Raw genomic sequence first — 57,671 nt, forward strand, 5'->3', positions numbered from 1 at the left:
CCCGTGCCGCCGGAGCGTCGGCCGCGCCGACTTTCAAGCCGATCCACACCAGGCGGACATTCGAGGAGATCTGCGAGCGGATCCGCGAGCAGCTGGCGCTCGGCGTGCTGAAGCCGGGCGACAAGCTGCCGGCCGAGCGCGAGCTCGCGCAGCAGCTCGGCGTCAGCCGCAACGTGCTGCGCGAGGCGCTGCGCAGCCTCGAAATGGCCGGCGTTCTCAAGCTGCAGAAGGGCGTCAAGGGCGGCGCCTTCATCCAGCAGGGCGACACCCGCCGCATGAACGAGGTGATGCGGGACATGCTGAGCCTCGGGACGATTTCCGTGCGGGAATTGTCGGAGGCGCGGGTCCATGTGCTCGACCTCGTGGTCAGGCTCGCCTGCGCGAATGCGCGGAGAGCCGACCTGGATGCGCTGGAAGCCAATATCGCGCGGACCGAGCTCGCCACCAAGGAGGGGCGGCTGCTCGATCGGGTCGAATGCTCGCGCGAATTCTACAAGCTGCTGGCGGCGTCGACCGGCAACAAGGTGATCGCGATGATCGTCGACTCCGTCACCGAGATCCACATGCGCTTCGTCTATGCCAAGGTCGCCTCCAGCGGTGTCGCAATGGCCCGGCTGGCGGAGAAGCGGCGCCAGTTCCTGGCGGCGCTGAGCGAGCGAAACGTGGCGCTGGCGAGCCGGCTGCTGCGGTCGCATCTGGAATCCGTGCAGCGGATGCTGGAGCAGGACCCCGGGGCGATGTCGCTCCACGTCGCATTGGCGGACGTGCAGCCCGGGATGCTTCGATAGCGCGCCGGAAAATATCCCAAAACCCAAGCAGCAATAACAACGGAGGTAAACGTGTCCAACTACGCCAAATATGAATGCATGACGGTCGAGGTCGCCGACAAGGTCGCGACCGTGACCTTGAACCGCCCGCAGGCGCGCAACGCCATCAATCAGAAGCTGATCCGCGAGCTGCGCACGATCTGGGACGACCTCGCCGACGACCACGCCGTCAATGTCGTGGTGCTGACCGGCGCCGGCGACTTCTTCAGCGTCGGTGGCGACGTGAAGGCGATGTCGGAGCGGCCCGGCGGCGACGTCCTTGAAGAGGGCGAGGTCCATGATCCCATGATCAGCCGGCGCGGCGTGACGCGTCAGCTCGAGCTCGACAAGCCGATCATCGCGGCGATCAACGGCGACGCCATCGGCCTGGCTGCGACCCATGCGCTGCTCTGCGACATCACCGTGATGGCCGAGGACGCGCGGATCGGCGACACCCACGTCTCCCGCGTCGGTCTGGTCGCAGGCGACGGCGGCACTGTGATCTGGCCGCTCCTGATCGGCATCAACAAGGCCAAGGAATACCTGATCCGCGGCACCCTGCTGAAGGGCAAGGAGGCGGAGCGGATCGGGCTGGTCAATCACGTCGCGCCGCGCGCGGAGGTGCTGGCGAAGGCGCGCGAGATCGCGATCGAGCTCGCCAACGGCCCGACCTGGGCCATTCGCTGGACCAAGCTGTCGATCAACCAGATCGTCAAGGAGCGCGTCAACATGCTGCTGGAAGCCTCGATGGCGCTGGAGCAGGTGACGTTCGAGACTGCCGACCACAAGGAGGCGACGATGTCGTTCAAGGAGAAGCGCAAGCCCCGGTTCGGCCAGGGCTAGGCCGGGCGATGACGGCGACCGAACAGCCGGATGACGTCACGGCGATGCTGCGGGAGTCCATACGTGGATTCCTCGATGAGCATTGGCGTCCGCGTGGCGCGACGGCGTCGTCCTCGCCGGACGAGATATCGGCGATCTGGCGCAAGCTGGTCGGGCAGGGGGTCGCTGCCCTCGGCGCGGAGGCAGGCGAAGGCGGGCTCGCCGAAATCCTCGTCGTCATGGCCGAACTCGGCCGCGCCGGATGTCCGGCGCCGATGTGGTCCGCGGCGCTGGCCAATCTTGCGGTGTCGGGATCGCAGGCCGGCGTCGTGGCCGATCTCCAGGCTCGGCTGCATGCCGGGACGGCGATCGTCGCCTTCTCGTTCGGAGCGCTGGATCCCGATCGCGGCACCGGTTCGATCGTGGCCGCGGACGACGCGGCAACGGGCGTGCTTCGCTGTGTCGAGGCGGCGGGAAGCGCCACGCACCTCCTGGTCGCGCTCGATCGGGCTCATCTTGCGCTGATCGAGCTCGACGGTCCCGGCGTCGAATGCATCGCGACCCGTGCGATGGGGGCGTGGGGGCTCTACGAGGTCCGGCTGAACGCGGTGCCGCTCACGCGCATTGCCGAAGGCGCCGTCGATCTGGACGACCTTCGCATCAAGGGTAAGGCGATGCTGGCCGCGCGCGCCTATGGCGCTGCGCGGCGTGCGTTCGAGCTGGCCGTCGACTACGCCAGGGAACGACACCAGTTCGGGCAGCCGATCGGCAAGTTCCAGGCGATCCAGCACAAGCTGGCGAATTGCCTGATCGCGCTCGAGGGCGTCAGGTTGGTCCTCGATCACATCGCCAGGCTGCATGACGGCGACGACGCCGACTGGCGCTATTTCGCCGATTGCGTATCGGCGTTCTCCGGCAGCGCGCTGCGGCAGGTCGCGCTGGAGACCCAGCACACGTTCGGGGCGATCGGCTATGCCGAGGAGCACGAAGCGCCAATCCATTTCAAGCGTGTGCACCTCGATACGATCGCGCTCGGCGGCGCCTTGGATGCGAAGCGCCGGTTGGCCGCACGCCTGCTGGATGCGGGCGGCGCCGGGTTGCCGCAATACGATCTCGGATCCGCCGGAAACGCTTATCGTGAGCAGGTCCGCCGCTGGCTCGGGCAAAACTGGTCCGGAGCACGGAAGGACGCGTTCGATCAGAAGCCGTTCGCCAAGCGCGAATTCGATGCCGGCTTCGCCCGCGATATGGGTGAAACGGGATGGATCGGCCTCGGTTGGCCGGAACAATTCGGCGGCCAGGCCCGCTCCCCGCTGGAGCAGATCGCCTTCATGGAGACGATGGAGCAGGGCGAGGCGCCGCGGATCGGCGCCGCGATCCAGGCCAATGCGCTGATGATGTTCGGCACACCGGAGCAGCAGCAGCAGTACCTGCCGGAGATCCTGCGCGGCGAAGCCATGCACGGCATGGGTTACAGCGAGCCGCAGGCGGGCTCCGATCTTGCGGCGCTGCGCACCAGCGCCGTGAGGAATGGCGAGCACTGGGTGATCAACGGCCAGAAGATCTGGACCACCACCTGGTGGGGCAAATACATGTTCCTCGCCGCGCGCACCGACAAGGACGCCAGGCCGCCGCACGCCGGCATCAGCATGTTCATCGTGCCGATGGACGCGCCGGGCATCACGATCCGTCCGTCCGCAACCATGTACGACGGCACCTTCGCCAACATCTTCTACGACAATGTCCGCATTCCCGCCGAAAACCTCGTCGGCGAGGTCAATGGCGGCTGGAAGGTGCTGACCGGCGCGCTGGCCTTCGAGCGCGGGCTGGTCGGCGGCGGCATCGTGCTGAAGGTCGCGCACGCCTTCGAGCAGTTGCGCGTGCATGTGATGGCCGGGGAGCGCGATCAATCGCTGGCCGGCGACCCGATCGTCCGCGACAGGATGGCGACGCTGGCCTCCGAGATCGAAATCGGCCGGCAATTGATGATGCGCTGCGCCGAGCTTGCCGCCGATGGCGTGACGCCGCCGGAATATGGCGCCATCAGCAAGGTGTTCTCAGGCGAGCTGATGGAGCGCTTCGGCGAGGCCGCGCTCGACATCCTCGGCATGCGCGCCGCGCTGTCCGAACAGATGCCGGGCGCGATCGACAATGGCCGCTTCGAGCAGAACCTGCGGCACTCGCTGATGTGGGTGATCAGCATCGGAACCAACGAAATCCAGCGCAGCCTGATCGCGCAACGCGCGCTCGGACTGCCGAGATAGGAGAGATCGGATGCAGAAGGATGGCGACAGGGCGCCGCTCGCGGGTATGCGCGTGCTGGATTTCTCTATCATGGTGGCGGGTCCCTATTGCGCGCGGCTGCTCGCCGATGTCGGAGCCGAGGTCATCAAGATCGAGCCGCCGGAAGGCGACGACATGCGGCTGCGCACGCCGCTGCGCGACGGCCACAGCACCTATTTCGGCCAGCTCAATGCCGGCAAGCGCAGCCTGGCGCTGGACCTGAAGAACGCCGACGCGATCAAGCTGGTGCATCGCATGGTCGCGGAGGCGGATATCATCGTCGAGAATTTCCGACCCGGCGTGATGGATCGTCTCGGTCTCGGCTACGAGGCGCTTCGCGCCATCAACCCGCGCCTGATCTACTGCTCGATCTCGGGCTATGGACAGTCGGGCCCGGCCGCGGAGCGCGCGGCCTACGCCATGATCGTGCATGCCGAGAGCGGTTTCGATACCTCGCTGATGCGCTATGCCGGCGACCGGGAACGTCCGGCGGCCGGCGCGATCTTTGTCGCCGATATCCTTGGCGGCATCTTCGGCTATTCCGCGATCCAGACCGCGCTGGTTCAGCGTGGGCGCACGGGCGAGGGGCAGCGTATCGACGTGGCGCTGATGGATTGCATGCTGAACCTGCTGGTCTACGAGCTTCAGGAAGCACAATTCCCGATCCGCTCGCCGCGTCCGACCTATGGGCCGGTCCGCACCCGCGACGGCGATATCCTGATCGCACCGGTCACGCCGCGCAACTTCGCGGCGCTCTGTGAAGTGACGGGGCAGGAGGAGCTGACCAGCGATCCGCGCTTTTCCAGCATTCCGGCGCGCGGCGCCAATTGGACCGCCATGATGCAGGTGATCGAAAAGTGGACGGAGCGTCACACCGCTGCCGAATGCATCGCGGCGCTGGATCGCGCCGGCGTCCCGTGTGCGGAATACCGGGCGCCGGGCGCGGCGCTGACCGATCCCCACCTCCGTCAGCGGGGTGTGTTCGGGACGGTGACGGATGGTGCCGGTGACTTCGTCGGCGTCAGCGCGCCATGGCAAATGTCTGGAGCCGACACGCCGATCGGCAGTCATGTGCCCGGCATCGGCGCGCAGCGCGATGACGTGCTGTCGCAAATCTTGGGACTGTCGCCCGACGCCGTCGCGGCGCTTGCGGCATCAGGCACCTTCGGGAAGGCAACGGCCTGACTGGGGCTCAACGATCGGATGGCGCGTCCGGCGGCGGAGCCTTCGCGATCGCCAGCAGGCATTTCAGGAAATGCGCCCGATCTTCCTTGCGCAGCGGAGCCAGCATGATCTCTTGCAACTGGGCCGCCGCCGGGATCACGGCCAGCAGCGCTTCCTCGCCCTTGGCGGTGATCTGGACCTGAAGCGAGCGGCGGTCGTCGGGGTTGTCCTTCTTCGCGACCAGCCGGCGTGCCACCATCCGCTTCAGCATTTCGCTGAGCGTGTTGCGGTCGCAACTGATCCGGTCCGCCAGCACGGAGGGGGTGAGCGGTCCCAACTGATACAGCGCCATCAGCACGCCGAATTGCCGCGGCGTGATGTCGCTCTGGCGCGTCATGCTTTGATAGAGCCCGTCGTAGCGGGCCTCCAGCAGCCGCAGCAGAAATCCGACGCCGCCTTCGAGTTGCCAGTCGCGCGCGACGTCTGCGGCCGAACTGGTCTTCCTTGCCTTGTCGGCTGCCATGCCGTCGTTCGACCCCGATTTCACGAATTCGCGTTAGCCGTTAGCAGCTTGGCCTGACGTCCTCAACCCTGCGGTCAATCGCACCCCGGTCTGTTCCCCGAGCGAGGCAATGGTTTTCGGCCCTTGTCAGCCATTCGACCATGTAGTACGTATACGTATCAAATGGACGCGAAGACGTCGTTCAGGGAGGTTGCCGTTGGACCTGCGCGAGCTGCTGTCGATTCCCTATCTGCTCGAGGCAGAGGCGGTCGAGACCGAGCCGGGACATTGGCGGGTTCGTCTCGCCTATCCGGAGCTTCCGGGATGCACGGCTGAGGCGGCCGTCGTCGAGGATGCCCTCAGGGCGCTCGAGCGGCGGCGCATCGAGTTGATCGTCGACCTGGTGGAGGAGGGCAAGCAACCTCCCGTTCCACGCCAGCCGCTCGCCGCATCCGATCCGCTTTGGACCGCACAGGACCTCGGGTTGTCCGACCGCGTCGCCGCGCTGTTGGGCAATGCGGCCGGTCCGACCACCCGCAATTGAAGGAGGCAAACCATGCTCTCGCGCGAAGACAATGAACGCCTGGTGAGGGTCGGCAAAGGCACGCCGCTCGGCGACCTGTTTCGGCTGTACTGGATTCCGTTCCTGCCGTCGGCGGATCTCGCCAAGGACGGGCAGCCGAAGCGCATCCGTTTGCTTGGCGAGGATCTGGTCGCTTTCCGCGACACCGAGGGCCGCGTCGGGCTGGTCGACCAGGCCTGTCCGCATCGCGGTGCGCCGCTGATCTTCGCACGAAACGAGGATTGCGGGCTGCGCTGCGTCTATCACGGCTGGAAGTTCGACGTCACTGGCGCGGTGACCGACATGCCGGCGGAGCCGGTGCGCAGCCGCCTCAAGGAGCGGGTGCGGATCAAGGCCTATCCCTGCAAGGAGCGCAACGGAATGATCTGGACCTATATGGGTCCCGACCAGGCCGAGCTTCCGCCGCTGCCGAACCTCGAATGGAATCTGGTGCCGGCCGAGCAGGTGCATGTCTCGGTGCGCGTGCAGGAGTGCAACTGGTTGCAGGCGGTCGAGGGCGAGATCGACTCCGCACATGCGCCGCTGCTGCACGGGAGGCTCGACGCGCAGGGCACCACCAGCGCCTGGATCCAGAAGCGCGACCTGCGGCCGACCTTCGAATGCATCAAGCAGGATTTCGGCATGAGCATCGCGGCGCGGCGCAACTACGATGCCAACACGCTGTACTGGCGGGTCAACCAGTTCATGCTGCCGTTCTATACGCTGGTGCCTCCACTCTCGCCGTTCCCGGATCTGAGCGGGCATGCCTGGGTGCCGATCGACGACGAGAACACGCTCTGCATCATGTTCTCCTATCATCCGTCGGAACCGCTGTTGGAGAAAACCCGGCAGGTGTTCGCGGAGGGCCACAAGGGTCGCGAAAGCGGCCACGCCAGCCGGCACGCGCTCGTCGAGCACCCGGTGACGGTGCCGTATGCCGGCTACTGGACCAAATACAATCCGCAGAACGGTTTTCAGTTCGACTACGAGGCGCAGCGGACCACCTGGTTCTCGGGCCTGCCGGGGCTCTGGGTGCAGGACGGTGCCTGTCAGAGCGGCGTCTCGCCGATCTTCGATCGCACCAAGGAGACGCTCTGCTCGAGCGATACCGGCATCGCGATGACGCGGCGCTTCATTCTGGAGGCGCTCGGTGCCTATCGCGATCACGCGATCAAGCCGAAGGGCGTCTCGGACCCCGACGTGTTCATGGTGCGGGCGGTGTCGCTGCGGCTGCCGCCGGAGGATTCCTGGGTCGATGTCGGCGCGCCGTTCATGCGGGCGAAGCTCGGCGCCGATTTCGGGTACGAGCTGTGAGCGCATCCGGCCATACGGCCGACACCCAGCAGGTGCTGGTCAAGCGCATCGGCTACGAGGCCGAGCGTATCCATTCCTATGAGCTGATCGCGCCGACCGGCAGTGAGCTGGCCCCGTTCACCGCCGGCAGCCATATCGACCTGCATCTGCCGAACGGCATGATCCGCAGCTACTCGCTGCTCAACGATCAGCGCGAGCGGCATCGCTATGTCATCGCGGTGAACAAGGATGCCGAGAGCCGCGGCGGCTCCAGCTTCGTTCATGACACCGTCAGGGTCGGGGAGATCATGACGATCTCCCTGCCGCGCAATAACTTCGCGCTTTGCGAAGAAGCCGAACACTCGGTTTTGATCGCCGGGGGCATCGGCATCACACCGTTGCTGTCGATGATCCGGCGCCTCGAAGCGCTCGGCCGCCCCTGGGACCTGTACTACGCCGCGCGGACGCGTGCCGCTGCCGCGTTTCTCGACGAACTCGGCGCGTTCCGATCCGATGCCAGCCTGCACGTCGATTTCGACGACGCGCGGGCGGGACGGGTGTTCGATCTCGCGGCCATCGTCAGGAGCGCACCGGCTGACGCGCATCTCTATTGTTGCGGGCCGGTGCCCATGCTCGCGGCATTCGAGACGGTGACCGCCGATCGTCCGGCCGATCACGTGCATGTCGAATATTTCAAGGCGCGGGAAGCGCCGGCGACCGAGGGCGGCTTCGCGGTCCGGCTCGCGCGGAGCAACCGCACGATTGCGGTCGAGCCCGGCAAAACCATCCTCGATGCGCTGCTCGATGCCGGGATCGCCGCGAACTATGCCTGCACTGAAGGGGTCTGCGGCACCTGCGAGACGCGGGTGCTCGAAGGCATACCGGATCACCGCGATCAGTTCCTGAGCGAGGAAGAGCAGGCGACGAACCGGAGCGTGATGATCTGCTGCTCGGGCGCCAAATCCGGCATGCTCGTGCTCGATCTCTGAAAACAACAACACAACATGGGTGGAAAGAAGTGAAATATCTCTCTCGCATTCTCGCGCTGTCGCTGCTGGCCGCTAGCGCCACCTCGCCGGCATCGGCGGACGCCGCGCGTTCCCTGAAGATCGGCGTGCTCAACGACGCATCCGGGCCCTATTCGGACAATGCCGGCGAAGGGTCGGTGACGGCAGCCAGGATGGCGGCCGAGGACTTCATGCGGCTGCATCCCGATTTCAAGGTCGAGATCGTCTCGGCTGACCATCAGAACAAGGCCGATGTCGGCGCCGCGATCGCGCGACGCTGGATCGACCAGGAGAAAGTCGATGCGGTCGCTGACGTGCCGAACTCGGCGGTCGGGCTTGCCGTCAACGAGGTCGTGCGTGGCAGCAAGGCAGCGCTGATCGCATCGAGCGCGGCGTCTTCGGACCTGACCGGAAAGTACTGCTCGCCGAACACGATTCAATGGACCTTCGATACCTGGGCGGCATCGCACACGATCGGCGCCTATCTGGTGCGGCATGGCGGCAAGAAATGGTACTTCATCGCCACCGACAATGCGCTCGGCAAATCGATGGTCCGCGACGGCACGGCGGTGATCGGCACGGGTGGCGGCACCGTTCTTGGATCGGTCAATGTGCCGATCAACAATGCGGACTATGCGTCGTTCATCTTGCAGGCCGAGGGCTCGGGCGCCGACGTGATCGCGTTCGCCACCGCCGGCGGCGACACCGTCAGCCTGATCAAGCAATCCGCCGAATTCGGGCTGAAGCAGGGCGGGCGCACCTTCGCAGCGCTGCTGACCACCACCAACGACGTCGAGTCCAGCGGACTAGCAGTCGGCGACGGGTTGATCATTACCCAGCCGTTCTACTGGGATCTCAACGATGCCAGCCGCACCTGGTCGGCCCGGTTCAGCGAGCGGCAACACGGGCAGTCGCCGACCGCATTCCATGCCGGCGTCTATTCCTCGGTGCTGGCCTATCTGAACGCGGCACAGGCCGCGGCAACCAATGATGCGCAGGCAGTGATCCGGAAGCTGAAGGAGAATCCGATCGACGACGCCTTGTTCGGGCCCGTCGTGGTGCGCGCGGACGGCCGCGCCATCCACAACATGTACATCTTCAAGGTCAAGAGCCCGAATGCATCGAAGAGCAAATGGGATTTGCTCGAGCAGGTCGGCGTGCTCACGGGCTCCGAGGCGTTCCGGCCGCTCGATCAGGGCGGGTGCTCGCTGGTCGCGGCGCCGACCAGCAATTGAAGACGACGGCAGCGAACCTGGATCAACCTTTCTCAAGACATACGGATGTCTCACATGCTGGATCAGCTTGAAGCCGAATTCCCCGAGCACACGCCTCGTCCGGCCGGCGCGCCGATGGCGCTCGAGGGAATCCGGGTGATCGATTTCTCGCACTTCATCGCGGGGCCGTTCGCGACCATGATCCTGGCGGACATGGGCGCCGAGGTGATCAAGGTCGAGGCGCCCGGCCGGGGCGACGATCTGCGGCGGTATCCTCCGCTGCATCCGGACCTCAGGCACGGTGCGCCGTTCCTGTGGACCAACCGCAACAAGCGCAGCGTCGCGCTCGATCTCAAATCCCCGGAGGGATTGCAGGTCGCGCGTGAGCTGATCGCAACCGCCGACGTCGTCGTCGAGAATTTCTCGGCCGGCGTCATGACGCGGCTCGGGCTCGACTATGAGAGCTGCCGCAAGCTCAGGCCCGAGATCGTCTACTGCGCGGTGTCGGCCTATGGCCGCGACGGCGCGTTTGCCGACCGGCTGGGATTCGACCCGATCGCGCAGGTCGAGAGCGGCTTCGTTTCGATGAACGGCTACGCCGATCGCGAAGGCGTGCGGGCCTTGTCGCCGGTGATGGACATCAGCACCGCGATGATGGCGAGCAATGCGATCCTGGGCGCGCTGCTCGCGCGTGAGCGCAGTGGCCTCGGCCAGGCCATCGAAGTATCATTGTTCGAGAATGCCGTCCTGATGACCGGGTACGCGACCATGCAGTCGCTTTTCAACAATGCCGATCCGAAGCGGAGCGGCAATACCAGTCCCGACACCTGCCCGTCGGGCGTCTTCCTGGCCAGCGATTGTTCGTTCTATATCAATTGCGGCAACGACAAGATCTTCCAGCGCTTGATGGCGCAGGTGCTCGAGCGCGAGGATCTCGCCGCGGCCGAGATCTACGCCACGGGTCCTGACCGGATCCGCCGGCGCGAGGAGTTGTTTGCGATCCTCGGCGAGGCGTTTGCCCGGCAGCCATGGTCGCACTGGCAGTCACGAATGCGGGCAGCCGGCGTGCCCTGCGGCCAGGTGCGCAGTGTCGGCGAGGCGATCCGCTCGCCGGAGGCGCGCGAGCGCGAAATCGTCACCAGGATTCCGCACCAGACGATCGGCTGGGTGCCGAATGTGAACCTGCCGATCCGCTATTCGCGGACGCCGATCGTCGATCCCGTCGCGGCACCGGCCGTCGGCCAGCATACCGAAGACGTTCTGCGTGAGCTGCTCGGCTATGACGACGCGCGCATCGCGCAACTCGCTACGGGCGGAGCTTTCGGCAGCCAGCCATCGCGGGAGGATACCAAGCCGTGACGGTACGCGCACGAGACGAACGGACGCTGCGGGGCCGGGTGGCGGTGATCGGGATCGGCGAGACCGAATATTATCGTCATGGCGCGTCTCCCGATCCGGAGTTCAAGCTGGCGTTGAAAGCCATTCTGGCAGCTTGCGCGGATGCCGGGCTCGATCCGCGCGACATCGACGGGTTCTCCTCCTACAGCGACGACCGCAGCGAAGCGTCGCGGCTGGCCGCGGCGCTCGGCACGCGCCAACTGCGCACCGCGACGATGCAATGGGGCGGTGGCGGCGGCGGCTGCTGCGCGGCGGTTGCCAATGCGGCGGCCTCGATCGTCGCGGGCCTTGCCGACTGCGTCGTGGTGTTCCGCTCGCTGGCGCAGGGCCAGTACGGCCGCTTCGGGCAGGCGGCCGGCATCCTCACCGTTTCGGGCGAGCGATCCTATTTGATGCCTTACGGCGTGCTGGCGCCGCCGCAGCGGTTTGCGATGCGGGTCCAGCGCTACATGCACGAGCATGGCGTTCGGCAGGAGGCGTTGCGTGCCATCGCGCTCGCCTCCTACCATCACGCGCAGGCCAATCCGCGCGCGGTGATGCATGGCAGGCCGCTGGAGCCAGACAAGTACGACGCCTCGCGCTGGATCGTGGAGCCGCTTCATCTGTTCGATTGCTGCATGGAGAATGACGGCGCCGCAGCCTTGCTGCTGGTTCCGGCGGAGCGCGCCGGCGACTTCCGGCACAAGGGCGCCTATGTGCTTGGCGCGGCTTCCGGGTCCGGACATCGCGCGGCGGCGACCGCGCACAATTCGCCGCTGTACGCCACGGCGAGTTTTGAGACCGTCGCGCCAGATCTCTATCGCATGGCCGGGGTCGGGCCATCCGATGTCGGCGTGGTGCAGGCGTATGAGAATTTCACCGGCGGCGTCGTGATGGCGCTGGCGGAGCACGGCTTCTTCAGGCCGGACGAGGCCAATGATTTCCTGACCTTCGACAATCTGATCGCGCCTTCCGGGCGGCTGCCGCTCAACACCAGCGGCGGCAATCTCGCCGAATGCTACATGCACGGTTTCGAACTGGTCCTGGAAGCGGTTCGCCAGGTGCGCGGCACATCGCCGAACCAGGCCCGCCGCAACGACGTCGCAATGGTCATCGGAGGTCCGATGGTCTCTCCCGCCAGCAACCTCATTCTCGGTTCGGACGCCACTCTATGAGCAATGATGCCAACGCGCGCTATCTTCCGGCCGGGCTGCCGATCCCGGTGGCGGAGCCCGACGGACTTTCCGCGCCGTATTGGGAAGGACTGCGCCAGGGCAGGCTTCTGGTGCAACGCTGCCGCCATTGCGACACTTGGCAGTTTGGTCCGGAATGGATCTGCCATCATTGCCACGCCTTCGATCCGGAATGGACCGAGGTCGAGCCGCATGGCCGGATCTTCAGTTGGGAGCGGGCGTGGCATCCATCGCACGCTGCATTGAAGGGGCACGGTCCCTACATCGCCGTGCTCGTCGAGCTGCCGCATGCCGGCGGCGTGCGCATGGTAGGCAATCTGCTCGGCGATCCCGCACAGGCGGTTGCGATCGGCGCCGATGTCGACGGGGTCTTCGAGCATCACGGCGAGTCGAACCCACCTTATTCCCTGCTGCAATGGCGTCGGCGGTAGGTTTCCCCGGAGTGACTATCCATCCCTGCGCTTGATGCGGGCAGTCGAGCGCGACTACCGGAGATAGCTGCTCCGCGGACCTCTGCACCTGCGGTCTGCCTCTGTTGAGGCGTGGCTTGCCTGCTTTCGCGTCAACGTCGCTGACAGGATGAGCTGCGAGGGTCCTTGTCTCGCGGCAGATGACATGCAATCTTCCGCTCCCGGCAATGCTGTTCGAGAGCAACAAGAACAATAATCCCTCTCGTCCCTCCTATTCTGTCGAGGGCCTGATCATGTCGAACCTTACCCAAACAACATCCGCTCCGTGGCGGATCGGCGTGCTGTTCTCGCGAACCGGCTTCATGTCGGTGATCGAGGAAACCCAATATCAGGGCACGCAACTTGCGATCGAGGAGGTTAACGAGGCCGGCGGGGTGTGCGGCCGCGAGCTGGTTCCCGTCGCCTATGACCCTGGTTCGGATTCGGCCGCCTATGGCCACTACGCCAAACGGTTGATGGTGGAGGATCAGGTTACGACTATGTTCGGCTGCTACACCTCGTCGAGCCGCAAGGCGGTGCTGCCAGTCGTCGAACGGCTGAACGGCCTGCTTTGGTACCCGACGCTTTACGAGGGGTTCGAGGCGTCGCCGAACGTCATCTACACAGGCGCCTCGCCGAATCAAAACAGCCTCGCGCTGTGCCGCTATCTGATGGATACGTTCGGAACACGGTTCTATTTCGTGGGTTCGGACTACATCTATCCGCGCGAGTCCAACCGGGTGATGCGGGAGCTGCTCAAGAGCAATGGCGGCTCGGTCGTCGGCGAGCGTTACGTCAACGTCTATGCGCGCTGGCAGGACTTCGTCCCGATCATCCAGGACATCAAGCGTGTCCGGCCCGACGTGATCTTCTCGACCGTGGTGGGCGAGGGCACCGTGTTCCTCTATCAGGCCTATGCCAATGTCGGGCTCGATCCAAAGCAGACGCCGATCGCCAGCCTGACCACCACGGAAGCCGAAATCGCCGCCATGGGCTTCGACGTCGGCGAGGGGCACGTGACCGCTGCATCCTACTTCCAGGGCGTCGAAGGCAGCGCCAACAACGCGTTCGTGCAGCGCTTCAAGAAGCGGTTCGGCGCCGATATCTCGACCAACATGTGCGCCGAGTCATCCTATTTCCAACTGCATCTGTTTGCGAAGGCGCTTGAGCAGGTCAATTCGCTCGACACCGAGGTGCTGCGTTCCATGGTGTTCGGCACCAGTTTTGATGCACCGCAAGGTGCGGTCACCGTCAACCCGATGTCGGGCCATACCGACCTGTGGACCCGGATCGGGCGGGCCAACCGCAAGGGACAGTTCGACGTCGTCAGCCAGTCGAAGGAAGCGGTGCATGCGGATCCGTTCCTGATCGGATATGGTCGGGCAACGCAAACAGGAAGCGTCCAATGAACGAAATGTCGCGTAAGCCGTCGCCGAGCCGAGAAGTCGGCGGGCGCAAGACCATGGTTCAAGAGCTCGCCGATCTGTCGGCGGTCGTGGTCGCGCCGGTCGACGATCAGATCGGCATGCTGATGCGCGAATTGCAACGATTCAGGATGCGGGTGCGGCAGGTCTGGCCGATGCCGGAGAGCGTGCCTGCCGACGCCGACGTGGTGTACTGCGAATATTCTTCGGATCTGGCACGGCGGCTGCCGTGGATTCCCGGCGACGCGCGTTCGGCGCTGGTCGTGATCCTGCCGGCGACGGAAGCGGTTCAGGCCGACGCGCTGTGTCATGCGACGCCCAATGCGGTTCTGCCGCGGCCGTTCACGCCGAATGCGGTGCTGTCGAGCCTCGTGCTGGCGCGCAGCCAGTTCGGCTATGAACGGCGGCTGCGCAGCAAGATCGAGAAGCTCGACGACAATCTGCGCTCGATGCGCACGGTGGAACGTGCCAAGGCGATCCTGATGGCGACGCGTCAGATGCCGGAAACCGAAGCCTATGGTTTCATCAGGCGACAGGCGATGGATCGTCGCGTGTCGGCAAGCGCAGTCGCCGCGGCGATTGTTGACTCGTTCGAACTGCTTGGCTACGATCATCAACAGTAAGCCCCAATAGCGGGGCCGGCGGCGACACAGCCGCCTTCGACACAACCGGCAACAAAGCCCTCCCAATGCTCGCGTCAGCGCGCATCGGGAGGGCTTTTTGTTTTTTCAGTCCTGAAGGGAGCTTAAGGATGAGCATTTCACGGCGGACGTTGCTGAGGAATACCGCGGCGCTTGGCGCATTTGCCGGCGCCGGACTGCCGCATATCTGGGTCAAGAACGCAGACCTCGCTTACGCCGCGGGCGGCGAGATCAAGGTGGGCGTGCTGTTCTCGCTGACCGGAACGACCGCGATCATCGAGGAATCGCTGAACAAGGCAACGCTGCTCGCGATCGAGGAAATCAACGCCGCCGGCGGCATCAAGGGCAGCAAGATCGTTCCGATCGTCGAGGATCCCGCCTCCGATCCGGCCACCTTCTCGGAGAAGGCACGCAAGCTCGTCGTCGGCGACAAATGCGTCAGCGTATTCGGCTCCTACACTTCGGCGAGCCGCAAGGCTGTGCTTCCGGTGTTCGAGCGGCAGAACAATCTCTATTGGTATCCGACGCTCTACGAAGGCCGCGAGTGCTCGAAGAACGTGATCTACACCGGCGCGGTGCCGAATCAGCAGCAGGATGAGTTCGTGCCCTGGCTGGTCAAGAAGTTCGGCAAGAAGTTCTACCTGATCGGATCCAACTACATCTATCCGAAGGAAGAGAACAACTACTGCAAGAAGCTGCTCGAGAAACTCGGCGGCGAGGTCGTGGCGGAAGAATATGTGCCGCTCGGCCATTCCGAATTCTCGTCCGTCATCAACAAGATCCGCTCGACCCAGCCGAACGTGATCTTCTCGACAGTGGTCGGCGATTCCGTGGTCGCGCTGCACCGTCAGTACAAGGCTGCCGGCCTCGATCCCGAGAAGATGCCGATGGCGAGCCTGACGACCTCCGAGAACGAGGTCGCGGCGATGGGCGGCGAGGCGGCCGCCGGTCACTTCACCTCGGCGCCGTACTTCATGGTGCACAAATCGCCGGAGAACGAGAAATTCGTCGAGGCCTACAAGAAGCGCTGGGGCGCCGACAAGGTGACGCATTTCGTGTCGGAGGCCTGCTACTTCCAGACCTATCTGTTCAAGCAGGCGGTAGAGAAGCTCGCGACCAGCGACCTCACGCCGCCGAACATCCGCGACGCGGTCAAGGGTCAGAGCATGATCGCGCCGCAGGGCAAGGTTCAGATCGAGCCGGAGAACCTGCATACCTGGCTGTGGCCCAAGATCGCCCAGGCGAAGTCGAACGGCCAGTTCGAGATCCTGGTCGAAGCCAAGGATTGGCTGAAGCCGGTGCCTTACGCGGCCTATCCCGGGCAGTCCTGCACCGAGAAGGGCCTGGTCGAGAAGAGCTGACGACGGGGGCTGACGAAGGCCGTCGGCGTGCGGCGCCGGCGGCCAGCTTCCTGCAATGCCGACTCTCGCGCAGATGCGTGCGAGCGGCAGGGTGCATCAAACGAACACGGAAGAGCGGATCCCGACGTGGACCAATTCATCGAACAAATCGTCACGGGACTCAGCATCGGGTCGATCCTGCTGCTGGTCGCGCTGGGGCTATCGATCATCTACGGCTCGATGGGCATCATCAATCTCGCCCATGGCGAGTTCGTGATGCTCGGCGCCTATGCTTCCTGGGTGTTCCATACCTATCTCGGGCTCGGCCTGCTGGCGAGCCTGGTTCCGATCTTCCTCGTGGTCGCCGCGTTCGGCTGGATCATCGAACGTTATGTCCTGGGCCTGCTCAACAACCGGCCACTGGATACGATCCTCGCGACCTGGGGCGTCGGCATCATGCTGCAACAGGCGGTTCGGCTCTCGGTCGGCAGCGAGCTGCGCTACGTGCAGCTGCCGCCGGCATTGTCCGACAGCATGGACGTGTTCGGCATCTCGGTCTCGTCGTACCGGGTGTTCCTGTTCGTGGTGTCGATCGCGCTGTTCGGTGCGACCTGGCTGCTGATGAACCGGACGCCGGTCGGGATGAAGCTGCGCGCCATCATCCAGGACCGCTCGGTCGCGGCCTCGTTCGGCATCAACGCCAAGCGGGTCTACGCGCTGACTTTTGCCTACGGTGCGGGCCTTGCAGGACTCGCCGGTGCACTGGTGTCGCCGCTCAAGAGCGTCTCGCCGGACATGGGCACCGGCTATGTGGTCGATGCCTTCATGGTGGTCGTGCTCGGCGGCGTGCAGAGCCTCGCCGGCACCGTGGCGAGCGCCTTCATCCTCGGCGAGCTCTCCGGCGGCATCGCCTTCCTGCAAAACGACACGGTGGCCAAGGCGATCGTGTTGCTCGCCATCGTCGTCCTCATCCGTTTCCGCCCCGAAGGGCTTTTCACCGCACGCGTGCGGGCCTGAGACAGATCGCCGATTCATGCCGTCGAATGCTTCTACTTCCAGCGGATTGCAGCGCCTCATCGGGCAGCTTGCTCCGATACTCGTCGTCTGCGCCATGGTGTTTGCGCTCCCTGTGCTGCTCAACAACGACTTCCTGCTCAACAAGGTCGCGCGCTATCTGGTGCTCGGCATCCTCACGATATCGCTGGGGCTGTCCTGGGGCTTCGGCGGCATCCTCAATCTCGGCCAGGCGATGAGCTTCGGGCTCGGCTCCTACGCCATGGCGATGGCGCTGAAGCTCAAGACCGTTCCTGTGCACACCGGAGCAAGTGGTCTGCCGGATTTCATGGTCTGGAACAATGTCGCGCATCTGCCGTGGTTCTGGGAGCCGTTCCGCTCGCTGTCCTTTGCCATCGCCGCGGGCCTGATCGTGCCGGCGCTGGTCGCGGCGGCGCTCGGCTGGTTCATGTTCCGCGGGCGTGTCACCGGCGTCTATGTCTCGATCATCACGCTCGCCACCATGGTGGTGATCAATCTCGTGATCATCGACCAGCAGAGTTACACCGGCGGCTTCAACGGCATCACCGATCTGGCCCAGCTCGAGATCTTCGGCGTCGCCTTCGACGCCTATGGCCGCGCCACTTATTATCTCGTCGCCTGTTGCGTGCTGCTCAGCCTGCTGGTCGCCTTTGCCTTCACGAAGTCCAAGGCCGGTCTGATCGTGCAGGCGATCCGTGACCATGAGAGCCGGGTGCGCTACTTCGGCTACGACGTCGCGCTCTACCAGATCTTCGTGTTCGCGCTGTCGGCGGCGATCGCGGGCCTTGCGGGCATGCTCTACACGGTCGTGATGGAGTTTGCGTCGCCGACCTTCCTCGGCGTGCAGCTGTCGCTCTCGGTCGTGGTGTGGTGCGCCGTCGGCGGCCGGCAGAGCCTGGTCGGGGCGTTCCTCGGCGCCGTGCTGGTGGCGGGCATGCAGGGTGCGCTGTCCGAATCCGCGGCGTTCCTCGAAACCTGGACGCTGGTGATGGGCGCGCTGTTCGTGCTGGTCGTGCTTTTCCTGCCGAAAGGGCTCGCTGGCCTGGCGCAAGTCATCCTGCGCTGGATCGTGCAGCGTCGCCAGGCTGCCAGTGGTCGCGTTGCGCAAGGCGTCGGCCAGACGGAGGGCAGCCTATGAGCTCGCATCTCGATCTGCGCGACGTCTCGGTCTCCTTCAACGGCTTCAAGGCGCTCAACGCGCTCAACATGAGCGTGCGCAAGGGCGAACTGCGCTGCCTGATCGGGCCGAATGGCGCCGGCAAGACCACGGCGCTCGACATCATCTGCGGCAAGGTCAAGCCGAGCAGCGGCACCGTCAATTTTGACGGCACTGCGCTCCAGGATCTCGAGGAGTACGAGATCGCCCGCGCCGGGGTCGGCCGCAAGTTCCAGGTGCCGAGCGTGTTCCGCGAGCTTTCGGCGAGCGAGAACCTGGAAGTGGCGCGGGCGCGCCGCACCTCCGTGCTCGGCAATCTGCGCTGGAATATCGGCAATGCCGGACGCGAGGACGTCGAACGCCTGGCCGAACTGGTCGGGCTCACCGAACAGCTCGACCGGCCGGCCGCTTATCTGTCGCACGGCCAGACCCAGTGGCTGGAGATCGGCATGCTGGTCGCCCAGGACGCCGAGCTGATCCTGATGGACGAGCCGACTGCCGGCATGACCGCGCAGGAGACCCGCAAGACCGCCGAATTGTTCGCGCGGCTCAAGGGCAAGCACACGCTGATCGTGGTCGAGCACGACATGGGCTTCGTCAAGGCGATCGGCGACATCATCTCGGTGATGCATATGGGCCAGATGCTGGCGGAAGGCACCGCGGCGGAAGTCGAGGCGCATCCGGAAGTCCGCCGCGCCTATCTCGGATCGGGAGGTATCAGCCATGCTTGAGCTGACCGACGTCGACGCCTTCTACGGCAACAGCCGCGCCTTGCAGGGCATCAACCTGATGGTCGGCAACGGCGAATTCCTCTCGGTGCTCGGCCGCAACGGGGTCGGCAAGACCACGCTGATGCGCAGCATCCTCGGCCTGATGGACCGGGTCACCGGGCGGCTGTCGCTCGATGGCGCCGACATCTCGCCGCTGCGAACCTATCAACGCGCCAAGGCCGGCATCGCCTACGTGCCGCAGGGCCGCGGCATCCTGCCGAAATTCACCGTACGGGAGAACCTGACGCTCGGCACCTTCGCCGCCAAATCGGCCAACGGCATCGAGGAATGGGTGCTCGAGCTGTTTCCGGTGCTCAAGGACTTTCTCAACCGCTATGGCGGCAATCTCTCCGGCGGCCAGCAGCAGCAACTTGCGATCGCGCGGGCGCTGCTGGCCCAGCCCAAGGTCATCCTGCTGGATGAGCCGACCGAAGGCATCCAGCCGAACATCGTCGAGCAGATCGAGGACGTGATCACGCGCCTCAACCGCGAGCGCGGCATCACGGTCGTGCTGGTCGAGCAGAATGTCGCGTTCGCGCGGCGTGCGTCTCACCGCTTCGCGCTGCTCGAAAAGGGACGCGTCGTCGCCAAGGGCGCGATCGGTGAGCTCACCGATGATCTCATCCAGCTGCACATGGCCGTGTAGCGGGACTTATTGTTCAAGAAAGGGAGTCGAGACATGTTGCATGGAGACATATCGAGCAGCAAGGACACGGTCGGCGTTGCCGTGGTCAACTACAAGATGCCGCGCCTGCACACCAAGGCCGAGGTGCTGGAGAACGCGCGCAACATCGCCAAGATGGTCGAGGGCATGAAACTCGGCCTGCCGGGCATGGACCTCGTGATCTTCCCGGAATACTCGACCCACGGCATCATGTACGACTCCAAGGAGATGTACGAGACGGCCTCGTCGGTGCCGGGCGAGGAGACCCGCATCTTCGCCGACGCCTGCCGCAAGGCCAAGGTCTGGGGCGTGTTCTCGCTGACCGGCGAACGTCACGAGGAGCATCCCAACAAGGCGCCGTACAACACCTTGATCCTGATGAACGACAAGGGCGAGATCGTGCAGAAGTATCGCAAGATCATGCCCTGGGTGCCGATCGAGGGCTGGTACCCCGGCGATTGCACCTATGTCTCGGAAGGGCCGAAGGGGCTGAAGATCAGCCTGATCATCTGCGACGACGGCAACTATCCGGAGATCTGGCGTGACTGCGCGATGCGCGGCGCCGAGCTGATCGTGCGCTGTCAGGGCTACATGTATCCGGCGAAGGAGCAGCAGATCCAGATCTCGAAATCGATGGCCTGGGCCAACAATTGCTACGTCGCGGTCGCCAATGCCTCCGGCTTCGACGGCGTCTATTCCTACTTCGGCCATTCGGCGCTGATCGGCTTCGACGGCCGGACGCTCGGCGAGTGCGGCACCGAGGAGAACGGCATCCAGTACGCCCAGCTCTCGGTTTCCCTGATCCGCGACGCCCGCCGCAACATGCAGTCGCAGAACCATCTCTTCAAGCTGATGCACCGCGGCTATACCGGTCTGATCAACTCCGGCGAAGGCGACCGCGGCCACGCGGTGTGCCCGTACACGTTCTACAAGAACTGGATCACGGATCCCGAAGGCACGCGGGAAATGGTCGAAGCCATGACCCGTCCGTCCGTCGGAACCGACGAATGTCCGATCGAGGGCATTCCCAACCAGAAGGTCGCACACCGTTGATTTGAGAGATCGAGCCGTGCCGGCGCGATCACGCGCGCCGGCACGGTACCGAAAACTGTTGCAAGGGGAAACGGGGGTTGCCATGAGCAGCGAAGCCAATAGCGGTGTCGTTCATCATGCCGAGGGGCAAATCGACGACCTTCTCGGCCACGAGTTTGAGCACGAGCCGGTGCCGATCAGCGCCCGGCGCAGCGCGTTCTCGGTTACCATGGTGTGGCTGGGCTTTCCGATGATCATCACCGGCGCGATGACCGGATCGCTGCTGGTGCTGGGCATGGGATTCAAGAATGCGCTGGTGGCGATGATCATCGGCAATCTGATCATGTTTGCGTATGTCGGCGCGCTTGGCCTGATCGGCACGCGGAAGGGCATGAACTTCGCCCTGATCGCCAGCATCGTGTTCGGCAAGAAGGGTTATGTGCTGGCGTCGGGCCTGCTGTCGACACTGCTGCTCGGCTGGTATGCGGTGCAGACCGGCATCACCGGCGCCTTGATTTCCTCGACCTACGGTCTCAACTACGTGGCGATGACCATCGTCGCCGGCGTGCTCTATATCGGGATCACTTTCGTCGGGGTGAAGGGATTGCACTATATCGGGCTGGCGTCGGTGCCGCTGTTCGTCGTGCTCGGCCTCTGGGTCGCGGCCGACGCGGCGTCGACCACGACGTCGGCGGCGATCTTCAGCTATGCCGGCAACAATGGTGTGGCCAGCATGTCGATGGGCGTCGGCCTCACGGTGGTGCTGGCGCTGTTCATCGATGCTGGCACCGTGACCGCTGACTTCAACCGCTGGGCGCCCAGCCCCAGAGCATCGCTGTTCGCCACGTTCAGCGCGTTTCCGTTCGCCAATCTGGTGGCGATGCTGGTCGGCGGCGTGATGACGGCTGCGCTCGCGGTGCCGAACGCCAATCCGTTCGGCGTCGACAACATGTTCGGCTTCATGAACGGCAAGCAGCTGACCTGGCTCAGCATCCTCGCGTTCATCTTTCTCTACACCAATCTCGGCTCGGTGTGCTCACATTGTCTTTACAATGCGGCCACCGGCTGGTCCCGTATCCTCGGTACCAATATGCGGCTGATGGCCGTGATCCTCGGCGTCATCGGCATCGTCGTGGCGGCAGGCAACGTCTGGGCGTTCTTCATCCAGTGGCTGTCGCTGCTCGGCATCCTGGTGCCGCCGATCGGCGCGATCATCCTGGTCGATCAGTATCTGCTGCGCACCGAGGCGCGTGCGGATGTCGACTGGCGTGCCAAGCCCTTCATTGCCTGGGGCATCGGGTCGCTGTGCGCTTTTGCGGTTGAAAACCTGATGCCGGGGTTGTCCACTGCGATCTCAGCCGCGCTGGTCGCCGGCATCGTGTACGGCGCGATCGCGCGGGTGGACTCTTCGACCGAAAAGGTGGCGCGGCCCGCGTAAGCGATCAGCTCAATCAAGCAAGAAGGATACATCAATGAGCGTCGACTATCAGATCTATGATCTCGGCAATTTGGCCTTGCAGCGCGGCGCGACCATTCGCGACTGCAAGCTTGCCTACAAGACGTTTGGCCAGCTCAATGCGGCCAAGGACAATGTGATCGTCTATCCGACCTGGTACTCGGGCCAGCACTATGACAATGAATGGCTGATCGGGCCGGGCATGGCGCTCGACCCCGCGAAATACTTCATCATCATTCCGAACATGCTGGGCAACGGCCTGTCGTCGTCGCCGAGCAACACGCCGGAACCCTATAACGGACCGCGCTTTCCGCAGGTGACGGCCTACGACAATGTGCGTGCCCAGCACCGGCTGGTGACCGAGAAGTTCGGTATCAAGCACATTCGCCTGGTGGTCGGCTGGTCGATGGGGGCGTTGCAGACGTTCCATTGGGGCGCGCTCTATCCCGACATGATGGATCTGCTGGCGCCGTTCTGCGGCTCGGCGAAGTGCTCCCGGCACAACTACGTGTTCCTCGAAGGCGTCAAGGCCGCGCTCACGGCGGACGCCGCGTGGAAGGAGGGCTGGTACACCGACAAGCCCGCCCGCGGCCTGCGCGCCGCCGCGCGGGTCTATGCCGGCTGGGGCTTCTCGCAGGCGTTCTATCGCGAGCAGCTCGACATCAAGACGATGGGCTATTCGTCGCTGGAGGATTTCCTGGTCGCGTTCTGGGAGGGCTTCTTCCTGCCCAAGGATCCGAACAATCTGCTCGCGATGCTGTGGACCTGGCAGAACGGCGATATCAGCGCCAACGAGGTCTACAACGGCGACTTCAAGGCCGCGCTGAGGGCGATCAAGGCCAAGGCCTATGTCATGCCGGGGCAGACCGATCTCTACTTCCCGCCTGAAGACAGCGAGAACGAGGTGGCGAACATGCCGAACGCCAAGTTCGTGCCGGTGCCGTCGATCTGGGGCCACTTCGCGGGCGGGCCGGGGACCAATCCGGTCGATGTCGGCTTCATCGACACCAAGCTCAAGGAACTGCTCGCATCGTGATGTCCGGTTGCGAACGGCTGCCTGCGCGATCATGGGAGGCGTGAGCTTGTCCAATCCCGCTTTGCTGCTTGACCAGTACCGCATCCGCGAGGAGCCGTATTACCGGCCGCTCAAGGACGAGGTCGAACTGTTCGGTGCGGCCTATGCGAGCCGCATGCCGGTGATGCTGAAAGGCCCCACTGGCTGCGGCAAGACCCGCTTCATCGAGTATATGGCGTGGCGGCTCGGCCGCCCGCTGATCACGGTCGCCTGTCATGAGGACATGACGGCGGCGGATCTGGTCGGCCGCTGGCTGCTCGATGCGGAGGGGACGGTGTGGAGCGACGGTCCGCTGACCACGGCCGTGCGCCTTGGCGCGATCTGCTATCTCGACGAGATCGTCGAGGCACGTCAGGACACCACGGTCGTGATCCATCCATTGACCGACGATCGGCGCGTGCTGCCGCTGGAGAAGCGCGGCGAGCTGATCCACGCCCATTCCGACTTTCAGCTCGTGATCTCCTACAATCCGGGCTACCAGAGCGCGATCAAGGACCTCAAGGAATCCACCAAGCAGCGTTTCGCGGCGCTCGACTTCGGCTACCCCGACCGTTCGGCGGAAACCGAGGTGGTGGCGCGCGAGGCGGGCATCGAGCGTGATCTCGCCGACCTCCTGGTGAAGATCGCACAGCACAGCCGCAATCTGAAGGGCCAAGGTCTCGACGAAGGCGCCTCGACCCGGATGCTGGTGAATGCCGGCCGCCTGGTCGGCTGCGGCATCAGCCTCGAGAAGGCGTGCGAGACCACGATCGTCGTGCCCTTGACGGACGATGCGGACACCAGGAACACGTTGCGCGACGTGATTTCGGCCTGCGCGTGAATGGAAGCTCGCAAGGTGGCGGTCGCGCAAATCAGTTCGCTCGATAGCTTCCGATCCGAGCGGCGGCTTGCGGCGCTGCTGCGCGGCCACGATGAGCTCGGCGCGGCCGTGCAGACCGCGCGAGCCGCGTTGCGCCGAACAGGCCAGCCCGATCACCTCCCGGCCTGGGACGAGGCCGTGCTCCATCTGTTCGAGGCCAATCTCGGCCACGCCGTGCTGCTGGGCTTTCTGCGTCAGTCCGAGCAATGGCCGGCAACGCGGTCGACCGACGATCTGATCGCGATCGGCCGCGCCGCCGGTGGTATCGGCCGCAGCGCGGGGAGCCGCGTTGCCCATGCGCTACTCGCCGAGATGTCCAAGGTGCTGCCGCGGCTCGCGGATGCCGGAGACCTCGCCGCCGTTCTTGCCGCGCTTGGCGAGCTCGCAGAGGCGGGTCCGGAATCGGTGGGTCTTGCGATCGGCCGGCTGGAGCAACTGCTGGCGCATGCCGGCGCCGCGGACTTTGCCGCCTGGGTTTCGGCCGGCTTGCGCGCGAGTGGCGGCCGCGCATCGCGCCGCCGCGGCTATTTCGCACTCGACGATCAGCTCTCGGTGCGGCTGTTCGCGGTCGGCCGGACCAGCGATGATTTTGCCCGGCTGGAGAAGCGCCTCGCAGCGACCATGCTCGCGCTGTGGAACAGAAAGCCGCGTTTCCGCAAGCTTGCCATTGCACCGACACCGGTCCCGCGGCGCACCTCGCTCTCCGCCGGCTTCATCGGCCTCCCGGAGACCTTTCCCGGCTTCGCGGGCGAGGGGGCGGATGCCATCTATCTCGCGGCGGTGGCGCATGCCGGCGCGCATCTTGCGCATTCCACTGTCCGCTTTTCGGTCGGGCGATTGAAGGCGCTGCAAATCGCGCTGGTGTCGCTGATCGAGGATGCCCGGGTCGAGACGCTGGCACTCGGCGACATGCCCGGGCTGCGCCGGCTTTGGCTGCCATTTCACAGCGCTGTGCCGTCCGAACAGGCGACGGCGGCCGGGCTGATGATGCGGCTGGCGCGGGCGCTGATCGATCCGGACTATCACGATCCGGATGCGTGGGTGAGCAAGGGACGACAGCTGTTTGCCGCTGCCGCGGACCGGTGGACCGATCCGGCGATCAGCCGCGAGATCGGCGGCCTGCTCGGCAATGACATCGGGCAGATGCGGTTGCAGTTCAATGCCAGGAGCTATGTGGTTGAACCGGCCTATCGCGACGACAATCTGGCGCTGTGGGATTTTGGCGATCAACCGGACAGCCCGACCGAGACCATCGAACTCGCGGTCGATTCCGTCCGGATCGAACGGCGTGATGACGCGGATGGACGCTCCACCGACGACAATGCCCGGCCGGACGAGACGCTGCGTGCGAAGCCCAGCGCGGTCACGTTGCTCGATGGATTTCCGGTCGCGACCTATCCGGAATGGGATTATGCCGCGCGGGCCGAGCGGGCCGACTGGACCACCATTCTGGAGACCGATGCCGTCGCCTCCGCCAAATCCTTCGATCCGCCGACCGACGCCGAGACCGTTCGCTGGATCACGCGACTGACGCGCGATGCGTCGATCGGACGGCGAATCAGGCACAAGGGCCAGCGCGACGGCGAGGCGCTCGATATCGACGCGGCGATTGCGCTGACGATCGAGCGGCGCGCCGGCAGTATCAGCGAACCCAGGGTCTACCAGCGCGATGCGCCGGGGCCGCGCGATCTCGCCATCCTGCTGCTGCTCGACCTGTCGCAATCGACCGCCGACCGCGACCACCGTGGCCGCTCGGTTCTCGATGTCGAGCGCAAGGCCGCCGCAATCATGGCGGCGGCGGTCGACGCCGCCAATGATGCGATCGCGGTGCACGGTTTCAGCTCCGACGGCCGCGAGCGCGTCGGCTATCTGCGCATCAAGGGCTTTGACGAGCCGATGGATGCCATCATTCGGTCGCGGCTCGCCAGTCTCGGCAGTAGCCATTCCACCCGGCTCGGTGCAGCGTTGCGGCATGCGGGGGGCTATCTCGCGGGACGCCGTGCGTTCCGCAAGGTGCTGCTCGTCCTCACCGATGGCGAGCCGTCCGACGTCGATGTCCCGGACCCGCAATATCTGGTCGAGGACGCGCGCCGTGCCGCTCAGCAGTTGCGCCGGCGCGGCACCGATCTGTTCGCCTTCGGCATCGGCGAGGGGCGATTTGCCCAGCTCGATCGCATCTTCGGCGCGCGCCACGCGCTTCGCGTGCCGCGCATCGACGTGCTGCCGCAGCGGGTGATGCAGCTCTATGCCGAGCTGAAGAAGTAGAGCGGGCTGCCGTTCCAGTGCGGGTCGGACCCCCGCACAGCGGCTTACGCACCGTTGTCACACTTCGGCGTTAACGTTGCAGATTGGACACAGTGACCCGCCCGGGAAACAATCGACGCGGATGCGATGAGTATTGGATATCTTTCGAGGGGCTTGGCAGGGCGCCCCTCAGACGCTCGTCGACTACGCGTTTTGATCTGTCTTTGCATGCTGGGCGCCGGCGCCGATGTCGCGGCGGGACAACAGGGCGCGGCCGCTGCCGCGCCGCCGATGACGTTCGATATTCCGTCGCAACCCCTGACCTCCGCGTTGGAGAGCTACGGCGCCACCTCGAAGCGCGAGGTGCTCTATGACGCACGGCTCGCGACCGGCCGGCGCTCGGGCGAGGTGCGGGGCGTCTTCGCGCCGTCCGAAGCCTTGCAGATCCTGCTCGATGGCACCGGGCTTGTCGGCCGTCTGACGTCGGAGAATGCGGTGGTGATCGTGCCCTCGTCGCCGGCGGCCGGGCAGCGCGCGACGCCAGAGATCGACGCGCGAAAGGCCGATCCGGCGGTTCGTGACCGCTACTATGCCGTGGTGCAGGAACGCGTCCGCGACGCGTTCTGCAAGGACACGCTGCTGCGACCGGGCCGCTATCGGATCGCCGTCCAGTTCTGGATCGCGCCAACGGGAACCGTTGAGCAGGCCAGGCTGCTGGGCAAGACCGGCGATGCGCGCGTCGATGGCACGATCGAGACGACGCTGCGCGGGTTGAAAATCAAGGAGGCGCCGCCGCCGGGCATCGCGCAACCCCTGACGATGGTTGTCGCGGCGCGCCCGTCGGACCAGACGCAGGATTGCGCCGGGATCGACGCGATCCGTACCAGCGGCGCGGCGAAATGAGCTGGATGCGATGAGCGACGCAACCCGCATCATGCTGCGCAACTTTCTGGCCGCCCGCTACGATGATCTCAAGCTGCGGCTGAGCCGCCGCCTGGGATCGGCGGAGCTCGCCGGCGATGCGTTGCAGGACACTTATCTCCGTCTCGGGCAGGCCGAAGTGGCCGGGTCGGTGCAAAGCCCGGCCGCGTATCTGTTCCGCATGGCGTTCAATGTCGCGATCGACCGGCAGCGCGCCGAGAAACGCCGCCTGGCGCGCAACGAGGTCCAGGATCTGCTTCATATCGTGGACGATGCGCCGGGGCCGGGCCAGATTGCGGAAGCCCGCTTCGAGATCGAGGCGCTGCAGAAGGCGATCGCGGAACTGACGCCGCGCCGCCGGGTCATCCTGCTGGCGGCGCGCCTTCAAGGCATGCCGCAGCGGGAAATTGCCAGCCGGCTTGGGGTCTCGTTGCGCCTGGTTGAGAAGGAGCTTCGCATCGCCCAGGAACAATGCGCGCTGAAGCTCGGAAAATAATTGTGCGGTTCATGGCCATGGCGAACGTCAAATGGACAAGCGGACGACCCGGCGGCGACAGCCGCCGACCGGGCGCGCTGCGAGGCATGTCCGCATGACGGGCAAAGGCGGCAAATCGACGATGGCGCTTGGCGCATTGGAGCAGGAAGCACATGCCTGGGTGAGGCGCTTGACGTCCGGCGACGCGACGGTCGAGGACGCCGACGCATTCCAGCTATGGCGCCGGCAGAGCGCGGCCCATGCGATCGCCTTTGCCAAGGCCAGCAAGGTTTGGGAAACTGTCGGCAACGCCAGTGATAACCTCCGCTATGATCCTGCATCGGTCGACGCATTGCTCGATGGCGAGGCCCGGCGCGTGATGACCCGCAGGCTGGTGCTTCGCGGCGGACTTGCGACCGCAGCGGTGGCCGCAGGAGCGGTGGCGCTGCACCCGCCGCTCGAACTCTGGCCGTCATGGTCCGAGCTTGCGGCGGACTATCGGACAGGGACGGGAGAGCAGCGCAAGCTTGCGCTGAACGACAGCGTGTCGATCAACCTGGATACGCGAACCAGCATCGCGTTGCGGCCGGACCATGGCGACAGCAGCCGGATCGAGTTGATCACCGGACAGGCATCGATCGCGACCAGTCCGCGACTGGCCAAACCTGTGACCGTGATTGCGTCCAGCGGTCAGACGGTGGCAACGCAAGCCTCGTTCGACGTGCGCTACCTCGGCGCCGAGGTGCGCGTCACCTGCCTGGGAGGCGAGGTTCGCGTCGAGCATCAGGGAAATGCCCGCGTCGTTCGTGAGAAGCAGCAGGTCGCCTATGACGAGCGGCGCCTCGGCGATATCGTCGCGATCGATCCGGCGGTCGAGGCAGCCTGGCAAGAGGGCTTGCTGATCTTCCGTTACACGCCGCTGCCCAAGGTGGTGGAGGAGGTGAACCGGTACCGATCGGGCCGGATCTTCATCGTCAATGCCGAACTGAACGCCCGTCTGGTCAACGGCCGCTTCCATATCGACCGCACCGACGAGGTTCTCCTGCAACTCGAGCAAGCCTTTGGTGTGAAGGCCAAAGCACTTCCCGGCGGCATCGTGTTGCTGAGCTGAGGAGGCGCCGCGCGGGGCTTGCGAAAAAAGTTCGGGTCCAGCGTGCGGGTCGCCCTAGTCGGGATCGTCACAGCCGCGAGGGTCTCGGTGCCGGCGCCGACACGAAGACTCGGCTGCATATGGCTCCCGCGCAAGAAAGCGATCCCATGGTTCCCCGCTTCTCCAGCTCTCTCTCCCGCGCCACCATTCGCGCTGCGTTGTTCGGCAGCGTCAGCGTTGCGGCATTGCTTGCCAACGCGCCGGTGACCGCGCGTCCGTTTGGGTCGGCCTGGACAGCCTCACCATCGGCCGCGGCGATGGCTGCGTCGCAATCGACGGCGCAGGATGCGGCGGCCGCCGCCAAGCAGGGCCAGGATGCGATGACGCGGGCGACGCGCGCCATCCAGGCGATGCAGGGCTTGCAGAATGCAGCGCGCAGCGCGGCGCAGGCCTCGCAGCGTTCGGTGACGCTGCCGCAGGTCGCGGTCCCCAACGGCCTTGCGCCCGGCGGACTGCAGGCGGCGCAGGGATGGCAGGGCGCGAACGCGCCGACGCAGGCGATCGATGCCACAGGCCAGACCCAGGTCGGCATCCGGCAAACCCGGGCGCAGGCGATCCTCAACTGGAATTCGTTCAACGTCGGCGCACGCACCACGCTGACCTTCGACCAGCAAGGCAATGCCAATTGGGTCGCGCTCAACCGCGTGGCCGGCAGCACGGCGCCGAGCCAGATCCTCGGCAATATTAAGGCCGACGGCTCGGTCTATGTGATCAACCAGAACGGCATCATCTTCGGCGGCGCGAGCCAGGTGAATGTCGGCTCGCTGATCGCCTCGAGCGCTGGCATCACCGATACCCAGTTCCTCACCAACGGCATCTACGCGCAGCAGGCCGGCGGCCAATACGTGCCGAGCTTCACCGGCGCGCGCGGTGCCGTCAGGGTCGAGGCCGGTGCGCTGATCTCGACCAACGCGCCGTCGTCGGTGACGCAGGGCGGCGGCTTCGTCCTGCTGATGGGCACCGAGGTCAGCAATGCCGGCTCGATCAGCGCGCCGCGGGGCCAGGTGCAACTTGCCGCCGGTAACGACTTTCTGCTGCGGCCGGGTTACAGCACCGACGCCAACCAGGCCTCGACCACGCGCGGCAACGAAATCTCGCCGATCGTGCGCGATGCGATCGCGGCGGTCGGCAATTCCGGCCTGATCTTCGCCCAGCAGGGCGACATCACGCTGGCGGGCCGCAGCATCGCCCAGGACGGGGTGCTGGTCGCCACCAGCTCGGTCAACACCCGCGGCACGATCCACCTGTTGAACGCAGCTTCCGATGCGGCCGGCAGCATCACGCTCGGCAGCGGCAGCCTGACCACGATCCTGCCCGAGCTCGACAGCAGCGAGACCGCGCTCGACAGCCAGCGCAGCCAGTTGGTCGCCGATTCCACGGCGTTCACCCATGCTCCGGTTGCCAACGCCCAGTTCGACAACCTTTCGCAGCTGTCCGACCGGCTCGACCAGGGACGGATCGAGATCGTCAGCGGCGGCACCGTCACCTTCAAGGACAGCTCGATCACGCAGGCGCAAGGTGGCCAGGTGGCGGTCAGCGCCAGCCATCGCGTCTTCGCCGAGAGCGGATCGGTCATCGACGTCTCGGGCGTGCGCGGCGTGCTGCTGCCGATGTCGTCCAACAACCTGCTGATCAACGTGCAAGGCAATGAGCTGCGCGACTCGCCCGGCAACCGTGATGCGGACTACCTGAAGAACGCGGATATCTGGATCGACGCGCGCGACCTGGTGTTGGTGCCGGCAGGCAGCGGTGGCTATGCGACCGACCGCTACTATACGCCGGGCGGCCTGCTCGAGGTCTCCGGCTATCTCGCCAACAGCGCTCACCGGATCGGCGAATGGGCCGCGGTCGGCGGCACCGTCACGCTGGCCGGGCCGGAGGTCGTCGCGCAGAAAGGGGCGGTGTTCGACGTCTCCGGCGGCTCGCTCAGCTATCAGGGCGGTTATGTCCTCACCTCCAATCTGCTGGGCGCGGACGGCCGCCTCTACAGCATCGGGCAGGCACGCGCCGATACGACGTATTACGGTCTTGGCGCCGGATTCATCCGCGAGCACAAGCTCGGCGGCAAGGTTGCGCCGAATCTGACCGAAGTCTGGGCCAATCCGTTCGGCAAGGGCCGGCTGACGAGCCGCTGGGAGGACGGCTACACCATCGGTCGCGACGCCGGGTCTCTGGTGCTGTCGACGCCGACGGCGGTGTTCGAAGCGGACATCCTCGCGGATGTCGTCACCGGTTCACGCCAGACCACGGAGCGGCCGGACGGCATCGCCGACGGCTACAAGCTGTCTCAGAATGTCGCGCCGCTCCAGGGCAAGCTCGCGCTCGGCGGCTATTCGGGAATCGGCCTCACCGCCGCATCCGACGCGCGGGTCGTGTTCGGCCGAACGGCCGGGATCACCGACACGCTGAATGCCTCGTCGGCGTTGCCCGACGACCGGATCGGGACGGCGCTGTTCAATTCGGACGCACTCAATGCCGCCAAGCTGGGTGGGCTCAACGTTGCGAGCAGCAAGCAGATCGTGGTCGATGCGCCGCTCGAGCTTGCCCCGGGCGCGCAGGTGACCTTCGCGGCGCCGCATCTCGAGCTCGACGCAAACGTCACGGCGCATGGCGGCAGCGTGACGTTGACCAATCTCATGCATGCGTTGCTCGGTCAGGGGCAGAACGAGCAATGGTGGGCGCTGAATGACGCCAACGGCAAGGCGCAGGTCACGATCGGCGAGAAGGTCATCGTTGATCTCAGCGGGTTGTGGAGCAACGGACTGACCGGAGCCGATACTTCCGGTCAGGCGCATCTGGATGGCGGCAACTTCACCGTGTCGACGACCGGCGGCATCACGCTCGCCAGCGGGTCGCTCATCGATGTGTCCTCGGGTGGCGCGATCCTGTCGACCGGCAAGACGATCGGCGGCAAGGGCGGCAATGTCAGCCTCATCGCCAATGACTATTCGCATCTGGCCTGGACGCAGTTCTTCACCAATCCGCTGATCCTCGATGGCACGATTCGCGGTTATGGTTTTGCCGGTGGCGGCACGTTGACCTTGAACGCGGGCCAGGAGATCGCGATCGGCGAAGCCGTGGCCGATGCGCTGGTGCTCGATCCCGCGATCTTCCAGTCCGGCTTTACGGCCTACAACATCAGCAGCAACACCGGCATCCAGATCGGCGAGGGCACGCGCGTGGACGCCGCGGTGCCGGTCTATCGTTTCACCGAGGGCAGCTTCACCGCGCCCACCGGGAGCCCTGTCGCAGATGCCGCGGAACTCTGGACGCCGCCCAGGTTCACGATCGACCCCTTCAAGTACAGCGCCACGCAGCGTGTCGGCGCCGACGTGACGTTCTCGAGCCTGCACGATTTCACGCTGGCGAAGGGCGCGTCCATCAATGTCGATCCGGGCCGCTCGGTTTCGATCTACGCCAATCGCCAAACGGTGATCGACGGCACGATCACGGCACCCGCCGGCAACATCCTGATCACGAGCCTGCAAGACGCCCCCGGCGACAACCGGTACAACATGGGCTATGGCGAATTCAGCCTGACGCGTTCGTTCTGGATCGGCGACGACGCGGTGCTCGATGTCTCGGCGCGTGATGCAGTGTCGCTCGACGCGCGCGGGGTGTCCTACGCGGCGGTGCCGGATGGCGGCACGATCCGGATCGGCGGCACGGGGGCGCTCGATTCAGACGGCTATCCCGTGGTCAGCGATGCCTTCGTGATCGTTCGCCCGGGCGCGCTGATCGATGCGTCGGGGACTGCCGCGCTCGTCGACGTCCTCAACGGCAATCGCTATGTGCCGACCCTCGCCGCGAGCGATGGCGGGGCGATCTCGCTCTATTCCAGTTTCGGGATGGCGCTCGACGGCACCTTGCGCGCCGCTTCCGGCGGCAGTGGCGCTTCCGGCGGCACGCTGAATCTGACCATGTCGAGCCGCGGCTATGCCGTCGGGCAGCCAAACGCGAATGCGCCCTATGCCACGGGCAATCTGCCCGAGGCATTCCAGCGGTCGCGCGATATCACGCTGGTGCAGTACGCGCCGGGCAGCGGCTTGAGCGCCGATCTGTCGCCCGGCGAGGCCGATCCGGCCCTGAAATTCGGGCGGACGGTGATCGGCGTCGACCAGGTCGAGAAGGGCAGCTTCGGTTCGCTTTCGCTGTACACGCGCGATCTTCTCGTCTTCGACGGCAATGTCGATCTCAGCCTGTCGCGCAGCCTTCACCTGTCCAGCGGCGTGATCGCCGCGGCGCCCGACGCACCAAACAGCACGATCCGCCTGTCCGCGCCCTATGTCCGTCTGGATGGCGTTTACGACGCGGCCAAGGCGCAGGCGCAGATCGGGTATTCGCCCGGCATCAACGACCTTCATGTCCGCAATCCGGCCGATGGCGGAAGTTTCACGGTGGCAGGCGACCTCGTCGACGTCTACGGCAACGTCCAGTTCGGTGCCACCGGCAAACAAGGCAGTGGATCCGTCGATCTTGGGCGGCCTATCAGCGTTGCGTTCGATGCCCGTGGCTTTCATCAGGTCACGTTGCAAAGCAGCGGCGACATACGCTTCGGCAATGGCGGGCTCGATGTCGAGAATCTCGCGCTGACCGCGGACCAGATCTATCCCTTGAGCGGCGCCGTCGCGATCATCAAGGTCGGGAATCGTCCAGGCGGGAACAACAGCGTCTATGATTCCGATGCTCGTCTCGTCATCCGCCGCAATGACGACGAGACGCCGGCGGTCCCGGCATCGGTCTTCGGTGATCTCGTCTTTATTGCCGCCAACATCGATCAGGGCGGCGTCGTTCGGGCGCCGCTCGGCCGTGTCTGGTTCAACAACTATCAATCGCTCGCCAACACCCTGGCCCAATCGAACATCACGTTCCGCAGCGGCAGCATCACCTCCGCGAGCGCGGCCGGCCTGATCATGCCATTTGGCGGCACTTCGGACAGCATCACCTATCAAGGCGCGGACGGCACGCTGCACAATCTTGCAAGTGCGTCCTATGACGATCATACAAGCAGCGTAAAGATCGCCAGCGGCGTTTCGATCAATGCCACGTCGTTCATAGGCGAGGTCGGGGCCGTGATCGATCTGACCGGCGGCGGCACGCTCACGGGCGCGGGTTTCGTCTCCGGCCGCGGCGGCTCGGTCGATGTGCTGAAGACGGCGCTGGTCAACGCCAATCCGGTCAACAGCTATAGCGCTGCCGGCAACAAGGTCTATGCGATCGTACCTGGTTCGGCGGACAAATACGCGCCGGTGATCGCAACCAACGGTGCCGGCGATCCGGTGATCGGCCAGCAAATCACGCTTCCCTCCGGTGTGCCGGGAGTACCGGCGGGCACCTATACGCTGCTGCCCTCGAGCTATGCGCTGGTGCCTGGCGGCTACCGGGTCGAGTTCGGCGTGACCGGAACGACCGTGACGCCGGCTGTGACGGCGGGTAACGGTTCGGTCGTCACATCGGGCTATCTCGGAGTTGCCAACACTGGAATCCTGGACGCGCTGCCGACGCGCGTGATCCTCACGTCCGGCCAGACCGCACGGCTCTATTCGCAGTACAACGAGACCAGCTATGCTGACTTCGAGCGAGCGCAGGCCGCCACCTTCGGCGGCTTCCGGCCTCGCTTGCCGGAGGACGGCAAGGTGCTCGACATCACCCTTCGTCCGTCGTCCGACGGCAGCAATCCGCTGTCCTTCGCAGGCGCCGCACTGTTCGATGGCGCCAAAGGCGGCATTGACGGCACGCTGATCATCCGACCGTCGTTCACCACGACAGGGCCTGCCGTGCTCGACATCACGGCGCCAGGTGTTACGCCCATCGCGGGGCATGTGTCGATCTCGAGCGCCGATATCAATGCCTTCAAGGCGCCGACGCTTCTGTTGGGCGGCACGAGCGCATACTTCACCGATGACAATCCCGGAGCCGGCGCCAAGATCTATTTTGACGGAAGCTCGACCGCTTCCGTCAATCTGCTCGATGGAACGATTGTCAGCGCGGGCCAGGTGTTCCTGGTAGGCAACACCATCAACATAGCCAGCGGCGCGACGGTCGATACGCGCGGACTGGGCAATAGCCTCGTCGATTCGACGCTCGGTTACGTCTATTCCAACATCGGACCTTACACGTCGGCGAATCCCGACCAGAGTCCCGCTGTGCTCGCGGTGGCCAATGGCTGGTTCCAGTTCCTGGATGCCGTTGGACCCGGCAAGATCAGCATTGCGAGCGGTGCCTCGCTGCTGACCGACGGCAGTGTGGTGCTCGCTGCCCCGGGCGGACTCACGATGGGCGACGTCAATTTCGGCGCGCGCTACCTCAACGTCACGCAGGCGCAGGTCAATGTCGGCACCGAGGCCGCGCTTGCCGCGGCGCAGGCCGCAGGCCATTTGCCGACCGGCTGGAATCTCACCCAGAGCGTGCTCGACAAGCTGCTACGGCCGTCGACGACCGCCGGCACGCCCGCGCTCGAGCAGCTCATCATCACGGCGAGCGGCGCCTTCAATCTGATCGGCAGTGTCGACCTCGACATCACGCGCCAGGGCGGCGCTTCCTCCGATTCTCTCAAATTCGTGCTCAATACACCGGCCATCTACGGTCTCGGCGCCGCGGGCGACACTGCCAGCATCACCGCCGACACGCTGGTCTGGAACGGCATCCGTACCGGCAGCGGCACGACCACGAGCCCCTACGGCAACCAGGCGCCTGGCGCTGTGCTGCCCAGCGGACCCGGCACGGGAGCGGGGCATCTCGCCATCGACGCCAGCGAAATCCTGTTCGGCTATGACGCCTCGCTGAGCAAGACGACCGATGGCGCCACCCTGGGCCGTCTGGCGCTTGGCTTCTCTGACGTCACGCTGACGGCGGCGAGAAGCATCACATCGAACAGCAATGGCACGCTGAAGGTCGGGCTCAGCCAGGACGGCAGCGGCATCTTGCAGGGCGGCGCGCTCACCATCGCTACCCCGCTGATCACGGCCAGCAACGGGTCCAAGCTCGATGTCAGCGCCGGCGCAGCGATACGCCTGGTCGGGGTAGCGGGGGCCGCTCCCGCCGACACACGCGGTGTGACGGATCTCGGCGGCACGCTCTCCTTCACCGGCGACAGCGTCCTTGTCGATACCGCATTTGCCTTGCCTTCCGGCAAGCTGACGCTGAATGCGACGCACGACATCGTGCTCGGCGCAAACGCGACCCTCGACCTCTCGGGCCGCAGCATTGCCTTCTTCGATGTCACCAAGTCCAGCTGGGGCGGCGATCTCATCCTGAGCTCGGCGAGCGGCAACATCATCCAGAATGCGGGTTCGGTGATCGACGTCTCGGCCGTCAGCAATGCCGCGGGTTCGATCACGGCCAGGGCGATCGACGCAGCGCACGGCCAGGTTTCGTTCGCCGGAACGCTCAAGGGATCTTCGACCGGCGATTACGACAGCGGCCAGTTCGCGGTCGCGGCGCAGAATTTCGGCGATTTCGCCGCGCTGAATGCCAAGCTCAACGATGGCGGTTTCTTCAGCGCCCGCGGCTTCGATCTGCGGCAGGGCAGTCTCGTCATCGGTGACGGCGTCAACGCACGCACCGTGACGATCTCAGTCGATCAGGGCAGCCTCACGGTCGATGGCAGGATCGATGCGAGCGGGGCGAAGCCCGGCACCATCCGCCTGTCTGCGCGCGACGACCTAACGCTCACCTCGAATGCCGTGCTCGATGTTCATGGCAATGTGTTGCAGACCGACAGCTACGGGGCGCCGATCGAGGCCGACAACACCGCACATGTCGAGCTCACGACCACGCGCGGCACCATGACGCTGGCCGCAGGCGCGACCATCGACATGACTTCACCGGATGGCGTGGCACGCGGCAAACTTGAGCTGAACGCGCCGCGCCGCGGCGGCACCGGCGGAGACGGTGCGGGCGCCAACGACATCGCGATCGACGCGCGCGGCCCGCTCAATATTCGCGGTGCGAGCAGCATCGCGATGAACGGGTTCCGCACCTACGACCTTCCGGACGGTAGTGCGATCGACCAGGCCTATCTCGATGGCCTGAATGACGACAGCACGGCGTTCATCAACGCGGCGCTCCAGAACGCCGACTTACAGAACCGCCTGGCCGGGCTCGCGGCCTATGGCTCAGCCTACCATCTGCGGCCGGGCGTCACCATTGCGTCAGACGGGGCTCTCTCGACGAAGGGCGATCTCGATCTCTCCGGCTATCGCTATGGGCCGAATGCCGATCCGGCGGTGCGCGGCTCCGGCGAACCGGGCGTGCTCGTCGTCCGCGCCGCCCACGATCTCAAGATCAACGGCAGCATCACCGACGGCTTCGCACCGCCAGCCGCGTCGCCGGACGCGGTCGAAACGCTGATGCAGAACGCCACGGTGGGCGCCGGTGGCTACGTCGTCAAACTCAGTGGAACGACGCTCGGTACGGGGTCGGTGATTCCAGCAACGGCCAAGGTGAACATGTGGCTTGAGTACACGGCCACGGCCCCAGCGCTCGATCGCAGGATCAACGTCACGCCCAGCAGCGACCATCCGCTGCCTGTCGATGTCGTATTGTCACAACAGTTCAAGATAACCCTGAACCTGACCATCAAGCCGACGCTGAGAGGCGGGAATATCTACGGTCCGGACGGCAGCGTGCTCTACCGGGATGGCGAGCTGCTCGAGGGCACGGTGACCTGGCCGGCCGGCAGCAAGATCAGTGCCGGTGTCTATTTCGACGGTGCTGGCGCGAACCGGCTCCTTGGATCGGGAATCTTCTTCGTGCCGATGAAGCTTCCGCCCAACACCGACTTGACGCTGTTCAGAGGCTACACGTTCCGGCAAGACGTCGATCTTCCGGTTGGATTCGTGTTGCCGCAGGGAACGGTCGTCAGCATGTTGACCGGACCGGGCGATCGCCAGATCTGGGCGATCGCACCGATGCTCGCACCGGGGATGCAGTCCTGGTCGATGCGGCTGGTCGGCGGCGCCGACCTTGCGAGTGCCGACGGCCGCACGTTGCAGACGGCCGACGCGCTGGCCGGTTCCGGCAACGTGGTGCTGAACGATCCCTTCAGCGTCACCATCAACAAGCCGACGACGCCAGGCGTCAGCGTCGTGCGCACCGGAACGGGCGACCTCGAGATTCTCGCTGGCGGCAGTTACGACCAGCAGTCCGCATTCGGGGTCTATACCGCCGGCACCGCCATCAAGGAGACCGGGACCGCGGCCAACGATCCCTATAACCTCGATCGGGGCAGATTGCCCGATGGCGCGATGCTGGGTTCGGCGAACGCCAACTATCAGGCGACGCTCGGCGCGGAGCGGATGTACTACCCCGAGCATGGCGGCGATTTCGTTCTGGTCGCGCAAGGTGATGTCAGGGGTGCACTGCTGGGCAGAACTACCGCGATCGGATCCTGGCTGTGGCGCCAGGGTGGTTCGGAGATCGATCAGCGGACCGCCTGGGGCATCAATTTCGGCAGCTATACGGTCGATCAGATCCAGGATCCAAGCAGGTTGTCGTTGGGACTGTCCGCGTTCTCCGGCCTCGGCGCGCTTGGCGGCGGCAATGTGACGGTGCAAGCGGGAGGCACGGTGGGCGATGCAGGCCGTGGCGTGGTCATCGCCGTCGGCGGCAGCGGCCGTGTGATGGCCGATGGCAGCCTCGCGCAGACCGGCGGCGGTTCGCTGTCGGTGAAGGCCGGCGATATCGGCACCGGCGGCAATCAGTTCGTCAATCTGCGCGGACGCACGGATATCGCAACGGGAGACTTCGGCAGCCTGACCGCGTCGAACGTCCGTAACGACGGCGGCTCGGATCCGCGGCCGATCAATCCGTTGACGCCGTATTCGATGACGACGCTCGCGGGCGGAGACTTCGCGCCGGGCGACAGCGTGATCGACATCCGCGCGCGCGGCGATCTCGCTGTGGGAACGATTCTCGATCCCGGCCGTGTCGGTGTCACCGGCTTGACCGCCGTGGACAATGGCGGCTCCGCCGCGAGCTGGTTCTCGCTATGGACCGGGACCACCGCGCTCGACATGTTCGCGGCCGGTGGTTCGCTCTCGCCGGGCAGCGGCCCGCGTTCCTCCCACTTCCTGCCGTCGATCGTGCATGCGGTCGCCGCGAACGGAAGTATCTACGGCCTCGGCGGAGGATTCCTGCTGCCGTCATCGAGCGGCTCGTTCGAGGTTCTCGCGCAAGGATCGATCTTCGGCAACATGCAGGAGACCGGCCTTCTGACGACTCCGACGTCGGGTCTGGCGACACCGTTCAAGCCGGGCTGGGCAACCTTGACCGATGGAATGAATGTGACCAACTCCAACTATTGGGGCGACCCCAAGGCGATAACCGACCAGGTCAACGGTGCGCAGAACGTCTACACTTACGCGGACGGCGGACAGCCCTTCGTCTTCGACGCAAACACGGTAAAGGACAGGGCCGTACCGGCCCAAAGCGATCCGTCGCGCATCTATGCAGTGAACGGCGATATCACGGGCATCACCTATGGCGAGATCCTGACAAACAAACAGATCGTTGCCGGTACCACCATCAATATCGTGTCGTATCAGGCGGCCAGGCCGCTGCGGATGCTGGCGGGCGGTGACATCGTCGATACGATGGGCCTGATCCTGCACAGCGATCAAAACGACGTGTCGACCATCGCGGCGGGCGGCAGCATCATCTATGCCGGTTGGCCAGGGCTCCAACTTGCGGCGAAGCAAGGATGGGCGATCGCCGGGCCGGGCACGCTCGAAATCACGGCGGGCAGGAACATCTATCAGGGGTCCACGGCCACGGTCGAAAGCATCGGAGCTCTCGCGGCAGGGGACAGCCGCCCTGGCGCGGGCGTCGTCATGCAGGCCGGCGTTGGCGCGGGCGAGGTTGGCGTCGGGCAGGTGGATTGGTCAGCCTTTGCCAGGCTGTATCTCGATCCGAACAATCTCGCCGGCGCCGGGCCGCTCGCCGACCAGCCCGGCAAGGTCGCCAAGACCTATGGGGACGAGCTCTACGACTGGCTTACGCAACGCTTCGGCTATGCCGGCGCCAAGGCCGATGCGCTCGGTTACTTCCTGGCGCTTCCGGGCGAGCAGCAGCGCATCTTCCTGCGGCAGGTCTACTATGCCGAATTGACCGCAGGTGGCCGCGAGTACAACGAGGTCGGTGGTCCGCGCACCGGTTCCTATCTGCGCGGCCGCGAGGCGATCGCGGCGCTGTTCCCGCATGATGACGCCTATCGCGGCGACATCACGATCTTCACCGCGGCATCCGGCACGCCGGGCGCGGCGAACTACAAGATTCAAAGCGGCTTCGTGCACACCGATTTCGGCGGCGACATCCAGTTCCTGACCCCCGGCGGCGGCGTCACGATCGGCACCGAAGGATTGGTGCCGGGCGCCGACGCGGGCCTGATCACGCAAGGCGCGGGCAACATCCAGATCTATTCGCAGAACAGCGTGTTGATGGGCCTGTCGCGCATCATGACGACGTTCGGCGGCAACATCATGATCTGGTCGGCGGAGGGCGATATCAACGCCGGCCGCGGAGCCAAGACCACCGTGATCTATACGCCGCCGAAGCGCGCCTATGACAGCTACGGCAATGTCACGATATCGCCGGTGGTGCCGTCGAGCGGCGCTGGCATCGCAACCTTGCAACCGATCCCGGAAGTGCCGCGCGGGACGGTCGATCTGATCGCGCCGCTCGGCACCGTCGATGCGGGCGAAGCCGGCATCCGCGCGTCGAGTTTCGTCAACATCGCGGCGCTGCATATCGTCAACGCCGCCAACATCCAGGCACAAGGCGGCGTGATCGGCGTGCCGGTGGTCCAGGCGCCCAACATCGGCGCGTTGAGCGAAGCATCGAACACCGCCGGCGCCGCGGCCCAGCAGGCGGCCGCGCCGCCGCCGCGCACCAATGACCAGCCATCCGTGATCATCGTCGAAGTGCTCGGCTATGGCGGCGGTGATGGCAGCGAGGAGCCGAAGCGGCGCGGCAACGACAAGCAGAGCCAGTACGACCCGAACAGCGCGTTCCAGTTGATCGGCGACGGCCAATTGAGCGCGGAGCAGATGAAGAAGCTGACGCCGGAAGAACGCCGTCAGGTTGTGAACTGAAGCATGATCCGGACAGGTGCTAACCGGCTCTCAGAGAGAATCGTGCTCACGTGGAGCGTGGCAGCGCGCCATCAGCCGGTCTTGTCGACGTTCCAGAACAGCGGCACCGGCGCGCGGACGATGTCCTTCAGCACCTTCCGCGTCGCCGCCGGCTGGTTGTACTGCCCGGTCGGGACGTGGGTCACCACCTCATAGGCGCGCGCCTGGATCTTGTCGGCGAGCGCCTTCTGGTCCGTCGGCGCCGCGGCGCGGGAAAAGCCGTCGCGCAGCCGCTCCAGCTCGGCATCCTCGACCCAGCCGAAGAAGCCGCCATTCTTGCCCTTGCCGTTGACGCAGGCATTGCCGATCGGATTGATCAGGTCCGCGCTGGCCCAGGTCGAATGGTAAAGCGACCAGCCGCCCTCGGCTGGCATCGATTGCTTGGCGCGCCGTGCCACCACCGATCCCCAATCCATCGCCAGCAGGTTGACGTTCATGCCGATCGAACGCAGCGCCTCGGCGGTGACCGTGCCGAGCGCGGTGATGATCGGGGCGTCGGTCGCGTGCAGGATCGTGATTGGCTCGCCCTTGTAGCCGCCCTGCTTGAGCAGCTCCCTGGCCTTCGCGGTGTCGGCCCTGGTCGACCAGCCGATCGTGCTCTCGAACGGCGTGCCGGCGATGAAGATCGCCGGGGTGATCTTGTAGTAGTCGGGGTTGCCGATCTGGGTGTCGAGCCAGTCCTTCTGGTTCACCGCGTGCAGCACGGCCTGGCGGATTTCCGGCCGGTCGAACGGCGGCACCAGCCAGTTCATCCGGCACATGCCGGAGAAGCCCAGCGTGTTGTAATCGGTCAACTCGACATTCGAGGCCCGCGCCAGTAACGGATGATGGTCGTGTGGCGGCACCTCGAAATAGTCGATCTCGTCGTTGATCAGCGCGTTGGTCGCGATCTGGAAGTCCGGCACGCTGATCCATTCGTAGCGGCCGATCTTCACGACCTTGCCGCCGCCGGTGCCGTCCGATGGCTCGTCGCGCGAGACGTAGTCAGGGTTTCTCTCGTAAGCCGCCTTCACGCCGGGCTGGAATTCCGAGGTGACGAAGCGGAACGGCCCGGAGCCGACGTGGTCCGTGATGGCCTGGTCGGCGGCCGTCGCGGCAATCCGCGCCGGTACGATGAACGGCACGTTGGCGGTCGGCTTGCCGAGTGCCGCCAGCACGAAGCCGCATGGCTCCTTCAGCACCATGCGGAAGGTTCGTTCATCGACCGGCTTCAGCTCGGCGACGAATTCGAACAGCTTCTGGCCCATCGAATCGCGTTTTGCCCAGCGTTGCAGCGAAGGGATCACGTCGGCCGAGGTCACAGCGCTGCCGTCGTGGAATTTGAGGCCGGGCCGCAGCCGGAATGTGTAGGTAAGGCTGTCGGCGGAGGCCTCCCAGGCCTCGACCATCTGCGGCTTGATCTCGAATTTCGAATTGGTCGAGAACAGCGTGTCGTAGATCATGTAGCCGTGGTTGCGGGCGGTCCACGCCGTCGTCATGATCGGATCGGTGGCACGCAGCGGCGCGTGCATGACGGCCGTGATGGTCTTCGTGCTGGCCCGCGCGATGCCTGGCATCGCAAGACTTGGCACCGCAAGGCCGAGGCTCGCGCCGGCGCCAACCTGCAACAGGCGGCGGCGGTTGATCGATGGTCCCATGATGTCCCCCTGTCGCAACCGGCTCAGGCCTCGCCCGCGAGCCTGGCCGCGATCGCGCGATAGCCGCGCATCCACATATGATCGAGATCGAGATCCATCGGCAGCGGCTGCGAGGAGACGCGCGCGATCACCGTCTCGTGCGTCGGATCGATGTAGATCCATTGGCCATGGATGCCGACGGCCGCAAACGGAGTCTCGCGCCGGTCGAGCGTGTACCATTTGTTGCGGTAATTGCCGTTCGGGAACACCTTGGTCAGGTCGCCGCGCGACCACGCCTCCGCATTGCCGTTCTGCCTGATGTCGTCGACCCACCAGCCCGGCACCACCTGGCGTCCGTTGCTGATGCCGTGGTTGCGCATCATCTCGCCGAACCGGGCGAGGTCACGCAGCGTCGCGCAGATGCCGCCGGCGACGCGCGCGGCACCGCGGGAATCGACCGTGATGTAGGCGTCGTGCTCGGCGCCCATCGGCTGCCACAGATATTGCGTGAGGATCTTCGCGTAGGACATGCCGCAGGCACGCTCATAGACCCAGCCGAGCACGTCGGTGTTGGTCGAGACGTAGTGGAAGGTCTCGCCGTGCGGCGCGCCGTTTGGCCGCAGGGTGCGCAGATAGTCGCGCAAATTGGTCGGCGGAATGGTTGGATCCGGCGGCTCCCAACCGGTCGAGCGGCGGTAGTTCATGACGTCGCCGTCGCGCGACATGTAGTCCTCGTCGAACCGGATGCCCACGCTCATGTCGAGCAGATGCCGCACCGTGCAGGCGCCGCCATAGACCGATCCTTCCATCTCGGGGATGTAGCGCGTCACCGGCGCGTCGGGATCGAGCATGCTGCGATCGGCCAGGATGCCGCCAAGCGTTCCGGCGACCGACTTGCTGACGGAGAAGATGAGGTGCGGCGTGTCCGGCGTCAGGCCGTGCGCATACCATTCGAACACGACCTGTCCGCGATGCGACACCACGATGCCGTCGGTATGGCTGGCGCGCAGCGCCTGACCGACGCCGATCGTCTTTCCGTGCGGGTCGGCGAAGCCGATGTCGTCGAGATGGCGCTGTGCAAAGGACAGCGGCGCCGGCGTCTGGGCGCGTGCGATGTTTGCGGTCGGCAGCAGCTCGCGGACGTTACGAAATCCCCACTCGCTGAACGGATGCTGACGCCAGTTGGCGAGCGTGACTTGTTGGTCGGCGGCCGAGGGGAAGGCAGCCATGATGCGACGCGAATTCATTCTTGATCCAGCAATGATATCGGAAGATGTCTGAAAGTTCCGCATGCGCCGCGCCGCTCGCAATCAACCGGATGGTGGAGGGGGCCGTCGGGTTACCCCGGCGTAACCGCGTCTGGCGTGGGCGCTGCGCCGGCTTGGCCCGCAATTTGCTTGACTATGCCCAGCGTCTGCCCCAGCGTGACGGGCATGCGACGCGCAGACGTTCGCCATCGGGAAACATCGGGAGGTAGGTCATGATCGCGCTTCTGGGCCGACCGGATCCGGCAACCACGCAGGCCATTCAGTTCGCGCGAGGAATTCTCGAAGGGTCTGCGACCGCGTTCTACGAGGTCGATGGCAGCCTGACGCTGAACCGCTTCGTGCTCTCCAGCAACGTCCCGCCGAGTTTCCACGACCAGTATCTTGCCGGCATGAACCGGCTCGATCCGCTGCATCCTCGCTCCGCGAGCAACCGGCCGATCGCCCGGCTGAGCGTCGCCCTCAGCCAGTGCGCGACCCAGGAGGCGGCGACCTACCGTGCCTTCGCCGGCCAATGCGGCGTCGCCGACATGATCGAATTCTTCTTCCGCCGCAACGACCGGATCGTCGCCGGAATGAGCGTGCTCTGGGCGCCGGGCTGTGCGATCCCCGACGGCTCCATGCACATCGCCGAGAAGATCCACGACTATCTCGAGTTCAACCTGACCAGCCGCCTGTCGAACACCGACGAGCCGGCACGCTACGGCCTGACCTCGCGCGAGATGGAAGTCGTCGAGCTGTTGTGCTGCGGCCGGACCAACCGCGAGATCGGCGAGTGCCTGAACATCGGGCTCGCAACGGTGAAGACGCACCTGATCCACATCTTCGAGAAGCTCGGCGTCGAGACCCGCTCGGCCGTCGTGGCGATGATGTCGCGCCCGCACTAGGGCGAACGTGTCGCGCTCTAGGTGCCTTCCAGGCGTCGTCCTGGCGAAAGCCAGGACCCATAGCCACCGCCGTTGATTGTGAACGGGGTTGTGGCTCCAGCGTCGCACCGCAATTGCTATTTGGGGTGATGGTCCTGGCTTTCGCCAGGACGACACCGAGTGTGTGGCGCGGCCTCTAAGTCACAGGTCCCATACTCTCGCGACATGATTTGTCCGCTTGATCCACCTTACGGTGGATTGCTGCTGCCGCCCGCGCAAGCCGAGAGTTCCGCGAGGACCGGTGTCGTTTTCGACAATGTTGGCGAGCGGCTGCCGCTCACAACATCTGAGGAAGCGAGATGCGTGATTTCATGGTCATCGGCCGTTCGGTGGCGGTTGCGGAACGTGGCATGGCGGCGACCTCGCACCCGCAGGCGACGCTCGCCGCGGTCGAGATGCTGAAAGCCGGTGGCAATGCCGTCGATGCCGCGGTGGCGGCGGTCGCGGTGCAGGGCGTGGTCGAGCCGCAGATGACCGGGATCGGCGGCGACTGCTTCGCGCTGTATTCGCCGAAGGCCGGCGCACCGATCGCGCTGAACGGCTCCGGCCGCACGCCTGCCGGCACCGACGCCGGGAAATTCTCCGCAAGCGACGCCCGCGACATTCCGCCGACCGCGCCCGAGGCGGTGACCGTGCCGGGCGCGATCGATGCCTGGTGCAGGCTGGTCGCCGATCACGGCAGCAAGTCGTTGGAGGAGATCTTCCGGCCGGCGATCTCGGCCGCCGAGCAGGGCTTCTGTGTCACGCCGCGGGTCGCCGAGGATTGGCGCCGCTTCCGGGCGCGGATCGAGATCGACGGCAATGCGGCCGCGCAGTTCCTTCCCGGCGGAAAGACGCCCGACATTGGCGATGTACGCTCGCAACCTGCGCTCGGCCGTACCTTGCGCCGGATCGCGCAACACGGGCGCGAGGCGTTCTATGTGGGCGAGGCCGCCGACGAGATGGTCGATATCCTGCGCGGCCTCGGCGGGGCACACAGCAGCGAGGATTTCGCCGTGCAGACCTCCGATTACGTGCAGCCGATCTCGGCGCATTACCATGACCACGACGTGGTCGAGTGCCCGCCGAACGGGCAGGGCCTCGCCGCGCTGATGATCCTGCGCACGCTCGCAGGCTTCGACGTCGGCGCGCTCGCACAGGCCGATCGCATCCATCTGCTGGCTGAGGCGACCAAGGCCGCTTACCGCGCGCGCGACGCCTTCTTCTGCGATCCCGCCACCGGCGCCGTCGATCCTGCCGCTTTCCTTGCCGATGGCTACATCGGAAGGATCCGCAGCAAGATCGACATGAACAGCGCCTCGGCGCCCGCCATCTGGGACGACATCGAGCACCGCGACACCGTCTATGTCACGGTGGTCGACCGCGACCTCAATGCGGTGTCGCTGATCAACTCGCTGTTCTATCCGTTCGGCAGCGGCATCTATGCGCCGAAATCGGGCATCCTGTTGCACAACCGCGGGTGGAGCTTCCGTGCCAGGCCTGGACACCCGAATTCGCTCGGGCCGCGCAAGCGGCCGATGCACACCATCATCCCCGGGCTGCTGCGCAAGGATGGCAAGACTGTGATGTCGTTCGGGGTGATGGGTGGGCACTATCAGGCTGCGGGACACGCTAACCTACTGTCGAACATCTTCGACATGAAGATGGATATCCCGGCGGCGGCGGAAGCGCCGCGCTCCTTTGCCTTCGATGGCGTGCTGTCGCTGGAGACGACGATTTCGCCTGATGTGCGCGACGACCTTCGCGCCCGCGGCCATGATGCGCGCTTCTCGGAGGAGCCGATCGGCGGCTGCCAGGCAATCCGCATCGATCATGCGAGGGGCGTGCTGTTCGGAGCCTCCGACCACCGCAAGGACGGGCTGGCGCTGGGATTCTAACGCGCGACGCAGAATTCGGATTAATAGAATAGTATCACCGATTTGCCAGACGTGTCAAGTCGCGTACCGGGTGCCGGCACGCCGCCGGCTGCTTTGCATGGGGTTGTTTTCGATATTTTGGAAGTGCGCCCCTGCGGGGGCAGGCAATACGCAATAGTCCTGCGCTTGCAGGGAGGCGGCGGGAGCATCCACCGGATGGTGGATTGTTCCCGATGCCGACATGCCGAACCTTTGGCGTCACGCTGGCGTCGTGCGCGGTTCGGCGTTGTGCACCGCACGGCGAAAGGCTGATCGCTCCAGGTATTTCCAATCGAGAAGTTGATCCGCATGAGCAGGACATTCGCCGACACGGTCTTCCGCAACGGCCGGATCTACACCTCGAACCGTGGCCAGCCCTGGGCGACATGCGCGGCGATCAAGGGCGGCCGGTTCGTCGCCGTGGGCGAGGAGCGCGACGTCGCGTCGCTGATCGGCGAGGCGACGGCGACCGTCGATCTCGGCGGCCGGATGGCGATGCCGGGGATCGTCGACATCCACAATCACATCATGATGGGCGGGCAGGCCGATCTCTACGAACTGCGCTTCTCCAACGCCGACAGCATTCCAAGGATTGCCGAGACCCTGCACAAGGCGGCGTCGGCGGCTGCGCCGGGCGCCTGGATCGTCGGTGGCCAGTTCGGCAACAATCTGCTGAACGAGATGAACACCGCGGAGTCCTGCGCGCTGCTCGATGCGGCATGCCTCGGTCATCCGGTCGTGTTGCGCGACGACACCTATCACAACCGCTGGGCAAGCTCGGCGGCGCTGCGGCTCGCCGGCGTGCAGGCCGATTCCGACGACCCGACCGACGGCGAGATCGGCCGTGACCTCAAGACCGGGACGCTGACTGGGATCATGATCGAGGCCGCCTCGGGGCTGGTGGAGCGGGCGCTGGCGGCGTCCGGTCACTACACAGCGGAGATGGACCGCGCCGCGGTGGCGCGCTCGATCTCGGTGCTCAACACCTACGGTGTCACCGCCTTCATCGATGCTGCCAGCATGCAGCCGATCATGGCCGCGCTGAAGGGGCTCGACGATCGGGGCGAGCTCACCGCCTGGGCGGTCTGTGCGATGCCGGTGGTCGAACCGGGCTTCATGTTCGGCAAGGCCGGCGAGGAGCTGTTTGCGCTGCGCGAGCAGTATCGCGGCGCCCATGTGAAGCCTGATTATGTCAAGGTATTCCTCGACGGCGTGCCGGGTGCCAAGACCGCCGCCTTCCACGAGCCTTATCTGGCCGATCCCGTGCGTGGCTGCTGCTTCCGCGGCGCGACCATGCTGACGGTGCCGGACCTGATCCGCTGGCTCGGACGATGCGAGAAGCTCGGCCTTGCCGCCAAGATCCATTGCGCTGGCGATGCCGCGGTGACGCAGGCACTCGATGCCATCGACGTGGTGCGCAGCTTCAACGGGGCGACCGATCTGGTGCACCAGATCGCGCATGCGAGCTACATCGCGCCCGACGACATCAAGCGCTTCGCCGAGCTCGGCGTTGCCGCCGATCTGTCGCCGATCATCTGGTATCCGACCATCTTCCTCGAGGCGCACAAGGCCGCGATGGGTGAGGAGCGCGCGCAGCGCTTCTGGCCGAACAAGGACCTCAAGGAGGCCGGCGCGTTGATGGCGGGCGGTTCGGACTGGCCTGTCATCCCGATCCCCGATCCCTGGCAGGGCATCGAGGGCATGGTGACACGGCAAAACCCGACGGGGGACTTTCCCGGCAAGTCGCTGTGGGCGGAGCAGGCGCTCGATCTCGCCACCGTGATCGACATCTACACCATCGACGCCGCGCGCGCGGCCGGCCTCGGCCAGTCGATCGGCTCGATCGAGGTCGGCAAGTCGGCCGATCTGATCGTGCTTGACCAGATGATCTTCGACATCCCGTCGGACCAACTGGCCGATACGCGGGTCGAGATGACCTTCTTCGAAGGCCGCAAGGTCTACGAGCGGGGTGCATGATGATGACTGTGGACCAGATCCCGGTCACGGTGCTGACCGGCTTCCTCGGCAGCGGCAAGACCACGGTGCTGAACCATCTGCTGCGCCAGAAGGAGCTCAATGGCGTTGTCGCCATCATCAACGAGTTCGGCGAGGTGGCGTTGGATCATCTGCTGGTCGAGAGCAGCGAGGACCGGCTGGCGCTGCTCGACAATGGCTGCATCTGCTGCTCGGTACGCGAGGATCTGATCGAGACGCTGGCCGATCTCGCCGCGCGTCGCTCCGCCGGCACGATGCCGCCGTTCCACCGTGTGCTGGTCGAGACCACCGGGCTCGCCGATCCGGTGCCGGTACTGCATACGCTGATGACGGCGCCCGATGTCGTCGGCCGCTACCGGATCGACGGCGTGGTCGCGACCGTCGATGCCGTCAATGGCGCGCACACCCTTGCAGCCCATGACGAGGCCGTCAGGCAGATCGCGGTCGCTGACCGGCTGCTGGTGACCAAGACCGATCTGGCCGCCGACGACGCGCTGGCGCGGCTCGAGGCGCGTCTTGCCGCGATCAATCCGGTCGCGGTGCGTCATCGCGTGTGGGACGGGATGGTCGATCCGGCAAAGGTGCTCGATGCCGGGCTGTTCGATCCGGCGGCCCGCTCCGCCGACGTGGTGCGCTGGTTCGACCTGGCGTCGCAAGCGGCGAATGCGCCGCACGATCATGCGGAGCACCATTGCGACGGCGATGATTGCGGCCACCACAGCCACCATGCGCACGACGCGGGTGTATCGTCCTACAGCCTGATCATCGACCAGCCGATCGAGCGCGAAGCGTTCGCGCGCTGGCTCGACTATGTCGCGGCGCTGAAGGGCGAAGACCTGCTGCGCTTCAAGGCGATCGTGCATGTCGCCGACGCGCCGGATGCACCTGTCGTGGTGCATGGCGTGCAGCACGTGTTCCATCCGCCGATCACGTTGCAGGGCTGGCCGTCGGCCGACCGGCGCTCGCGGCTCGTCTTCATCGTGCGCGGCATCCCGCGCGAGATCATCGAGAACACATTGTGCAAATTCGCGGCGGTCAGCCGCGCAGCTATTCAGAGATCCGCGGCGTAAGTCCGCGGTCGAATGATTTCATCATTGGTTATGGAGGGAGAGGGACATGACTGAGATAAAAAATGACAAGACATCCGGCCGGCTCGACCGGCGCACGCTGCTGAAGGCGGCCGGCGCCACTGGCCTCGCATCGGCGATGAACGTGCCGCTGGTCAACGTCGCGCGTGCCGCCGGCAACACCATCAAGATCGGCTGGGTCGGGTGCCTGTCCGGCGTCCGCGCGCAATTCGCCGAGCCCGATCCCTGGATCCATGAGCGCATCAAGGCGCGGCTGAAGGACGGTCTGAAGATCGGCGGCAAGACCTATCAGGTCGAGCTGGTGTTCAAGGACAACCAGTCCGATCCGAACCGTTCGTCGGTGATCGCGAGTGAATTGGTGCTCCGTGAAAAATGCGACCTGATCCTGATCGAGGACGGCGACGCCCAGCCGCCGGTGCAGGAGCTCGCCGACGCCCGCGGCATTCCCACGATCTCGACCCAGGTGCCGTGGCAGGGCTGGATGTTCCCGCGGAAGTCGACGCCGGACAAGGGTTTCCCCTACAGCTACCACTTCTTCTGGGGTGCCGACGACGTCGCGCGAAATTTCCTCGGCATGTGGCAGTCGGTCGAGACCAACAAGAAGGTCGGCACGCTCTATATCGACAATCCGCCGGGCCAGGCGTTCTCCGATCCGAAGCTCGGGCTGCCGGCGGGCATCTCGGCGGCCGGCTATCAGGAATTCTCGGCCGGCAAATTCCAGATCGCAACCGACGATTTCACCAACCAGATCGCGCTGTTCAAGAACAATGGCGTCGACATCGTCTCCGGCTTCACCTTCAGCAATCACTGGGTGACGCTGTGGAACCAGGCCGCGCAGGCTGGCTTCAAGCCCCAGATCTGCACGGTGGCCGCGGCCTTCCTGTTCCCGGCAGCGGTGAACGCGCTGGGCGATCGCGGCGACGGCATGTCGACCGAGGTGTGGTGGACGCCGGCCTATCCGTTCAAATCGTCGCTGACCGGACAGAGCGCCGCCGAACTCGCGGCCGAATGGGAGAAGACCACCGGCAAGCAATGGACCCAGCCGATCGGTTACGCCCATGCGTTGTGGGAGGTCGGGCTGGCGGCGTTGCAGAACAGCGATCCCAAGGACAAGAATTCGCTGCGCGATGCGATCGCGGGCCTCGACATGGAGACCGTGGTCGGCCGCGTCAAGTTCAAGGACAGCCCGATCAAGAACGTCGCGGTGACCTCGCTGTCCGGCGGGCAATGGCGCAAGACCAAGGGCGGCAAGTCGAAATACGAGCTCCTGATCGTGCACAACGGCACCGCGCCGTTCATCCCGAAGCAGGCCGATCTCCAGCTGTTGTCGAAGCTCGCCTGAGATGGCGCCGCTTCTGCGCACTTCTGTCTTGCTTGGAATGAACGGGCTCCTGGACACCGTCATGGCCGGGCTTGTCCCGGCCATCCACGTGTTTCTTTGCGCGGACATGAAGACGTGGATGACCGGGACGAGCCCGGGCATGACGAGTTTGTGGAGACACTGATCGTGCCGATTCCCATCAGCGATCGTCCACCGCTTCTGCGCGTCAGCGAGCTGGCCAAGCGCTTTGGCGAGATCGTGGTCGCCGACGGCGTCAGCTTCGAGCTGGCGCGCGGCGAATGCCTTGGCGTGATCGGCCCGAACGGCGCCGGCAAGAGCTCGCTGTTGAACCTGATCGTCGGCCTGCTCACGACCGACGGTGGTTCGATCATGCTGGACGACAAGGAGATCACAGGGCTACCGCCGCACCAAAGGGCACGAATGGGGCTCGGGCGGGCGTTCCAGATTCCGCAGCCGTTTCCGCATCTGTCGGTCTATGAGAACGCGCTGGTCGCCGCATCCTATGGCGCGGGCCTGTATGGCGAGGCAGCGTCGAACTGGACCATGGAGGTGTTGCAGCGGACCGGGCTCGACGCCAAGGCCGACAAGCTCGCCGGCGCGTTGCCGCTGATCGACCGCAAGCGGCTGGAATTCGCCAAGGCGCTGGCCTCGAAGCCGAAGCTGATCCTGCTCGACGAGATTGCCGCCGGCCTGACTGAGCCCGAGGTCGAGCGGCTGGTCGCGATCATCAAATCGGTCAAGGCGGATCACGCCATGATCTGGATCGAGCACATTCCGCATGCGCTGCGGGCGGTGTCGGATCGCATCCTGGTGCTCGATTTCGGCCGCAAGGTGCTCGAAGGGCCGCCGGCCGAGGTGATGGACAGCGCGGTGGTGCGCGAGATCTACATGGGATTGAAGGCCGATGGCGTTGCTTGATGTGAACGGCCTGCAAATCTTCTATGGCGATCTCCAGGCTGTGTTCGACATGAACTTCACCGTCGCGGACGGCGAGGCGGTGGCGCTGGTCGGCGCCAACGGCGCCGGCAAGTCCACATTCCTGAAGGCGCTGGTCGGGCTCAACGAGGAGCGGCGCGGAGCGGTGGTTTTCGACGGCATCGACATCTCGCAGATGCCGGCCGAAGATGTGTCGCGGCTCGGCCTGATCATGGTGCCGGAGGGCCGGTTGCTGTTCGACTCGCTGACCATCGAGGAGAACCTGCTGATGGGTAGCGTCAACCGGCGCAAGGGCAGCTGGACCCTGCGGCGAGTGTTCGACCTGTTCCCGATCCTGGAGGAGCGGCGGCGGATGTTTCCGGGCCAGCTCTCCGGCGGCCAGCAGCAGATGGCGGCGATTGGCCGCGCGCTGATGTCGAATCCACGGCTCCTGCTGTGCGACGAGATCTCGCTCGGGCTCGCGCCGGTGGTAGTCGAGCAGATCTATCGCTCGTTTGCCGACATCCGCCGCGAGGGCACCGCCGTCGTGCTGGTCGAGCAGGACGTCAAGCGCGCGCTTGCGACCTCCGAGCGGATTTATTGCCTGTTGAAGGGGCGGGTGTCGTTGACCGGCCCGGCGCAAGGGTTGCAGCCGGAGCAGCTGACGCACGCCTATTTCGGAAACTAGCCAAGAAACTAGCCAAGGTTGGCAACGAACATGATCTGGGTTGAGACATTGATCAACGGCGCCCTGCTGGGCGGGCTTTACGCGCTGCTCGGCATCGGACTCGCGCTGGTGTTCGGCGTGATGCGCGTCGTCAACATCGCACACGGCGAATTCATGGTGCTGAGCGCGTTCTGCGCGGTGCTGCTGGCCAATCTGTTTCCGGCGGTGCCGCCGCTGCTGATGCTGATCCCGGTGCTCGCGCTGTCCTTTGCGGTCGGCTGGCTTTACCAGGCCGTCATCGTCAACCGGGTGGTGACGTCGCCCGATCCGCTGTCGCCCTTGCTGTTGACCTTCGGCGTCTCGGTGATCCTGCGCAACGTGATGGTCGAGGTGTTCGGCGCCGACGTGCGTAGCTTGCAAGTCGGCGAGCTGTCGCGCGCCAGCCTCGAGATCGGCGGTCTCAACATCGGCATCATGCCGCTGCTGACGCTGGTGTTGGCGGCGCTGTTGTTCGTGGCGTTGCAGCTGGTGCTGCGCCACACCGAGTTCGGCCGCATCGTGCGCGCCACCGCCGACCGCCGCGACATCGTCCGTCTGTCCGGCGTCAAGCCCGATCGGGTCTATAACTATGTCATGGGTCTGTCGCTGGCGCTCGGTGCGATCGGCGGCGTCCTGCTCGCGGTGCGCTCGAGCTTCACCCCGTTCTCGGGTGCCGAGCGGCTATTGATCGCGTTCGAGGTCGTGGTGCTCGGCGGGCTCGGCTCGTTCTGGGGTGCGCTGCTCGGCGGTATCGCGCTCGGCATGGCGCAACTGATCGGGCTGAAGATCGATCCCAATGCCGGGCTGCTCTATGCACATCTGTTGTTCTTCATCATGCTGTTGATCCGTCCGTCCGGCCTCGTGTCGAGCAAGGTGTGACGCCGATGCCGAGACGAACAATTCTGCTGGCGAGCGCGATCGTTCTCGTTGCGGTGATCGCAGGCGCGCCGTTCGCGCTGAACGAAGGCGTCCTGCGGCTCGCAACCGAATGCCTGCTGCTGCTGACCATGGCGCAGATGTGGAACCTGCTGGCGGGCTATGCCGGGCTGGTCTCGCTCGGCCACCAGGTGTTCATCGCCTTCGGCGCCTATGCGCTGTTCCTGACCTCGGGATGGCTCGAGGTCACGCCGATCTGGGTGCTGCCGGTGGCGCCGCTGGTCGCGGCGGCGGTTGCGGCGATCATCGCCTTTCCGCTGTTTCGACTGCGCGACGCCTATTTCTCGATCGCGATGTGGGTGTTCGCCGAGATCATCGGCGCGTTCACGATGAAGTCGCAGGCGGTCGGCGGCACCTCGGGCGTGCCGCTCGCCACCAGCAAGCTGATCGATTTCGACTGGTTCGAGCCCACGATGTTCTGGCTCGCCGGCAGCCTGACGCTGATCACGATCGCGGCGCTGTACAAGATGATGACCTCGAGCTTCGGGCTCGGGCTGATGAGCGTGCGCGACAATGATCTTGCCGCGATGAGCGTCGGGGTCGACGTGCGGCACAACCGCTTCATCGCCTTCGTGCTTTCGGCGGCGGGATGCGGGCTCGCCGGCGCGCTCAGCTTCATGGGCAATCTGTTCATCGCGCCGCTCGCTGCCTTCGACGTCAACTGGTCGGTCTACATGATGTTCATCGTGATCATCGGCGGCATCGGCACGCTTGAAGGCCCGATCCTCGGGGTCATCATCTTCTTCGGCCTGCGCGAATTGATGACCGGGCCGCTCGGCCTGTCCGGCGGCTGGTATCTGGTCGGGCTCGGCATCATCGCGGTGGTCGTGATGATGGTGGCGCCGCGCGGCATCTGGCCGGCCTTGCGCGACCGCATGGGTCTGCGGCTGCTCGATGTGCACCGGACGCCGCCACGCCCGGTCACGGCCACGATCCTGCCCGGCGCGTCGGAACGGGTTACCGGGTGAGGCGGGCCTTCACGCCGTCACCATTGCCTGTATTCTGACGACTCCAGTTTTGAGGAGAGGGCGCAATGGCTCTGTTATCCCGGGTCGGTCGATGGGCCCTGGCCGGTGCGGCCGTCGCAACGCTCGCTTTGCCGCAGCCGTCGCAGGCCGAGCGCAGGATGTGGCCACAGGTCGCCGCGATGCACCCGATGGACGGGCTGACCACGGATGAGATCCGCTCGGTCACCGACGTCCTGCGTGGGGCCGGCAAGTTCGACGACGCCACGCGGGTCGTCTCGATGGCGCTCGACGAGGATCCCAAGGACGAGGTGCGGGCATGGCGGCCGGGACAGCCGTTCATGCGGCGGGCGATCGCGACGCTGCTGCACGGCGGCCATCTCTACGAGGCGCATATCGATCTCGCGGCGCGGCGCCTGCTCGGCTGGGACGAGGTCCAGGATCATGAAGCGGCGCTGACGATCGACGAACTGATGTCGTCCGGCGACCTGCCGAAGCAGGACCCGCGCTGGATCGCCGCGATGGCCAAGCGCGGCATCACCGACTTCAAGAATGTGTTGTGCCTGCCGCTGACGGTCGGGCCGGTGACCGATCCCGCCCTGAAGGGCCGCCGCCTGCTCAATGTCCCCTGCGTCGACACGACGGGTGCGGGCAACAATCTCTGGGGCAAGCCGATCGAGAATCTGGTCGCCCAGGTCGATCTCAAGAGCAAGACCGTGCTGTCGGTGACCGATCTCGGCGTGGTGCCACCGCCGGCCCAGACCCCATCGCACGCTTATGCCGACTCCGGCAAATACCGCAAGCTGCCGAAACCGATCGAGATCACGGCGCCGCAAGGCAGCAACGTGCATGTCGAGAGCGGCCAGGTGCACTGGGACAATTGGTCGTTCCACGTCCGCCTCGAGCCGCGTGTCGGCGCCGTGCTGTCGCTGATCCGCTACGACGATCACGGCACGCTGCGCGACATCGCCTACCAGATGTCGGCGAGCGAGATGTTCGTGCCCTACATGGATCCAGCGCAGACCTGGTCGTTCCGCGCCTATATGGATATCGGCGAATACGGTTTCGGCGTGCTCTCCAGCGAATTGCAGCCCGGCGCGGATTGTCCCGAAGGCGCGCACTTCCTCGATCTCACGATCTCGGACACCAAGGGCAATCCGGTCGTGTCCAAGGGTGCGGTCTGCATCTTCGAGCGTCCGACCGGTGATCCGATCTGGCGCCACAGCGAATTGCTCAACAACACCGCCGAGGTGCGGCCGAACAACGAACTGGTGGTGCGGATGGCGCCGGTGGTCGGCAATTACGACTATCTGGTCGACTATGTGTTCGACCGTGCCGGCAATATCGATGTGCGGCTGGGCGCCTACGGCATCGATGCGACCAAGGGCGTCGCGAGCCGGACCCTGAGCGATCCGACCGCCAAGCAGGATACCGCCTATGGCACGCTGGTGGACGAGCGGCTGCTGGCGGTCAACCACGATCACTACATGACGTTCCGGATCGACATGGATGTCGACGGCACCTCGAACCGGCTGGTCGAGGATCGCTTCAGCGTCCGCCGGCTCGACGAAGGCCAGCGCAAGAGCCTGTGGCAGGTCGAGACCAGGCCGGTCGCGACCGAAGGGCCGATCACGCTGCCGCTGAACGCGGCGCAATTCAGGATCGAGAGCACCGCCAAGACCAACAAGCAGGGCTACCGCACCAGCTATCAGCTGATGCCCGGCCACTCCGACGTCTCGTTGCTTGCCAAGGATGATCCGATCCAGTTGCGCGCCGGCTTCAGCGCCTACACGCTGTGGACCTCGGCCTACGCCAGGGACGAACGCTACGCTGCGGGCCAGTACCCCAACGAAAATGCCGAGGTCGATGGCCTGCCGAAATGGACCGCGGCGAAGCGGCCGATCGAGGATCGCGACCTCGTGCTGTGGTACACGGTGGGCTTCCGCCACGTGCCGCGTGCCGAGGATTGGCCGGTGATGCCCGGCCTGTGGCACGGCTTCCGGCTGCGCCCGTTCAACTTCTTCGATCGCAATCCGGCGCTCGACGTGCCGCCGGCGGTCGATGCCAAGGCAGCCAAATGACGCGGCGCTTCCGCGTGGTCACTGTTGCGGCGCTGGCGGTGTTGGCAACGCAGCCGGCGGCGCGCGGCGCGACCGCTGAAAGCAGCGCCGACGATGCGTCCTTGCTCTATCTGAGCAGCAGCGATTGGGCGCGCCAATCCGCGCCGCGCAAGGTCGCGCTGGCGGCCGACTTCATGCGGATCTTCTGCACCGATCAGCGGATGTCGGCGGCATCGCTGGCCGATTGCCTCGACCGCGACAGGGTGGATGGCGCACCGTTCGAGCGCGCCATGGCGTGCGTGAGCGCGCTGTCAGCCGGCCGCTGACAGACCGGCGTCGATACCTGCCGCGATCCGCTTGACGTCGGCCGCGGTGAGGATCAGGGGCGGGGACAGGATCAGGTTGTTGCCGGAAACGCGCAGCATCACGCCGGCCTCGTAGGCGCTGTCCGCGACCTTCGCCATCGTCTTCTTGTCGGCCGGCTTCTTGCTGTCGCGATCCGCAACCAGCTCGAGCGCGGCCATCAGGCCCTTGCCCCTGACGTCGCCGACGAGGGCGTGCTTGGCTTTGAGCGCGGCCAGCGCCTGCGCGAGGTCCTTGCCGCGCGCGGCGGCATTCTCGTCCAGCTTGAGGCGGCGCGTCTCGGCGAGCGCCGCGATGCCGGCAGCACAGCCGACCGGATGGCCCGAATAGGTGTAGCCATGGCCGATCGAGCCGAAGGTCGTGGTGTCGGCCTCGAAGGCCTCGGCGACGGCTTCACCGATCAGCGTCGCGCCGAGCGGGAAGTAGCCCGAGGTGATCGCCTTGGCCATCGTCATCATGTCGGGCTTCACGCCCCACAGCCGCGAGCCCGACCATGCGCCGGTGCGCCCGAAGCCGGTGACGACCTCGTCCGCGATCATCAGGATGCCGTGACG

General features: G+C 65.4%; 42 protein-coding genes (1 of these 42 cut by a window edge). 38 read left to right on the plus strand and 4 right to left on the minus strand.

The window, feature by feature from the left end; genetic code table 11:
- The 4 genes from B2W55_RS27125 to B2W55_RS27140 form a co-directional block, all read left to right on the plus strand.
- The coding region (locus B2W55_RS27125; protein ID WP_291532350.1) for a FadR/GntR family transcriptional regulator at positions 1–788 on the plus strand (788 nt) is incomplete at its 5' end.
- 51 nt (positions 789–839) lie between these two features.
- Positions 840–1,649 carry an enoyl-CoA hydratase/isomerase family protein gene (locus tag B2W55_RS27130; RefSeq protein WP_024579740.1) on the plus strand — a complete coding sequence of 270 codons (810 nt, stop codon included), beginning with the start codon at positions 840–842 and terminating at the stop codon, positions 1,647–1,649.
- Positions 1,650–1,657: 8 nt separating this feature from the next.
- Positions 1,658–3,892, plus strand: a complete 2,235-nt coding sequence (locus B2W55_RS27135) for an acyl-CoA dehydrogenase (protein WP_024579741.1) — start codon at positions 1,658–1,660, stop codon at positions 3,890–3,892.
- Between the two features lie 10 nt (positions 3,893–3,902).
- Complete coding sequence (locus tag B2W55_RS27140; RefSeq protein ID WP_024579742.1) at positions 3,903–5,096, plus strand: CaiB/BaiF CoA transferase family protein; 1,194 nt, start codon at positions 3,903–3,905, stop codon at positions 5,094–5,096.
- A gap of 7 nt (positions 5,097–5,103) precedes the next feature.
- Here the strand turns inward: B2W55_RS27140 and B2W55_RS27145 are convergent, their stop codons facing one another.
- Complete coding sequence (locus B2W55_RS27145) at positions 5,104–5,598, minus strand: MarR family winged helix-turn-helix transcriptional regulator (RefSeq protein ID WP_024579743.1); 495 nt, start codon at positions 5,596–5,598, stop codon at positions 5,104–5,106.
- A 196-nt stretch (positions 5,599–5,794) separates the two neighbouring features.
- On the opposite strand from B2W55_RS27145, the gene B2W55_RS27150 reads away from it, so the two are divergent.
- The 23 genes from B2W55_RS27150 to B2W55_RS27260 all read left to right on the plus strand — a co-directional run bounded on the left by B2W55_RS27150 (position 5,795) and on the right by B2W55_RS27260 (position 41,006).
- Complete coding sequence (locus B2W55_RS27150; protein WP_024579744.1) at positions 5,795–6,121, plus strand: hypothetical protein; 327 nt, start codon at positions 5,795–5,797, stop codon at positions 6,119–6,121.
- A 12-nt stretch (positions 6,122–6,133) separates the two neighbouring features.
- A complete protein-coding gene (locus B2W55_RS27155) occupies positions 6,134–7,453 on the plus strand; it encodes a Rieske 2Fe-2S domain-containing protein (protein WP_024579745.1) in 1,320 nt (439 codons plus the stop codon).
- Positions 7,450–8,421: a PDR/VanB family oxidoreductase gene (locus tag B2W55_RS27160; protein WP_024579746.1), complete on the plus strand. Its 972-nt coding sequence runs from the start codon at positions 7,450–7,452 to the stop codon at positions 8,419–8,421. Before B2W55_RS27155 ends, B2W55_RS27160 begins: the two co-directional genes overlap by 4 nt.
- Before the next feature lie 29 nt (positions 8,422–8,450).
- Positions 8,451–9,674 carry an ABC transporter substrate-binding protein gene (locus tag B2W55_RS27165; protein WP_024579747.1) on the plus strand — a complete coding sequence of 408 codons (1,224 nt, stop codon included), beginning with the start codon at positions 8,451–8,453 and terminating at the stop codon, positions 9,672–9,674.
- Positions 9,675–9,728: 54 nt separating this feature from the next.
- A complete protein-coding gene (locus B2W55_RS27170; RefSeq protein ID WP_024579748.1) occupies positions 9,729–11,012 on the plus strand; it encodes a CaiB/BaiF CoA transferase family protein in 1,284 nt (427 codons plus the stop codon).
- Positions 11,009–12,205: a thiolase C-terminal domain-containing protein gene (locus B2W55_RS27175; protein WP_024579749.1), complete on the plus strand. Its 1,197-nt coding sequence runs from the start codon at positions 11,009–11,011 to the stop codon at positions 12,203–12,205. Before B2W55_RS27170 ends, B2W55_RS27175 begins: the two co-directional genes overlap by 4 nt.
- The gene (locus tag B2W55_RS27180; protein WP_024579750.1) at positions 12,202–12,654 is read left to right on the plus strand and encodes a Zn-ribbon domain-containing OB-fold protein; all 453 of its coding nucleotides are present in this window, start codon (positions 12,202–12,204) and stop codon (positions 12,652–12,654) included. The genes B2W55_RS27175 and B2W55_RS27180 overlap by 4 nt, the downstream gene beginning before the upstream one ends.
- 272 nt (positions 12,655–12,926) lie before the next feature.
- Complete coding sequence (locus B2W55_RS27185; RefSeq protein WP_024579751.1) at positions 12,927–14,081, plus strand: transporter substrate-binding domain-containing protein; 1,155 nt, start codon at positions 12,927–12,929, stop codon at positions 14,079–14,081.
- Positions 14,078–14,719: an ANTAR domain-containing response regulator gene (locus B2W55_RS27190; protein WP_024579752.1), complete on the plus strand. Its 642-nt coding sequence runs from the start codon at positions 14,078–14,080 to the stop codon at positions 14,717–14,719. The genes B2W55_RS27185 and B2W55_RS27190 overlap by 4 nt, the downstream gene beginning before the upstream one ends.
- A gap of 128 nt (positions 14,720–14,847) precedes the next feature.
- Positions 14,848–16,098 (plus strand): transporter substrate-binding domain-containing protein, encoded by a 1,251-nt coding sequence (locus tag B2W55_RS27195; protein WP_024579753.1) that lies wholly within the window; start codon positions 14,848–14,850, stop codon positions 16,096–16,098.
- A gap of 126 nt (positions 16,099–16,224) precedes the next feature.
- Positions 16,225–17,094, plus strand: a complete 870-nt coding sequence (gene urtB / locus B2W55_RS27200) for an urea ABC transporter permease subunit UrtB (protein WP_024579754.1) — start codon at positions 16,225–16,227, stop codon at positions 17,092–17,094.
- Positions 17,095–17,188: 94 nt separating this feature from the next.
- The gene (gene urtC / locus B2W55_RS27205) at positions 17,189–18,250 is read left to right on the plus strand and encodes an urea ABC transporter permease subunit UrtC (RefSeq protein ID WP_244442145.1); all 1,062 of its coding nucleotides are present in this window, start codon (positions 17,189–17,191) and stop codon (positions 18,248–18,250) included.
- A complete protein-coding gene (urtD, locus tag B2W55_RS27210) occupies positions 18,247–18,999 on the plus strand; it encodes an urea ABC transporter ATP-binding protein UrtD (protein ID WP_024579756.1) in 753 nt (250 codons plus the stop codon). Before urtC ends, urtD begins: the two co-directional genes overlap by 4 nt.
- Complete coding sequence (gene urtE / locus B2W55_RS27215) at positions 18,992–19,684, plus strand: urea ABC transporter ATP-binding subunit UrtE (protein WP_024579757.1); 693 nt, start codon at positions 18,992–18,994, stop codon at positions 19,682–19,684. Before urtD ends, urtE begins: the two co-directional genes overlap by 8 nt.
- Before the next feature lie 33 nt (positions 19,685–19,717).
- Positions 19,718–20,755 (plus strand): aliphatic amidase, encoded by a 1,038-nt coding sequence (locus B2W55_RS27220; RefSeq protein WP_024579758.1) that lies wholly within the window; start codon positions 19,718–19,720, stop codon positions 20,753–20,755.
- A gap of 82 nt (positions 20,756–20,837) precedes the next feature.
- Entirely contained in the window at positions 20,838–22,172 is a 1,335-nt protein-coding gene (locus B2W55_RS27225; RefSeq protein ID WP_024579759.1) for a purine-cytosine permease family protein, read from the plus strand.
- A gap of 34 nt (positions 22,173–22,206) precedes the next feature.
- Positions 22,207–23,226 carry an alpha/beta fold hydrolase gene (locus B2W55_RS27230; RefSeq protein WP_024579760.1) on the plus strand — a complete coding sequence of 340 codons (1,020 nt, stop codon included), beginning with the start codon at positions 22,207–22,209 and terminating at the stop codon, positions 23,224–23,226.
- Between the two features lie 46 nt (positions 23,227–23,272).
- A complete protein-coding gene (locus tag B2W55_RS27235) occupies positions 23,273–24,085 on the plus strand; it encodes a CbbQ/NirQ/NorQ/GpvN family protein (RefSeq protein WP_024579761.1) in 813 nt (270 codons plus the stop codon).
- 15 nt (positions 24,086–24,100) lie between these two features.
- Positions 24,101–26,389, plus strand: a complete 2,289-nt coding sequence (locus B2W55_RS27240) for a nitric oxide reductase activation protein NorD (RefSeq protein ID WP_160306726.1) — start codon at positions 24,101–24,103, stop codon at positions 26,387–26,389.
- 207 nt (positions 26,390–26,596) lie between these two features.
- Positions 26,597–27,271 (plus strand): STN domain-containing protein, encoded by a 675-nt coding sequence (locus B2W55_RS27245; protein ID WP_024579763.1) that lies wholly within the window; start codon positions 26,597–26,599, stop codon positions 27,269–27,271.
- Positions 27,272–27,281: 10 nt separating this feature from the next.
- Entirely contained in the window at positions 27,282–27,785 is a 504-nt protein-coding gene (locus B2W55_RS27250; RefSeq protein ID WP_024579764.1) for an RNA polymerase sigma factor, read from the plus strand.
- Between the two features lie 94 nt (positions 27,786–27,879).
- The gene (locus tag B2W55_RS27255) at positions 27,880–28,875 is read left to right on the plus strand and encodes a FecR family protein (protein ID WP_024579765.1); all 996 of its coding nucleotides are present in this window, start codon (positions 27,880–27,882) and stop codon (positions 28,873–28,875) included.
- 146 nt (positions 28,876–29,021) lie between these two features.
- Positions 29,022–41,006, plus strand: coding sequence for a filamentous haemagglutinin family protein (locus tag B2W55_RS27260; RefSeq protein WP_029878873.1), 11,985 nt, complete (start codon positions 29,022–29,024; stop codon positions 41,004–41,006).
- Positions 41,007–41,077: 71 nt separating this feature from the next.
- Here the strand turns inward: B2W55_RS27260 and B2W55_RS27265 are convergent, their stop codons facing one another.
- A complete protein-coding gene (locus B2W55_RS27265; RefSeq protein WP_024579767.1) occupies positions 41,078–42,682 on the minus strand; it encodes an ABC transporter substrate-binding protein in 1,605 nt (534 codons plus the stop codon).
- A gap of 23 nt (positions 42,683–42,705) precedes the next feature.
- Positions 42,706–43,908 carry a serine hydrolase domain-containing protein gene (locus B2W55_RS27270; RefSeq protein ID WP_024579768.1) on the minus strand — a complete coding sequence of 401 codons (1,203 nt, stop codon included), beginning with the start codon at positions 43,906–43,908 and terminating at the stop codon, positions 42,706–42,708.
- A gap of 233 nt (positions 43,909–44,141) precedes the next feature.
- Between B2W55_RS27270 and B2W55_RS27275 the strand changes: the two genes are divergently transcribed.
- The 11 genes from B2W55_RS27275 to B2W55_RS27325 all read left to right on the plus strand — a co-directional run bounded on the left by B2W55_RS27275 (position 44,142) and on the right by B2W55_RS27325 (position 57,080).
- On the plus strand, positions 44,142–44,813 hold the full coding sequence (locus tag B2W55_RS27275) for a helix-turn-helix transcriptional regulator (RefSeq protein WP_024579769.1): 672 nt from the start codon (positions 44,142–44,144) through the stop codon (positions 44,811–44,813).
- A gap of 338 nt (positions 44,814–45,151) precedes the next feature.
- Positions 45,152–46,729 carry a gamma-glutamyltransferase family protein gene (locus B2W55_RS27280; RefSeq protein WP_024579770.1) on the plus strand — a complete coding sequence of 526 codons (1,578 nt, stop codon included), beginning with the start codon at positions 45,152–45,154 and terminating at the stop codon, positions 46,727–46,729.
- Positions 46,730–47,056: 327 nt separating this feature from the next.
- The gene (locus B2W55_RS27285) at positions 47,057–48,724 is read left to right on the plus strand and encodes an amidohydrolase (protein WP_024579771.1); all 1,668 of its coding nucleotides are present in this window, start codon (positions 47,057–47,059) and stop codon (positions 48,722–48,724) included.
- Positions 48,721–49,812, plus strand: a complete 1,092-nt coding sequence (locus B2W55_RS27290; protein ID WP_029878874.1) for a CobW family GTP-binding protein — start codon at positions 48,721–48,723, stop codon at positions 49,810–49,812. Before B2W55_RS27285 ends, B2W55_RS27290 begins: the two co-directional genes overlap by 4 nt.
- A 46-nt stretch (positions 49,813–49,858) precedes the next feature.
- The gene (locus B2W55_RS27295) at positions 49,859–51,172 is read left to right on the plus strand and encodes an ABC transporter substrate-binding protein (RefSeq protein WP_029878875.1); all 1,314 of its coding nucleotides are present in this window, start codon (positions 49,859–49,861) and stop codon (positions 51,170–51,172) included.
- Between the two features lie 165 nt (positions 51,173–51,337).
- Positions 51,338–52,090, plus strand: coding sequence for an ABC transporter ATP-binding protein (locus B2W55_RS27300; RefSeq protein ID WP_244442147.1), 753 nt, complete (start codon positions 51,338–51,340; stop codon positions 52,088–52,090).
- The gene (locus B2W55_RS27305) at positions 52,077–52,775 is read left to right on the plus strand and encodes an ABC transporter ATP-binding protein (RefSeq protein WP_024579775.1); all 699 of its coding nucleotides are present in this window, start codon (positions 52,077–52,079) and stop codon (positions 52,773–52,775) included. The genes B2W55_RS27300 and B2W55_RS27305 overlap by 14 nt, the downstream gene beginning before the upstream one ends.
- Positions 52,776–52,805: 30 nt before the next feature.
- Positions 52,806–53,672 (plus strand): branched-chain amino acid ABC transporter permease, encoded by an 867-nt coding sequence (locus B2W55_RS27310; RefSeq protein WP_024579776.1) that lies wholly within the window; start codon positions 52,806–52,808, stop codon positions 53,670–53,672.
- Positions 53,673–53,677: 5 nt separating this feature from the next.
- The gene (locus B2W55_RS27315; RefSeq protein WP_043855619.1) at positions 53,678–54,697 is read left to right on the plus strand and encodes a branched-chain amino acid ABC transporter permease; all 1,020 of its coding nucleotides are present in this window, start codon (positions 53,678–53,680) and stop codon (positions 54,695–54,697) included.
- A gap of 65 nt (positions 54,698–54,762) precedes the next feature.
- Positions 54,763–56,775, plus strand: coding sequence for a hypothetical protein (locus B2W55_RS27320; protein WP_080891068.1), 2,013 nt, complete (start codon positions 54,763–54,765; stop codon positions 56,773–56,775).
- Positions 56,772–57,080, plus strand: coding sequence for a hypothetical protein (locus B2W55_RS27325; RefSeq protein ID WP_024579779.1), 309 nt, complete (start codon positions 56,772–56,774; stop codon positions 57,078–57,080). The genes B2W55_RS27320 and B2W55_RS27325 overlap by 4 nt, the downstream gene beginning before the upstream one ends.
- Here B2W55_RS27325 and B2W55_RS27330 read toward each other — a convergent pair.
- Positions 57,066–57,671, minus strand: the end of a protein-coding gene (locus tag B2W55_RS27330) for an aminotransferase class III-fold pyridoxal phosphate-dependent enzyme (RefSeq protein WP_024579780.1). Its footprint extends 747 nt past the window's final position; 606 of the gene's 1,353 nt are visible here — the last part of the coding sequence; its start codon lies beyond the right edge, outside the window; the stop codon is at positions 57,066–57,068. The genes B2W55_RS27325 and B2W55_RS27330 overlap by 15 nt on opposite strands.

The organism is Bradyrhizobium sp. UBA2491 (genome assembly GCF_002341725.1).
GTDB lineage: Bacteria > Pseudomonadota > Alphaproteobacteria > Rhizobiales > Xanthobacteraceae > Bradyrhizobium.

What these genes read in the sequence shown, in the direction of transcription:
- B2W55_RS27290 (WP_029878874.1), top strand. Translation starts at nt 48,721, where the DNA reads ATGATGATGACTGTGGACCAGATCCCGGTCACGGTGCTGACCGGCTTC.
- B2W55_RS27245 (WP_024579763.1), top strand. Translation starts at nt 26,597, where the DNA reads ATGCTGGGCGCCGGCGCCGATGTCGCGGCGGGACAACAGGGCGCGGCC.
- B2W55_RS27190 (WP_024579752.1), top strand. Translation starts at nt 14,078, where the DNA reads ATGAACGAAATGTCGCGTAAGCCGTCGCCGAGCCGAGAAGTCGGCGGG.
- B2W55_RS27180 (WP_024579750.1), top strand. Translation starts at nt 12,202, where the DNA reads ATGAGCAATGATGCCAACGCGCGCTATCTTCCGGCCGGGCTGCCGATC.
- B2W55_RS27305 (WP_024579775.1), top strand. Translation starts at nt 52,077, where the DNA reads ATGGCGTTGCTTGATGTGAACGGCCTGCAAATCTTCTATGGCGATCTC.
- B2W55_RS27325 (WP_024579779.1), top strand. Translation starts at nt 56,772, where the DNA reads ATGACGCGGCGCTTCCGCGTGGTCACTGTTGCGGCGCTGGCGGTGTTG.
- B2W55_RS27265 (WP_024579767.1), bottom strand. Translation starts at nt 42,682, where the DNA reads ATGGGACCATCGATCAACCGCCGCCGCCTGTTGCAGGTTGGCGCCGGC.
- B2W55_RS27285 (WP_024579771.1), top strand. Translation starts at nt 47,057, where the DNA reads ATGAGCAGGACATTCGCCGACACGGTCTTCCGCAACGGCCGGATCTAC.
- B2W55_RS27220 (WP_024579758.1), top strand. Translation starts at nt 19,718, where the DNA reads ATGTTGCATGGAGACATATCGAGCAGCAAGGACACGGTCGGCGTTGCC.
- B2W55_RS27140 (WP_024579742.1), top strand. Translation starts at nt 3,903, where the DNA reads ATGCAGAAGGATGGCGACAGGGCGCCGCTCGCGGGTATGCGCGTGCTG.
- B2W55_RS27260 (WP_029878873.1), top strand. Translation starts at nt 29,022, where the DNA reads ATGGTTCCCCGCTTCTCCAGCTCTCTCTCCCGCGCCACCATTCGCGCT.
- B2W55_RS27320 (WP_080891068.1), top strand. Translation starts at nt 54,763, where the DNA reads ATGGCTCTGTTATCCCGGGTCGGTCGATGGGCCCTGGCCGGTGCGGCC.
- B2W55_RS27225 (WP_024579759.1), top strand. Translation starts at nt 20,838, where the DNA reads ATGAGCAGCGAAGCCAATAGCGGTGTCGTTCATCATGCCGAGGGGCAA.
- urtD (WP_024579756.1), top strand. Translation starts at nt 18,247, where the DNA reads ATGAGCTCGCATCTCGATCTGCGCGACGTCTCGGTCTCCTTCAACGGC.
- B2W55_RS27185 (WP_024579751.1), top strand. Translation starts at nt 12,927, where the DNA reads ATGTCGAACCTTACCCAAACAACATCCGCTCCGTGGCGGATCGGCGTG.
- B2W55_RS27155 (WP_024579745.1), top strand. Translation starts at nt 6,134, where the DNA reads ATGCTCTCGCGCGAAGACAATGAACGCCTGGTGAGGGTCGGCAAAGGC.
- B2W55_RS27255 (WP_024579765.1), top strand. Translation starts at nt 27,880, where the DNA reads ATGACGGGCAAAGGCGGCAAATCGACGATGGCGCTTGGCGCATTGGAG.
- B2W55_RS27250 (WP_024579764.1), top strand. Translation starts at nt 27,282, where the DNA reads ATGAGCGACGCAACCCGCATCATGCTGCGCAACTTTCTGGCCGCCCGC.
- B2W55_RS27315 (WP_043855619.1), top strand. Translation starts at nt 53,678, where the DNA reads ATGCCGAGACGAACAATTCTGCTGGCGAGCGCGATCGTTCTCGTTGCG.
- B2W55_RS27145 (WP_024579743.1), bottom strand. Translation starts at nt 5,598, where the DNA reads ATGGCAGCCGACAAGGCAAGGAAGACCAGTTCGGCCGCAGACGTCGCG.
- urtE (WP_024579757.1), top strand. Translation starts at nt 18,992, where the DNA reads ATGCTTGAGCTGACCGACGTCGACGCCTTCTACGGCAACAGCCGCGCC.
- B2W55_RS27135 (WP_024579741.1), top strand. Translation starts at nt 1,658, where the DNA reads ATGACGGCGACCGAACAGCCGGATGACGTCACGGCGATGCTGCGGGAG.
- B2W55_RS27170 (WP_024579748.1), top strand. Translation starts at nt 9,729, where the DNA reads ATGCTGGATCAGCTTGAAGCCGAATTCCCCGAGCACACGCCTCGTCCG.
- urtC (WP_244442145.1), top strand. Translation starts at nt 17,189, where the DNA reads ATGGTGTTTGCGCTCCCTGTGCTGCTCAACAACGACTTCCTGCTCAAC.
- B2W55_RS27270 (WP_024579768.1), bottom strand. Translation starts at nt 43,908, where the DNA reads ATGAATTCGCGTCGCATCATGGCTGCCTTCCCCTCGGCCGCCGACCAA.
- B2W55_RS27195 (WP_024579753.1), top strand. Translation starts at nt 14,848, where the DNA reads ATGAGCATTTCACGGCGGACGTTGCTGAGGAATACCGCGGCGCTTGGC.
- B2W55_RS27230 (WP_024579760.1), top strand. Translation starts at nt 22,207, where the DNA reads ATGAGCGTCGACTATCAGATCTATGATCTCGGCAATTTGGCCTTGCAG.
- B2W55_RS27295 (WP_029878875.1), top strand. Translation starts at nt 49,859, where the DNA reads ATGACTGAGATAAAAAATGACAAGACATCCGGCCGGCTCGACCGGCGC.
- B2W55_RS27275 (WP_024579769.1), top strand. Translation starts at nt 44,142, where the DNA reads ATGATCGCGCTTCTGGGCCGACCGGATCCGGCAACCACGCAGGCCATT.
- B2W55_RS27280 (WP_024579770.1), top strand. Translation starts at nt 45,152, where the DNA reads ATGCGTGATTTCATGGTCATCGGCCGTTCGGTGGCGGTTGCGGAACGT.
- B2W55_RS27310 (WP_024579776.1), top strand. Translation starts at nt 52,806, where the DNA reads ATGATCTGGGTTGAGACATTGATCAACGGCGCCCTGCTGGGCGGGCTT.